Here is a 57,671-nt window from a genome sequence, read left to right as displayed (position 1 = left end):
GCGTATAGGCCAGGTGGGATTTGAGGGTCGGCGAGAACGGCGCTCGCGCGCGCCGTTGCTTCAAGGCGTCCGGGTTGGCCATGAACAGGAAGGTCCTAGAAATGCGGTTTGCGAAGAAGGCGCTGGCGCAAGACCAGCGCGGCATTGTGCGGGTGCGGATTCTGTTTAATTCATTGTGAAAATTTTGTCACGGCCTGGATGCGCCTGTGGCGCCAGGGGTGTAGTTGTGCTGACTTCAAAGCCGGCCCGAGCCGCGCGGCCCGGCGATGGCCCAGATCACCAGCCCCACGACTGGCAGCAGGGCAATCAGGAGAATCCACAACACCTTTACGCCCACTTCGCGGTCGCTCTTGTAGACGTTGATGATGGCCCAGATATCCAGGGCAAGAATGATCAGACCTACCAGGCTGTTGAACATCGATCCCATACCGCGTACTCCAGTTGATGAGTGTATTGCTGCATAGCATAGCCCCCTATCGGTTCAATAGAAGGGAATCCTTGGCCTGGCCAGCAGGTCACTGCCTATGATGCATCGTCATTTCGATCAGAGGTTCTGCATGCCACCTGCCCACAGCCACAGCGCCACCCCGCCCTCGCCGTTCAGCGTGTGGCGGCAACAGATAGCCAACAACCCCTGGGTCGGAGCAGGCCTTGCGCTGAGCCTGGTGGCCGTCGTGATCCTGCTGGGTGCAAGCCTGTGGAACGCGGTCAACGGCGATCATTCCGAAAACCTGCACCTGGCCGCGCTCGGTGGCCTGTCCGGGTTTGGCGCCACCGCACTGGGCGCCGTGCTGGCCGTGGTTTTGCGTGATGTCAGTAGCCGTAACCAGGACGTGATGCTGGGGTTCGCTGCCGGCATGATGCTGGCGGCCAGTTCGTTTTCGCTGATCCTGCCGGGTCTGGACGCGGCGCGGGAAATCACCGGCAGTGGGCCGGGTGCGGCTTTGATCGTGGTCGTCGGCATGGGGTTGGGCGTGCTGCTGATGCTGGGCCTTGACCGTTTCACACCGCACGAGCATGAACGCGTCGGCGTGGTTGGGCCAGAAACCGAACGGTTCAGCCGGGTCTGGCTGTTCGTGCTGGCCATTACCCTGCACAACTTGCCCGAGGGCATGGCCATCGGAGTGAGCTTCACCAACGGTGACATGAACATCGGCCTGCCACTGACTACCGCCATCGCCATCCAGGACATCCCGGAGGGCCTGGCCGTGGCGCTGGCGCTGCGGGCGACCGGGCTGTCCAACCTGAAGGCCGCACTGGTGGCGATTGGTTCAGGGGTGATGGAACCCTTGGGCGCGATCATCGGCCTGGGCATTTCCACCGGCTTTGCCGTGGCCTACCCCATCAGCATGGGGCTGGCGGCGGGCGCGATGATCTTCGTGGTGAGCCACGAGGTCATTCCTGAAACCCACCGTCACGGCCACCAGACCTCAGCCACGCTCGGCCTGATGGGCGGTTTTGCGGTGATGATGTTCCTGGACACCGCACTGGGCTGACAGCGCCGGTGTGCGGCCCTGTACGAAACGGTCAGGCGTGCAGGGCGATTTTCAGGGCATCCAGGGCTGGCTCGGCCTTGATGCCGAGTTCAGCGGCCAGCGCCTGGACCCGTTCCAGATCCTGCTGGCCCACCATGACCATCTGCAACTCATCATCGAGCAACTGGCTGAAATCGAGCAGTACGTAGCCACCGGCTTCCTTGTTGAGCGCTCCCATCTGCACCTGGATGCGGTTGAGCGCAACGAGCGGTTCGGTGCGTGCCAGCTGCTTGGGCTTGAGCGTGAACGGCACGCTCTTGTCGAAAGAGTCGCTGATCTGCTGGAACAGCTCCTGATAAGTGTCGGCCTGGAATACCACGGTATCGGGCAGGCTGCCGAGCACTATCCATTCGCCCAGTGGGATGGGAAAGCTGTCGTCGTAGTTGATGTCGGGGTTGGCGGCCAGGAAGGCGTCGGGGTCGGCGTAGGCCTGGGCAGCCTCGTCGGCAATGCGCTCGATGTCTTCTTCGCGCAGGCAGCCTGCACCGATGAGGCGGATGAATTCGAGCAGCTGAGTTTTCATGAGGGGGGCCTGTGGCGATGGCAAAGTCGCCAAGGATAGCCGCAAACGCCCCCTGCCCGTTAGCCTGCCAGCGCTTGCAGGCGTGCGGTGGCGTCCACTGCGCCCATGGTCTGGGCTGCCATCAGTGCGTTGGCACCACGGGCATCTTGCAAGGCGGGGTTGGCACCCTGGGCCAGCAGGTACTCGAGGATCTCGACACGGTTGAACATGGCGGCCAACATCAGTGCCGTGCGTCCATCCTGGGCAGCGGCATCGACCGGTACACCGTTTTCCAGCAATAGGCGGATCATGGCCATGTCCCCTTTGAAGGCGGCACCGGCGATGGGCAACTGCCCATTGTCGTTGGCGATCAGCGGATCGGCCCCGTGGCTGAGCAGCACCTGAACGGCGTCATGGTGGCCGTGGTAACTGGCCAGCATCAGCAGGGTGTCGCCCTTGTGATTACGCAGGTTCACCGGCAGACCGCTTTGCAGCAGGCGCTCCAGCATCGGGGCATCGCCTTGACGGGCCTTGTCGAATACTTGTGCGGCGAAGGCCGCCGCTTCATCGGAAGACATTTGAGCAGGCTGAGCGGGCGCAGTCTGGGTGGACATAAGGAACCTCCTGGTAGAAATCGTTGCCCAAGTGTTTGTCAGGCCCTTCCTGCGCGTCAAAGGTTCCGTTTCTATCGAGCCCATAGTGTTGATCGGCTCGCCGTGCAAAATGCACTGTGCAAAATGCATGACCTTGCAGCTTGCATGGAAAGCATTCTCCAAAAGTAGCCCAAGCCCCTGATTTTATTGGATTTTTCCTACACGCTGTTTCTGGCACGGTCGCTGCAATCTATCTAGACATCGATTGCCACACACCTTGTCAGGAGTAGTCATGAACCTTATCCAGGAAAAATTCGTCTCGGTGTTCCCTGCTTACCAAGTAGCGACTCAACCACGTCCTGACGGCGGCATCTTGCTGACTCTGCGTGCGGCCGACGGCAAGGTTACCCGCCGTGTACTGACCTACACCCAACTGCACAGTGCCGAGCAATTGTCCTGGGCCATCAGCGCCATCCGCCGTGACCTGGCCGAGCAAGCCAGCGAGCTGCCGGTGATCTCGATGCTGCAGAGCCAACAGCGTTTTGCGTTGCCGACTTATCGCTGATTCTTTCACTGCCCGAAAGCGACCATTCCAGGTAGGAGCGGCCTCGTGCCGCGATGGGCCGCACTGCGGCCCCAAGATTTCGGCGTAAAAGCTAATACCGCCGGGGCCGCTACGCGACCCATCGCGGCACAAGGCCGCTCCTACCCGGGCATCACATGTCTTGGGCGCAAGGCTACAGCTCGTCTATCCCCAAAAACGCTCGCGCGCTCGCATCGCCGGTGAAGATCGGCTGACTCCCCGCTTGCGCTGCAAATAGCCTGAACGCCAGGCAAAACGGCGCCTCACCCAGCTCAAGCCAGCGCCGCGTCCCCGCCGGCACGCGCAACTGGTCGCCCTTCTCACACATCACCGAATACACCCCAGCGCCCAGGCGCAAGCCGACCTGCACGCGTCCGCTCACCACAGCGATCACTTCGTTGGTCTCGAGCACATGCTCATCGCGCAGATCAGGGCCTTGCGCCTCGATGCCGTCACGGTTGATCACCGCATAGGCCCGGCAGGCGTGCGTAGTCATCAGGTGATCCAGATGGGCTTGGCAAGCTTCCATCATCTCATCGTGCAAAGTGCCCGGACGCACCCGCAGCCCGTGCTCAGCCTGGGTCAGCGTCACCCCATGCTCGGCGAGCGCGGCCGTGATGTCTTCGGCGTGGGTCAGCACCTTGTTGGGCAACTGCGGGGTGGAGGAATCGAATACGCAGAGGATGCTCATCGTAAGGTCCTGTTCGGTTGCGAATAAAAGGCCATGATAACGGCTGCTGCCAGTGCTGCGGCGCTGGCCATACCAAAGGTGAGCCCAGGGCCCAGCATGTTCCAGCTGTAGCCGGCGTACAACGCGCCCAGGGCGCCGCCGGTACCCGACAGCGCGGCATACAGGGCCTGGCCCTGCCCCTGCTGCCTGGCGCCGAAACTGGCCTGTACGAAGGCGATGCTGGCGGCGTGAAAGCAGCCGAAGGTGGCCGCATGCAGGACCTGCGCGCCCACCAGTACGCTGGGCTCCGCCGCCAGGTTACCCAGCAACAGCCAGCGCACCGCGGCCAGTATGAAGCTTGCTAGCAGCACCCGGCGCACGCTGAACCGCGCGAACAGCCGGCTCATTAGCATGAACATCACCACCTCCGCCACCACCCCGAGCGCCCACAGCAGGCCAATGGCCGTTCGGCTGTAACCCAGATGCTCCAAGTGCAGCGTAAGGAAGGTGTAGTACGGCCCATGGCTCAGTTGCATGAGTGCCACACAGGCATAGAACGCCAGGACCCCAGGCGCACGCAGCTGCATGAGGAAACCGCCGGCCCCCTGCCGCTCACCGTGCTCGACGGGCTGGGCATTGGGTACCCAGAGGCTGGCGGCCACGATACCCGCCATGATCAGAACCAGGGCCACAGGGTAGATGTCCAGGCTCAGCCACTCGAACAGGCGCCCAAGCCCCACCACGGTGAGGATGAAACCGATCGACCCCCACAGCCGTACCTGGCTGTAGCGCGACGTCTGGCCGTGCAGGTGCGCCAGCGTAATGACCTCGAACTGCGGCAGCACCGCGTGCCAGAAGAACGCATGCAAGGCCATGACCATCGCCAGCCAGGCGTAGCTCTTGCCGAAGAAGATCAGGCTGAACGTTGCCAGCGTGCAAAGCGCCCCAAGCCGCACGATCAGCAGGCGCTGGCCGGTCCGGTCCCCTAGCCAGCCCCACAGGTTGGGCGCTATGCAGCGCATCAGCATGGGAATGGCCACCAGTTCGCCGATCCGCGCGGGCGAAAAGCCCAGGTGGTCGAAGTACAGCGCCAGGAACGGCGCCGTGGACCCCAGCAAGGCGAAATAGAAGAGGTAGAAACTGGACAATCGCCAGTAGGGTATTGGCTGCATGGGGTTGCCTTGGAAAGCAGGGCCTGCCGGCGGTGACTCAGCCGCTTGAGTCACCGCCGCGAGAAAACAGGCCCAGGTGGGTCAGAGCTGGCCCAGCACCGGCGTGCTCACCTTTACCTCGGCGTTCTGGGCACGGTGGCGCAACAGGTGATCCATCAGCGCGATGGCCATCATCGCCTCGGCGATCGGGGTGGCGCGAATGCCTACACAGGGGTCATGCCGGCCTTTGGTGATCACGTCCACAGGGTTGCCGTCGACGTCCACCGAGCGGCCCGGCACGGTGATGCTGGAGGTGGGCTTGAGTGCCAGGTGGGCAACGATCGGCTGGCCCGAGGAGATACCACCCAGGATGCCGCCCGCGTTGTTGCTGAGAAAACCTTGCGGGGTCATCTCGTCGCGGTGTTCGGTGCCGCGCTGCGCGACGCTGGCAAAGCCTGCGCCGATTTCCACACCTTTCACAGCATTGATGCTCATCAACGCGTGGGCCAGCTCGGCGTCCAGGCGATCGAAAATCGGCTCGCCCAGGCCCGGCATCACGCCCTCGGCCACCACGGTGATCTTGGCGCCTACCGAATCCTGATCGCGGCGCAGCTGGTCCATGTACGCCTCAAGCTCCGGCACCTTGCTCGGGTCGGGGCTGAAGAAAGCGTTCTGCTCCACCGAGTCCCAGGTCTTGAAAGGGATTTCGATCGGGCCCAGCTGGCTCATGTAGCCACGCACGGTGATGCCCTGGGTGGCCAGGTACTTCTTGGCGATGGCGCCGGCAGCCACGCGCATGGCCGTTTCGCGGGCCGAACTACGCCCGCCGCCACGGTAGTCGCGGGTGCCGTATTTGTGGTGGTAGGTGTAGTCGGCATGGGCCGGGCGGAACAGGTCCTTGATGGCCGAATAGTCCTTGGACTTCTGGTCGGTGTTGCGGATCAGCAGGCCAATGGAGCAACCGGTCGTGCGCCCTTCGAACACGCCTGAGAGGATTTCCACCTCATCGGGCTCCTGGCGCTGGGTGGTATGGCGGCTGGTGCCGGGCTTGCGCCGGTCCAGGTCACGCTGCAGGTCGGCGAGAGAGATCTCAAGGCCTGGCGGGCACCCATCGACAATGGCGACCAACGCCGGGCCATGGCTTTCGCCAGCGGTGGTGACAGTGAACAGCTTGCCGTAGGTATTGCCGGACATGGACGCTCCGCGAGATCTGCCTGAAGTGAACGAAAGCGGCAGTATACAGATGGATTGCCTGCCTGTGCGGGCTGGTTGGCAAGCGCATCGTTACGGGCGATGCAGGGCCTTGGACCTGGCCCTAGAACCTTCATTGGCCATTGTGGGTCAAAGTGCTATCTCCCCCTGTGTAGTTGCGCACGATGCCGCGTTTCATTGCCCTGTTTTGCCTGCTGTTGACCAGCCTTTGCCATGCCGCCACCCCCACCGTCCTGCACCGTCCCATCGACCTGGACACCGGTCAGGGGGTACTGCACGGCAGCCTGCTGTTACCCCAGCAGGACACGCCGCCGCCGGTGGTGCTGATCATCGCAGGCTCCGGGCCCACCGACCGCGACGGCAACAACCCGGCCGGCGGGCGCGTGGACAACCTGAAGCGCCTGGCCCTGCTGCTGGCCAATGCAAACATCGCCAGCGTGCGCTACGACAAGCGCGGCGTGGCCGCCAGCCAACCGGCCACGCCCGATGAGCGCGACCTGAGCGTGGAACGCTACGTTGCCGATGTGGTGGCTTGGGGCCACAAGCTCAAGGCCGACCCCCGCTTCGGCCCCTTGATCCTGATCGGCCACAGCGAAGGTGCGCTGATCGCCAGCTTGGCCGCCGAGCAGGCCGGGGCCAGCGCAGTGATCAGCCTGGCCGGCAGCGGCAGGCCCATGGCCGAGGTGGTGCGTGAGCAGCTGGCCGAGCGCCTGCCGCCTGCGCAGCTGGCCCGTGGCAGCGCCCTGCTCGACCGCCTGGAAGCTGGCCAGACCAGCCTGGACGTGCCCGCACCACTGCGCCAGGTGTTTCGCCCCAGCGTGCAGCCCTACCTGATCACCTTGTTCCGGCAGGACCCGGCAGCCGCGTTTGCGCGGCTGTCCATGCCGGCGCTGATCGTGCAGGGGCGCAACGACGTGCAGGTGGACGTGGCGGATGCGCAGAAGCTCAAGGACGCCAAACCCGATGCCCACCTGGTGCTGATCGAGGGCATGAACCATATGCTGCGCATCAGCCCCAAGGACATGAGCGAACAGCGCGAGAGTTACCAGAACCCCCAGTTGCCGCTGGCACGGGAGCTGGGCGAGCAGATCGTCGCGTTCATTCGCCAGTTGCCACCGGCCTGATCGACGGGCTCAGGTCTGCGCGCAGGCGGCCGATACAGCGTGCATAGCCAAGGACATGCCCTGATGACCACACCACCTGCTGCCACAGAGCCGGCTGAAGAGCCCCAACACACCCCCGCCCTGCCCTGGGCGGACCTGGCCGTCGAACATCACCAGTTGCTGCGCCTGGCGCCCCTGCCTGGCGACCGCGCGACCGGCGCCCGCCCCCTGCGTTTCGTGCAGTTCGGCTATGCCGAGCGCCACGACCCGGCCCACAGCCTGCTGCGCATGCAGATTGGGTTGCCCGACCAGAAGGTGCACAAGGGCCATAACCGGGTGGACATACGCGTAGATCACCAGACGAAGCGCGTGTACCTGGGGGACGAGCATGGCCTGCAACTGGAGCCGGTCAATCGCGGCCTGGGCCGCTTTTTGCTGGCCCAGGCTGCCCAGTGGCTGCAGCGCAAATGGCCGAATTACCGAGTAGAGGCTTTTGCGCTGCCGAGCAAGGATGCGCTGGAGGAGGACTCGCGCCTGCGCCGGGACCAGTGCCTGCGTGGGGCAGGCCTTGAGGTGCACTACGAAGACGGGCAGGTGCTCAAGGGCCGAACGGCCGAGACCCGGGTAGACCAGTTGGAGGTAGGCTGGAACAGCGAGCGCGTGCAGCGCCTGGGCCTTCTGGATGCAGCGCAGTTGCTGCAGCAGGCAGACCAGCAGTTGCAGGAAGGCGAAGCCCGCTTGCGCGAGCGCGACGAGCGTGTGGCCAAGTACCAGCGCGAAGACAGCGGCTTGCGGTTCACCATCACCTGCCTGGTGGCCTTTGCACTGTTTCAGGCCGGGCTGCTGATCTGGATCGCCACGCGTTGAAAGCCTGGGGCCGGCGTTGTGCGAGCCTCAGGTGGTGTGAAGACGGCTTGGGCGGAACGGGCGCCTGGCACCCGTGCCCCCCCACTCGGCCTCAGACGCGGCCTTTGAACAACGCCTGATGCTGACGGCACTGCTCGGCGGTGAGCATGAATACCCCATGCCCGCCGCGCTCGAACTCGAGCCAGGCGAAGTCGACTTCCGGGTACAGCGCCTCGACATGAACCTGGCTATTGCCCACCTCCACGATCAACAAGCCCTTTTCGGTCAGGTGATCGGCCGCTTCGGCCAGCATGCGCCGCACCAGGTCCAGACCATCGGCACCGCAGGCCAGGCCCAGCTCCGGTTCGTGGTGGTACTCGGCCGGCATGTCGCCGAAGTCTTCGGCGTCCACGTAGGGCGGGTTGGACAGGATGAGGTCGAAGCGCTGGCCCGGCAACCCCTCGAAACCATCGCCCTGCACGGTGTACACCCGGCCATCGAGGCCATGGCGCTCGATGTTCTGGTTGGCCACTTCGAGCGCTTCGAACGACAGGTCGGCCAGCACCACCTCGGCCTGCGGGAAGACGTCGGCGGCGACGATCCCGATGCAGCCGGAGCCGGTGCACAGGTCCAGAATGCGGGCTGGCTCAGCGCCGAGCCACGGCTCAACACGCTTTTCCAGCAGCTCGCCAATGGGTGAGCGCGGCACCAGCACGCGCTCGTCGACGATGAACGACATGCCACAGAACCAGGCCTCGCCCAACAGGTAAGCGGTGGGCACCCGTTCTTCGATGCGGCGTTTGAGCAGGTGCTGCAGCTGTACACGCTCGGCATCCTCGAGCATGCAGTCCAGGTAGCTGTCGGCCACCTCCCACGGCAGGTGGACTGCCCCCAGCACCAGCAACCGGGCTTCATCCCAGGCGTTGTCGGCACCGTGGCCGAAGAACAGGTCGTGCTCATGGAAGCGGCTGACCGCCCAACGGATGTAGTCGCGCAGCGTGCGCAGACGGGATGTGATCACGGGAAACTCCTAATTCAGACTGGCCGAAAGTCTAACAGCCCAGGCCCTGGATTTGTTCCCTGCAATCGCCTGTACGGTAGCCACAGGCCAGCAACCACGCCGCTTGCGTTGTCAACCATTCCCATTGTCGCCAAGGCAGGGGAGAATAGGCGTACAAAAGCCCTATACCAAGGAGCCCTTGATGTCCGTTCCAACCACGATGTTCCGCCTCACTGGCCGCGATTACCCGCCGGCCAAGCTGAGCCAAGCCAGCCTGATCATCATTGATGCGCAGAAGGAGTACCTGACCGGGCCCCTGGCGCTGTCGGGCATGGATGAGGCCGTGGCCAACATCGCCAGGTTGCTCGACGCCGCGCGCAAGAGCGGCCGTCCGATCATCCATGTTCGCCATCTGGGCACCGTTGGCGGGCGCTTCGACCCCCAGGGCCCTGCAGGTCAGTTCATTCCGGGGCTCGAACCGCTGGAAGGCGAGACCGTGATCGAAAAACGCATGCCCAATGCCTTCAAGAACACCAAGCTGCACGAGACGTTGCAAGCACTCGGCCATCTCGACCTGATCGTCTGCGGCTTCATGAGCCACTCCAGCGTCAGCACCACCGTGCGCCGTGCCAAGGACTATGGTTACCGGTGCACCCTGGTGGAAGATGCGTCGGCCACCCGCGACCTGGCTTTCAACAATGAGGTGATTCCAGCGGCGCAGATCCACCGGTGTGAAATGGCCGTGATGGCCGACAACTTCGCCTGCGTGGCGCCGACGGCCAGCCTGATCTGATCCGATCAGGAGGGTGGCGGCAGGCAGGAACCCGAGGTGTGTTTGTGGGTCCAAGGGCCCAGACCCCAACAGGAGAGCAGGATGAAGCTTAAAGGCAGTATCGACGCCAAGCGCCTGCGCCCGCGCCAACCGCGCAGCTGGGGCGCACGCCTGGGTGCTGCGCTTGCCGCGCTGCTGGCCACCCTTGGTGTGTTACTGGCCATGGCCGGCGTGGCCGGGCTGCTGGGCAACTACCCTGCCCTGGCCGAACTCAACGCCAACAAGCCGCTTGCCGCCACCTTGACGGTGGTGGGGCTGCTGATGCTGTGGCTTGGCGTACGCTTCTGGCGCCTGAGCCGCATTCGCATGCGCCGTGCTCGGGAGCTGAACATGTCGCCCCACTTGATGAAGAAGCATGAGTGAGGTTCCTGCAACCGCAGCCCCCCTGTAGGAGCGGCCTAGCCGCGATGGGGCGCGCAGCGGCCCCAGGATTTCAGCTTGGCCGCCTAGATCGCCGGGGCCGCTGCGCGTCCCATCGCGGCACTAGGCCGCTCCTACATTAGCTCACCGTCTCCCTTAGCTCACCGTCCCCCTTAGTAGCCCACCGTCGCCCTTCCCCACCCGACCACCATGGCTGCACACCGCCGCGCACTCGCGTAAACTATGCCGCCCACGCGGAGGCATCATGCAAGACGACGATTTTTCCCTGTTCAAGGCCGAAGTGCGCGGCGTCAAGCCGATCACGCACGACCGTGCCGAGGTCGGCAAGCCCAAGGCCGATCGCCAGAAACTGGCCGGCCTGCGCCAGTCGGCGACCGTGTCCAGCGACAAGGCATTGGTCATCGATGGCATGTCCGACCAGTTCGTCATCGACGTGGGCGCCGAAGACGAACTGATGTGGCGCCGTGACGGTGTCCAGGAAACCCAGCTGCGCAAGCTCAAGCTTGGGCAGATACCGTTCGAAGGCAGCCTGGACCTACACGGCATGACCGTGGAAAAGGCGCGCGAGACGCTTTGGGATTTCATCGCCGAGGCGACGCGCCTTGAAGTACGCTGCGTGCGGGTCACCCATGGCAAGGCGGCACGCCTGGACGGCAAGCGCCCCATGATCAAGAGCCACGTCAACACCTGGCTGCGCCAGCACCCGCAAGTGCTCGGCTTTGCCTCCTGCAGTGCCCGCCACGGTGGCACCGGCGCGGTCTATGTGATGCTCAAACGAACCATGCTCGAAGGCCGCGACGAGTAACGCCGCGCTTGCAGCGCCGCCCTTGCCGCCGTAACCTTCGTTTTTGCGATTTTTCCCACAGGTAGATCCATGTCCCTGGAACAGAACTACACCGAGATCCTCAGCCAGATTGGCGAGGACGTCTCCCGTGAGGGCCTGCTCGACACGCCCAAGCGGGCTGCAAAGGCGATGAAGTATCTTTGCCGCGGTTATGAGCAAACACTGGAAGAAGTGACCAACAACGCGTTGTTCAGTTCCGACAACAGCGAAATGGTGCTGGTCCGGGACATCGAGCTGTATTCGATGTGCGAGCACCACATGTTGCCCTTCATCGGCAAGGCCCACGTGGCCTACCTGCCCAAGGGCAAGGTGCTGGGCCTGTCGAAAGTGGCGCGTATCGTCGACATGTACGCCCGCCGCCTGCAGATTCAGGAAAACCTCAGCCGCCAGATCGCCGATGCCGTGCAGCAGGTGACCGGTGCCGCCGGCGTTGCCGTGGTCATCGAGGCCAAGCACATGTGCATGATGATGCGCGGTGTGGAGAAGCAGAATTCGAGCATGATCACGTCGGTGATGCTGGGTGAGTTCCGCGCCAACGCGGCCACCCGCAGCGAGTTCCTCAGCCTGATCAAGTAACCGGCTTCGTCACCCAGGCCGACCCCTGCCGGTCGGCCTTTTTCATTTCAGGAGTTTGTACATGATCGTCAAAGCCCTGCGGGTTGGCCTCGGCCAGCTTATCGTATTCGGCGACTGGGCCAGCCGCCCGGCCAAGCGCAAGCGCGACCCGGCGGCCCAGGCCCGCGTGGACGAGGCGGCCAAGGGCCTGGCGCTCTACCAGTTCCATGCCTGCCCGTTCTGCGTCAAGACCCGCCGCACCTTGCACCGCCTGAACGTGCCGGTGGCGTTGCGCGATGCCAAGAACGACCCTATGCACCGCCAGGCCTTGGAACAAGGCGGTGGCCGGATAAAGGTGCCCTGCCTGCGCATCGAGGAAGCGGGCAAGGTGACCTGGATGTATGAGTCCAAGACCATCATTGCCTACCTGGATGAGCGGTTTGGCAAGGGTTGATTCAGCGGTGGCGGGTGCAGCCTTGGCACCCGCCAGCGAGCGAGGTCGCTCCTACATGTTACTCGTGAATCAGCCCACCATCGGCACATGCCGCGGATGGCTGCTCACCCTCTCCAGCCAGGCACGCACGGCCGGGTAGTCCGCCAGGTCGAAACCGCCTTGCTGTGCCACATGGGTGTAGGCATACAACGCCACATCGGCGATGGAATACTGGTCACCTACCAGGTACGGCGTCACCTGCAACTGCCGCTCCATCACACGCAGCGCCTTGTACCCGCCCTTGTGCAACTTGCGGTACTCCTCCACGCGATCATCCGGCAGCCCCAGGTAGAACTGGATGAAGCGGGCCACAGCGATATACGGCTCATGGCTGTATTGCTCGAAGAACTGCCACTGCAAGACCTGGGTGCGCAGGCGCGGCTCGGCGGGCAGGAACTCGCTGCCGTCGGCCAGGTAGTTGAGGATGGCATTGGATTCCCACAAGTAACTACCGTCCTCAAGTTGCAACACCGGCACCTTGCCGTTGGGGTTCATGGCCAGGAACTCGGGCGTCTCGGTCTCGCCCTTGAGAATGTCCACGGCGTGCCACTCGTAGGGCCGCCCCAACAGGCTGAGCATCAACTTGACCTTGTAGCAGTTACCCGATTGATAATCGCCGTAAACCTGTACATCACCCCTACCCCTGCAATGCCGTCATACCAGAGCGCCTGATAGTTAACGACTGTACGGTTAAAAGCAATGATCGCTGTATCGCTGCTGTCACCTCGCCTGGCGTTAGTCTGAAAACCACGGCGTACACCCTTACAAGGATTTTTCATGACCGATGCCACTTCCGCTCGTCTTCGCCCCCTGGCAGATACCTCGCCCTCGGCGGTGGTCGCAGGCTTCATCGCCATGCTCACCGGCTACACCTCCTCGCTGGTGCTGATGTTTCAGGCCGGGCAAGCGGCTGGCCTGACCACCGCGCAGATATCCTCCTGGATCTGGGCGCTCTCGATCGGCATGGCGGTCTGCAGCATCGGCCTGTCCCTGCGCTACCGCACGCCCGTGACCGTGGCCTGGTCCACGCCCGGCGCGGCGCTGCTGATCACCAGCCTGGGCGGGGTGAGCTACGGGGAGGCGATCGGGGCCTACATCACCTGTGCTGCGCTGGTGCTGATCTGTGGGCTGACCGGCAGCTTCGAGCGCCTGGTCAAGCGGATTCCTGCCTCGCTGGCATCGGCGCTGCTGGCAGGCATCCTGTTCAAGATCGGCAGCGAAATCTTCGTCGCCGCCCAGCACCGCACCTTGCTGGTGCTGGGCATGTTCTTCAGCTACCTGTTGGTCAAGCGCCTGTCCCCGCGCTACTGCGTACTGGCCGCTCTACTGGTGGGCACGGCCCTGTCCGGTGCCTTGGGGCTGCTGGACTTCAGCGGCTTCGCCCTGGAAATGGCAACGCCGGTATGGACCACGCCGCACTTTTCGCTGGCAGCCACCATCAGCATCGGCATTCCGCTGTTCGTGGTGGCAATGACCTCGCAGAACATGCCGGGCATTGCCGTGCTGCGGGCAGACGGTTATCAGGTGCCGGCCTCTGCGTTGATTTCAACCACCGGCCTGGCTTCGTTGCTGCTGGCGCCGTTCGGCTCGCACGGGGTGAACCTGGCCGCCATCAGCGCGGCCATCTGCACCGGGCCGCATGCCCATGAAGACCCGAGCAAGCGCTACACCGCGGCCGTGTGGTGCGGCGTGTTCTACGGTGTAGCCGGCGTGTTCGGAGCGACCCTGGCAGCGCTGTTCGCGGCCTTGCCCAAGGAACTGGTGCTGTCGATTGCGGCGCTGGCCCTGTTTGGCTCGATCATGAATGGCCTGACGGTAGCCATGAGTGAAGCGCGCGAGCGTGAAGCGGCCGTCATCACCTTCATGGTCACGGCCTCGGGGCTTACGCTGTTCTCCATCGGTTCGGCCTTCTGGGGCATCGTGGCCGGTGTACTGGCCCTGCTGATCCTGAACCCACGCAAGGCGTAAGACACCCGCCCATGGCAGGCTCTACGCCGGCGGAGCCCTGCCAGGGCGGCGCCATCACAGCCTGAAGTGCCCCACCATGCCCTTGAGGTCGGTGCCGAGCTGCGCCAGCTCGACGCTGGACCGGGCGCTGTCCTGCATGGCCAACGCAGCCTGGTCGGCACTGCCACGAATTTGCGTGACGCTGCGGCTGATTTCTTCGGCGACCGAGCTTTGCTGTTCGGCGGCGGCGGCGATCTGCTGGTTCATCTGCTGAATCAACGACACCGCTGCGGCAATACTGCCCAATGCGCTTTCGGTGTGCAGGGCATCGGCCACGGCCAGGCGCACCAGCTCCGTGCTGCCGCGAATCTGCGCGACGGACTGCTGCGCATTGCCGCGCAGGCTGGCCACCAGGGTTTCGATCTGCTCGGTGGACTGGCGCGTGCGCCTGGCCAGTGCACGCACCTCGTCGGCCACCACTGCAAAGCCGCGCCCCTGCTCGCCGGCCCGGGCCGCTTCGATGGCCGCGTTGAGGGCCAGCAGGTTGGTTTGCTCGGCCACGCTCTTGATGACTTCGAGCACATCGCCAATGGTATGGATTTCAGAGCTGAGGCTCTCGATGCCCGCGCTGGCGGTTTCGGCTGCGGCGGCCAACTGCTCAATGCGCTGCATGCTCTGGCGCACCACATGTTGCCCCGAATCGACCTTCTCGTCCGCAGCCTGCGCCGCTTGCGCGGCTTCCTCGGCGTTGCGCGCCACATCGTGCACGGTAGCCGTCATCTGTTGCATCGCCGTGGCCACTTGTTCGGTCTCTTCCTTCTGGCTGCCGACTTCGCGGTTGGTCTGCTCGGTCACGGCCGACAGCGCCTGGGCGTTGCCGGCCAACTGCTCGATGCCTTGCTGCAAACCGCTGACGATGCCTGACAGGCCGGCGGCCATCTGCTGCATGGCCTGCATCAGTTGCCCCACTTCATCGCGGCGCGGGGCGACGGGCTCGAACGCCAGTTCGCCGTCGGCAATGCGTTGCGCACGGGCAATCACATGTTTGAGCGGGCCAACTACGGCGCGGGTGATCAGCCAGGCGGCCAGCACGCCCACCAGCAAGGCCAGCGCGGTGGCGATGGCGATGGCCACCGTGTTGCGCTGCAAGTCGCCTTGCAGCACGCGCTCTTCGGTGAGGTAGGCCTGATCGACGCGACTTGTGACGTGCTCGGCCGAGGCCTGCAACTGCGCTTTGAGGCCTTGTTCGCTGGCCAGTTGGTCGGTGTATTCGTTGAGTTTTTCGGAGAAGCTGCCAATGTGCCCCGCCACCTCGTTGAGTACGCTCTGGTAGCCACTGTCGGTGACAGCCGCTTGTAACTGGCCCACAAGGCTGGCGGCCTCGACCGTTTGCGCGATGCGCGCCTGGCTGACGTCGTCTTCGCCCTTGCGGCTTTTCTCAAGGCGCACCCGGGCTTCATCCATGGCCTGGAGCATCAACCGCGAGACCTGCGCCACCTGCGCGGCCTGCTCCAGGAACTCACCGCCCTGCTGGCCTTGTGATTGCTTGAGGGTATACACCCCGTCATCAGCCAGGCCGGATTGCAGCACGTCGAGGTTGTTGGCAACGCTTGAGACCGACCAGCTGGCGGTATCGAGCGCCAGTTCCTTGGCCTGCACCGCGCCGACGAACGCTTCGAATGCCTGCCCATAGGCGGCCAGCTCGGGCTCGGCTGCGGCCAGGGCCGGCAGTGCACGAGCGCGCTCGACCAACCCTTGCAAGCCGGCGCGCAAGGCTTCGGCTTGCTTGATGTCGGAGCGCAGTGCAAATGCCTGTTCGTGCTGGCGCAGACGCAACAGGTCGGTATTGAATTGTGCCAGCGCGCGCAGGCTGTCAAAGCGCTGTCCGACACTGTGCAACGCCGCGATACCGATGGCAGCCACCGCCAGGGTCAGCAGCAACACCAGGGTGAAGCCCAGCGCGAGTTTGCGCGCCATGCCCAGGTTGGCCAACACACCGTGCTTGCTCGCGCCCATGCCGATTCCCCTTGTGGGTGTCAGGTTATCCCGAACGCCAAGGGTGGCAACGTTGCCAACCCCTGAACAAGGGCCTGACGTCAGAATAGTGTCAAATAGCTATGAGTATGTCGGTAATGGGTTTGTAGGAGTCGTCCTACGTATGAAAGGCAGGGATGGGTGGCCGGATGTTGTCTGGCAACGACGGTGGTTGGTGGAGGGACATGGTGGCGGCACGCTGGGGGTGCGCGAGGGATGAAGATTTGCGGCTCGGGGCGGAGAACTTGGGGCCGCTGCGCAGCCCATCGCGGCACAAGGACCGCTCCCACAAAAGTGCAATCTACAGGCTACTGAGCCCCGTGTGGGAGCGGCCTTGCCGGGGCGCCGGACCGGCCGCGATGGGGCGCGCAGCGGCCCCAGGATGTCAGCGTGATAATGCATCTTCAGGACCAGCGCTCAACCCCTGGCAGCCTTTGGGCTTCATCCACCACAACCTCACCGATTCAAATTGCCGTGGCCCCTCCATCCACCGTCAGACAATGCCCAGTGGTAAACGCCGCACCATCGCTGCACAGGTACAACACCGCACTGGCGATTTCGGCCACGGTGCCGATGCGCCCTACCGGGTGCATGGCGGCAGCGAACTCGGCTTTGCGGGGGTCGGCTTCATAGGCACGGCGGAACATGTCCGTATCGATCACGGCCGGGCACACGGCATTGACCCTGATGCCCTTGCGGGCATATTCGATGGCGGCAGACTTGGTCAGCCCGATCACGGCATGCTTGGACGCACTGTAGATGCTCATCTTCGGCGCTGCGCCCAACCCCGCCACCGAGGCGGTATTGACGATAGCGCCGCCGCCCTGGGCCAGCAGTAGCGGCAGCTGGTATTTCATGCACAGCCACACACCTTTGACGTTCACGCCCATGATGGCGTCGAACTGCGCCTCGCTGCCGTCGGCCAGCTTGCCCTGCTCGATCTCGATGCCCGCATTGTTGAAGGCATAGTCCAGCCGGCCATAGGCGGCGACCAAGTGCTCGTGCAGCTGGCGGACTTGGTCTTCGCGGGTCACGTCGCAGGCGATGAACAACGCCTCGCCACCTGCGGCCCGAATCTGCCCGACCGTTTCCTCGCCGCCCACGGCGTCCAGGTCGGCGACCACCACCTTCAGGCCCTCGCCGGCAAAGGCCAGCGCCGTTGCCCGGCCGATGCCCGCCCCGCCCCCGGTGACCAGTGCTACCTGGCCCGAAAAACTCATGCTCATGCCGCGCTCCTGTCAGGGCCTGTGAGGCACACGAGCATAGCCAGCCGCTGGTAAGGCCGCAGCATCATCACATGGACATTTATAGGACCATGCTTGTCAGTGATGTTGAGGACCTGCTTTCATCAACAAGGTAGATTTATCCTCTTGTGCCCATTCCATTCTTCAAGGACCCGTCATGACCCAGACCAATCGCCGCTTCCTGCTCGTCAAACGCCCGGTCGGGGCGGTAACGCGTGAAGACTTCAAGTTCGAGACCCTGCCTGCCGAACAACCCGGTGAAGGGCAAGTGATGGTGCGCAACCTGTACCTTTCCCTGGACCCGGCCATGCGCGGCTGGATGAACGAGGGCAAGTCCTACATCCCGCCGGTTGCCTTGGGGCAGGTGATGCGCGCCCTGGGCGTGGGCGAAGTGGTTGCGTCCAACCACCCGGACTTCAAGCCTGGCGACCATGTGAACGGCGCATTGGGCGTGCAGGATTACTTTACCGGCGAGCCCCAGAACCTGCAGAAAATCGACCCGAGCCTTGCACCCCTGCCCCGCTACCTGTCGGCCTTGGGCATGACCGGCATGACGGCGTACTTTGCCTTGCTGGAAGTGGGCCAGCCTAAAGCCGGCGACACCGTGGTGATCTCCGGCGCCGCGGGTGCGGTGGGCAGCATTGCGGGGCAGATCGCCAAGATCAAGGGCTGCCGCGTCGTGGGTATCGCGGGCGGTGCCGAGAAATGCCAGTACCTCAAGGATGAACTGGGCTTTGACGGCGTCATCGACTACAAGGCCGAGGACGTACAGGCAGGCCTTAAGCGCGAATGCCCGAAAGGCGTGGACGTGTACTTCGACAACGTCGGGGGCGAGATTCTGGATGCGGTGCTGACGCGCATCAACTTCAAGGCGCGCATCGTGATCTGCGGTGCGATCAGCCAGTACAACAACAAGGAAGCGGTCAAAGGCCCGGCCAACTACCTGGCGCTGCTGGTGAACCGTGCGCGCATGGAGGGCTTCGTGGTGATGGACCACGCCAAGGACTACGGCAAAGCGGCCAAGGAAATGGCCGGCTGGCTGGCCAATGGGCAGGTCAAGAGCAAGGAAGACGTGGTGGACGGCCTGGAAACCTTCCCAGACACCCTGTTGAAACTGTTCAACGGGCAGAACTTCGGCAAGCTGGTGTTGAAGGTGTAATGACTGACTGGACGCACGCCTTTCAGGTCCCGATCCGATGACGGTGCCTGAAAGGCGTGCGGCTCAGGCTCAGCCGCGAATCTCGGCCACTACCGCTGCCAACGCTTGGGCCGGGTCGGCGGCCTGGCTGATGGGGCGGCCGATTACCAGGTAGTCCGAGCCAGCGTCCAGGGCCTGACGCGGCGTGAGGATGCGACGTTGGTCATCCTGGGCGCTGCCTGCCGGGCGAATGCCGGGGGTGACGAGCTGAAGGCCAGGGTGAGCGGCCTTGAGCGCCGGGGCCTCCAGCGCCGAGCACACCAGCCCGTCCATACCGGCCTTTTCGGCCAGCGCCGCCAGGCGCAGTACCTGTTCTTGCGGGTCGACATCCAGGCCGATACCGGCCAAGTCTTCGCGTTCCATGCTGGTGAGCACGGTCACGCCGATCAGCAGAGGTTGCGGGCCGCTGCGCTTGGCCAGTTCTTCACGGCAAGCAGCCATCATGCGCAAGCCGCCGGAGCAATGCACGTTCACCATCCACACGCCCATCTCGGCAGCGGCCTTGACGGCCATGGCCGTGGTGTTGGGGATGTCGTGAAATTTCAGGTCCAGGAACACTTCGAAGCCTTTGTCACACAGGGTTTCGACAATGCCCGACGCGCTGCTGGTGAACAGCTCCTTGCCCACCTTGACGCGGCACAGCGCAGGGTCCAGCTGGTCAGCCAGCTTCAGGGCGGCTTCGCGGGTAGGGAAGTCCAGGGCGACGATAAGGGGCGTCTGGCAAGCAGGCATGGCAGGGTCTCTTGGCAAGTCGGAAACGGCGCGCATTGTAAACGATGTGACGCAGGCTGGGGGGGCCGCTGGCCCAGGATTTGGTCGGACGGTGGGCCAGGATGTGGGCCGGTGGGTGCTGGGCCTGCGTGAGGCGCCGTACCATTGAACCAACGAAGCGGCGCCTGGCTCAAAACAGGTGAGCAAGCCGCTTACATTCGCAACAGGAGAAGGAAAATGCCTTGGTATGCCTGGCTGATACTCATCGTTGCCATTGGCTCGATCGTCGGCGGTTTGATGATGCTGCGCGACACGGCCAAGAAGCTGCCGTTGACTGACGAGCAGTTGCGCAAGGTTCATGAACGCAACGCCGAGGCCGATGCCCGGGATGCTCAAGACCGCTGAATGCGGTTGATGGCCTTTCAATGAGCGGGCCTGTCGAAGGCCCGCCCCTCTGTACTTATTGCACTTTCAGTTTGTCGCGGTTGCGTTCTAGCAGCGCATTGCCGATGCCTTTTATCTCGAGCAATTCATCAACCGACGCGAATGGCCCGTGGGCTTCGCGGTAGGCGACGATTGCCTCGGCCTTTGCCTTGCCGATGCCGTTGAGTTCTTTCTGGAGCGTCAGGGCATCTGCGCTGTTGAGGTCGACCAGCGGGGTTGCTGACTGGCTTGCCTGGGCGACCATCGCCATGGGTTCGACCATGGTCGTGGCATTGGTCGGTGCTGCGTTTGCGGTGAACGAAAGGCTGGCGATGAGTGGGAGCAGCAGCGCGGTGAGCAGGTTTTTACGCATGATGAAGACTCCTAGGGTTGGTCGTTTCTGGCAGCCTGTTCCTTGGGCTGCGGGGTTAACCCTAGCGCTGGAGGTGGGGGGTGGGACAGGGTTGGGGGTGGGGTAATGGTTACTGGATTGGTCGGGGGTGGGCTTAGGGTGGGGGGTGGCTGGAGAGGTGGGATCGGTTGAGTTGGTGAGGTGTAGCAGGGTTTATTGGGGGAGAGGTGATAGATGGGGAATGGGGCTGACGTGCTGGGGGCTTGAGTCTGACAGGAGGGTCGGGGTAGTCGCTTGGGGGTTAGGGTGTGTGATGTGGTGCTGAATGCGGGGGTGCTGGGTGCCCTACGGGGTAAGAGCCGCGGAGATGGTGGGCGCGCTTTAGATCTTGGGGCCGCTTTGCGGCCCATCGCGGCGCGAGGCCGCTCCCACAGGTCCGGGTAGGCCTGTGCTTCACGCCGTGTCATCGCCTGCCTAGCACCGCATCTGAAGGCTAACGCCTCCCGGGGTAGGAGCGGCCTCGTGCCGCGATGGGCCGCAAAGCGGCCCCGGGGCACCGAGCCCAATCGACGGCTCAAGCACTTACCGCTCCACCGGCCCCTGGCGACGCTGCAAATAAACCCAGTCCACGATATCGCCCTGCGGCGAATACCCGTTCACCATCTCGCGCAGCAACTGCCGCACGCGGGTGAAGTCGTCCTCGGCCACCGCCGCCAGCAACAGCGTCAGCCCTTCGCGCAACCGTTCCCACGCCAGGTAGTCCTCGTTGGCCGCCATGATCATCGGGTGCGCGGTGGGGGATACGTCGTCGCCGATCAGCAGCTCCTCGTACAACTTCTCACCCGGCCGCAAACCCGTGAACTCGATGGCGATGTCGCCCTGAGGATTGGACGAGCTGCGCACGCTCAAGCCCGACAGGTGAATCATCTTCTCCGCCAGCTCGACGATGCGCACCGGCTCGCCCATGTCCAGTACGAACACATCCCCGCCCTGCCCCATGGCCCCGGCCTGCACCACCAGTTGCGCCGCCTCAGGGATGGTCATGAAGTAACGGGTGATCTTGGGGTGGGTAACCGTCAGCGGGCCACCTGTCTTGATCTGCTGGTGGAACAGCGGAATCACCGAACCGGACGAACCCAGCACGTTGCCGAAACGCACCATGGTGAAGCGGGTCTTGTTCACCCGCGCGATCTTGTTGCAATCGCCATACAGCACCGGCGCCGCTTCCCGGCTGAGCGCCTGCAGAATCAACTCGGACAGTCGCTTGGTGCTGCCCATCACATTGGTCGGGCGCACGGCCTTGTCGGTGGAGATCAGCACGAAATTGGCCACCCCGGTCTGCAATGCCGCCTGGGCCGTGCACAAGGTGCCGTAGACGTTGTTGAGAATGCCTTCGGCGATGTTGTGCTCGACCATCGGCACATGCTTGTAGGCGGCTGCATGGTAGACGGTGTCCACGCGCCAGGTGCTCATCACATCGACCAGGTGTTGCTGGTTGCGCACCGAGCCCAGGATCGGCAGCAACTGCACCGACAGCGATTCGCGGGCCACGCGCTGCTCCAGCTCGCTGAGGATGCTGTACAGGTTGAATTCGGCATGGTCCAGCAGCAGCAAGGTCTTGGGCCCAAGGCCGATGATCTGCCGGCACAGCTCGGCGCCAATGGAGCCGCCGGCACCGGTCACCAGCACCACCTGCTTGTGAATGCAGCGCTCCAGCAAGCCTTCCTGCGCGGGCACCGGGTCGCGCCCGAGCAGATCGGCAATGTCCACGTCCTGAATATCGTCCACCTTTACCCGGCCAGTGGCCAGGTCGGCAAAGGCCGGCACGCTTCGCACGTGCAGGGGGTACGGTTCGAGCAGGGCGAGAATCTCCCGGCGCCGCGCGCGGGTGGCCGACGGCAGTGCCAGCAACACCTCCTGGGCGCCGGTTTCCTTGAGCATCTGTTGCAGGTGCTTGGGCTTGTAGACCTGCAGCCCGGAGATGACCCGGTTGGCCAGGTCGCCGTCATCGTCGAGGAAGGCCACCGGGCGCATCACCCGGCCCATGCGCAACGCCGCCAGCAGCTGGTTGCCGGCAGTACCTGCGCCATAGATGGCTACCTTGATCTGCCCGTCGTCGCGGTTGGCGAAAGGGATCTGATGGGCGCCAGTGAACCAGTCGCCCAGAAAATACTGGCGCATGATCAGGCGCAAGCCGCCGATGATCACCATGCTCAACCACCAGTAGTTGAAGATGATCGAGCGCGGTACCACCACCTCGTGGTTGCTGTACCAGTACACCACCACCGCCAGGATCAGCGAAGACAGGGTCACCGCCTTGATGATCGCCACCAGCGCATCGTTGCCGAAGTAGCGCATCACCGCCCGGTACATGCCGAAGCGGATGAACAAGGGGATGGCCACGCACGGCGCGGCCATGAACAGCCAGGTGTGCTCGACGATGGGGTTGTACATCTCCTCCACGCCCAGCCGCACGATGAACGACAGCCACAGCGCGAACCAGATGAGGGCAATGTCGGCACACACCTGGATCAGGCGTTTCTGCCGACGTGACAGGGTGACCAGAAACTGCCGCAGCCTGTCGTTCTTCGCATTGCTCATCGGGTTTTCCTCATGGCTACGCCATCTTGTGAAAATGACCAGAGCGACTGCCGAACATACAGCCCTGTACAACCCTGATTGCGCCCGCCTTGCTGGAGCATGCTATTCCTTCTCCCCTGCCCGGTAGGCAACTGCCAACAGTATCAGAGGGGCATAGGCCACCAAGGTTCCGGTTGCCCCATCAAGTTTGAGCACCACGACGACCAACGCGACGGGCAGCAGCCAGCCCAGGTTGATAGCCGCCACCGCCAGGCTCACCGGCCGGTGACGACCGTGGCGCCGCGAGGCGTACTGGTAGGCATGGCTGCGATGTGCTTCGTAGACCCTTTCACCGCGTAGCAAACGGCGCGCCAAGGTGAAGGTAGCGTCTACCACGAATACACCCAAAAGTATTAACCACCCCCAGAAGAGTAGCGGATCTATCCAACCTGCCACGATTGTCAGCAAACCCAGCACGATGCCAAGAAAACCACTGCCCGCATCGCCCATGAAGATGCGGGCAGGCGGGAAGTTCCAGATCAGGAAACCGGTGACGGTGGCGGCCAGCAGCAGCGGCAACCACGCAGCACCCGGCGCACCCGCCAGCCAGAACAGCACGGTGCCGCCCAGGCACACGCAAATGGCTTCGATGCTGGCAATGCCATCGATGCCGTCCATGAAGTTGTACAGGTTCAACAGCCAGACCAGGTACAGCAGGCCCAGCGGCGCGGCTAGCCACAGAGCATGCAACGGCCAGCCGAACACGCTGATCGGCGGCAGGCCACCCAGCCAGGCCAGCCCCCAGCCGGCTGCGGCGAAATGGCCCAGCAGGCGCCAGCGCGCGGCAATGTGCCCGTGGTCGTCCATGAACCCGATTACGGCCACCAGGCCCCCTGCCCCGAGGATGCCCACCAGCACCGACGGCGCCACGTACCCGGCCCAGCCCAGTACCAGCACACCGACCATGAAGGCCACGACGAAGGCCACCCCCCCGCCCCGGGGCGTGGGCAAGGTATGCGAACTGCGGGCATTAGGAATGTCCAGCAGGCTGCGCGACAGCGCGTAGCGGCGCAGTGCGGCCGTCATCAGCCAGGTGGCGATGCCTGCCACGATGAGGATGGCGGTCATGGGCGGTGGTTCTCCTTGAAGGCGTGCGCGGTGGCGGCCAGGCCTTGCTCCAGCGTGTAGGGCGGTCGCCAGCCCAGCAGCTGGTGGTTCTTGGTGATGTCCACTTGCAGCGAGCCCAGCAGGCGCTGGGCCAGGTCACGGCGCCCCAGCAGCGCGGCGCCCGTTTGCAACAGCGCGGCGGGCACCGGCACCAGGCGGGCTGGGCGGCCCAGCGCCCGGCCGAGGGCCCGCAGCAGCTCGCTCAAGGATACAGCCTCGCCGTCACTGGCCAGGAACGTCTGGCCTGCTGCCGCAGGGTGTTCCACGCAGGTGATGATCAGATCGACCAGGTTGCCCAGCGAGACCAGGCTGCGGCGATTGTGTACCGCCCCCAGCGGCAGGGGCACGCCACGCTCCAGCCAGCGCATCATGCTCAGGAAGTTGGCCTTGACGCCTGGGCCGTAGACCAACACCGGCCGGATCACGACGACCTCCATGCCCGTTTCGGCGGCTACCGCCTGCAACCCCTGCTCGGCCTCGTGCTTGGAAACGCCATAGGCGTCCTGAGGCACGGGGGCATCATCGGCATGCAGGGGCCGGCCCGGCTGGCTGGTTTCGCCATTGACCTTGATCGAGCTGATGAAAATGAAGCGGCGCACGCCCGCAGCCGCCGCCTGGCGGGCCAGGTTGAGCGTGCCCTGCACGTTCACACGGCGAAACTCGGCCAGGCTATCGGTGGCGGTTTCCTTCATCACATGCACACGCGCCGCCGCGTGCACCACGACGTCTACATCGATAAGGGCCGCCTGCCAGTCGGTATCGGCGCTCAGGCCCGCAACGGTGACCGCGTCTATGCCTGCCAGAGGCGATTGGCTGCTGGGGCGCAAGGCGGCGCGGGGCGTAAGGCCTTCGACCGTCGCCAGGCGCTGGCACAGGGCGCTGCCGACAAAGCCCGAGGCCCCAGTGATCAATAACGTGCGTCGTTCCATGAAATCCGTTCTCGGTTCACACCGGCAAGGCCGGCATGCGGCGATCTTCGCGCCCGTTGTGCCTGACTGACCGGGCTACAACAGGCTGCGATACAGCTCGGCGTAGGCATTGGCCATGGCCGATGCGGTAAAGACGTTCTCGAAGCGTTGCTGGGCGGCGGCACCCATGGCCTGGGCCTGGGCCGGGTCGTCCCACAGCTGCTGCATGGCCTGGGCCAGCGCCGGTGCATCGCGCGGCGGTACCACCAGCCCGGTCTGGTCGGCCAGGTTGATGAAGGTGGTGCCGGAGCCCATTTCGCAGGAGATCAGCGGCTTGCCGTACATGGCCGCTTCCAGCAGCGAGATGCCGAAGGACTCCGAACGCAGGTGCGACGGGAAGGTAAAGGCATAGCACAGTTCCAGCAGCGCCACCTTGTCTTCGTCCGGCAAGCCACCCAGGAACTGCACCTGGCTCAGGCCCGCGTCGCTGGCCTGCTGGCGCAGCTGCTGCTCCAGGAAGCCGCCGCCCATGATGACCACGGGCAAGCCGCTGATACGCGCGGCCTCCAGCAGGTAGTCCAGCCCCTTGTAATAACGCAGCGCCCCGACGAACAGGAAGAACCGTTCGCCCAACCGTTGCCGCCAGTACGCCAGCTTTTCGGCGCTGGCTTTGGGGTACGTGGACCGGTCCAGACCATACGGGATGATCGACACCTTGTCCTTGAACTGGGTCAATACCGGGCTGTGCGCCGCATAGTTGGGCGAAGAGGCCACTATGCGGTCGACGCTGGAAAAAAAGCGGTTCATCAGCGGCTGGTACAGCTTGAGCAGCCACTTCTGCTTGACGATGTCGGAGTGGTAGCTGACCACGGTCGGCTTGTTCAGCCGGGTGGCGAAGTGCACCAGGTCCATGTACGGCCAAGGGAAGTGGAAATGCACGATATCGGCCTTGCGGGCCAGTTCGGCAAAGTCCTTGAAGGCCGACAACGAAAAGCCGGTGGAGGCGACATGCAGGTCCAGCTTGGCACGGTGCGTGAGGTGGTTGGCCACCGGCTCGTTGCGGGCAGCGCCACGTGAGCTCAGGTACAGCACCTCGGGCTCGATACCGTGGGCCTGGGTGCCTTCGGCGATCTGGAAGATCACCTGCTCGATACCGCCCATGGAATCGGGGTAGTAGGTTTTGAAAAAATGCAGAACCTTGATCATCGTTGCTTGACCGCTTGATACACCTCAAGGGTGCCTTGGGCACACCGTTCCCACGAGAAACCACCGGCATGCTGCAAGCCCTGGGCAATGGCCGTGGCGCGCCAAGCTTCGTCTTCCAGGCCCCGTTGCAGCAGTGCGGTCAAGCCTTCCACGTCATCGGGCGCGCACATGAGCGCTGCATGGCCTGCGACCTCAGGCAGCGAAGAGCTGTTGGAGCACACCACCGGCACGCCGGAGCTCATGGCTTCGAGCACGGGCAGGCCAAAGCCTTCGTAGTGGGACGGGAAGGTGAACAGCCGGGCGCCGGCGAACAGCAACGGCAAGTCTTCGCTGGGGGCGAAGCCCAGGTAGCGGGCCCAGCCCTGCTCCTGCGCCTGGGCGATGCGGGCGTGGATGGCCTCGCTGCGCCAGCCTTGGTAGCCGGTGAGGATCAGCGGCCAGCGTTGGCGCAGGGCAAGCGGTAGGCGGCCATAAGCGTCGAGCAGGTTTTCGATGTTCTTGCGCGGCTCGATGGTGCCCACGAACAGGCTGTAGCCACCAGGTTCGAGACCATGACGCGCCAGCGTTTGTGTGAGCGCCTGCGGGCTACGGGGATGGAACTGCGGCGAGCTGGCCAGGGGAACCGCATGAATGCGCTCAAGCGGCCAGTTGAAGTAATCGGCCAGCTCCTGGCGAATGTAATGGGACACCGTGATCAGCGCATCGGCCCGCTCAAGGGTCAGCAGGAGCTCTTTTTGCAAGTACCGGGCGATCTGCGGGGTATGGCAATGGGCCCAGGTGAAAGGCGACAAGTCGTGGAACGTGGCGACGCTGCGGCCTGCGAAGGGCGGCAGGTAAAAATTGGTGCTGTGGTAGATGAAGTCATCATGCCCACGCAATGCGCGCTTACGCAGAAACGGCATCAGCCGCCGGTAGGCTTCGACGGCCAAGGCGTTTTTCTGGACGAAACGCTTGAGCCCATGCACGGCATCGGACTGGTCTGCTGGCTTGAGAAGCGCTGGCACGAAGCTGCGCCCGGCAAACAGCCGCAGGTCGTCGATGTCATCGCACTGCTGCAGCCGCGAGGCCAGCTCGTAGGTGTAACGCCCGATACCGGTCAGCGGGAAGCGAACCGACTCGACGGAAAGAATGACCTTCATTGACCGGCGAGCATCCAACCCAGCGTTTCGTCCAGAGCGGGTGTTTCCCAACCCGGCACCAGCGCCCGCAGGCGGGCGTTGTCGCCGCACAAGGTCTTGACCTCGTTGGCGCGCACGAACGCAGGGTTTACCTGCACGTCAAGCGTGTGCCCGGTGATGGCCGAGCACTTGGCGATGACTTCGCGCAGCGAATGGGTGATGCCGGAACTCACGTTCACGGTCTGGCTCACTGCCCGCGCCTCGATCAGGCCACGGTAGGCACGCACCACGGCGCGCACGTCGCTGAAGTCACGCCACACATCCAGGTTGCCCAGTTCGATGGCTGGGGCCTTGCGCTGGAAGTGCGAAACGATCTTGGGCAGCAGGAAGTTCTCGGCCTGCCCAACACCTGTGTAGTTGAACGGACGCGTGATGACGATCGGCAGCCGGTCGCACCACAGCTTTGCCATGTACTCCATCGCCAGCTTGCTGACGGCGTAGTCGTTGGCAGGTGCAGGCGGGGTGTGCTCGTCCAGCATCCCTTCGGAAACATTGCCGTAGACATTGGCACTGCTGGCAATGAGTACGCACTCTGGCGTTTTGCCGCAGGCCGCAATGGCTTCGAGCAGGTTGCGCGTGCCGATCAGGTTGACCTGATAGAAGGCATCGGCAGCGCCGTGCCCGACAAACGCAATGGCAGCCAGATGCACGATCACATCCGGCTGCAGTTCGGCCAGCAACGCACGCAGGCCCGGCCCATCGGCCAGATCGACCTGGTGGTAATCGGGCGCCGCCGAAGGCTGGCTCCCGGTACCGATCACTTCATAACCCTTGGCCTGCAATTCGGCCGCCATGTAGCGACCTGTGAAGCCATTGATCCCGGTGACGAGTGCGCGTTTGCTGGCCATTTGCATCAGAACGAGAACCCTTTTTCGTTACGACGCAGGTCGGCTTCGACCATCATGCGGCACAGCTCTTCAAGGCTGGTTTTAGGCTCCCAGCCCAGTACCTGCTTGGCTTTGGCCGGGTTGCCGATGAGCAGCTCGACTTCGGCTGGGCGGTAGAATTTCGGGTTGATGACGACCAGTACCTTGCCGGTTGCAGCGCAGGTGCCCTGCTCGGCTTCGTCCTTGCCGCTCCAGTTGATTTCGATACCAGCGGCCTTGAAGGCCATGGTGACGAAGTCACGCACGGTTTCGGTGCGGTTGGTGGCCAGTACGAAGGTGTCTGGCTCGTCAGCCTGCAGCATGCGCCACATGCCTTCGACGTATTCCTTGGCAAAGCCCCAGTCGCGCTTGGCGTCGAGGTTGCCCAGTTCCAGCTTGTCCAGCAGGCCCAGTTTGATCTTGGCGACCGAGTCGGTGATCTTGCGGGTCACGAACTCACGGCCGCGCAGGGGCGACTCGTGGTTGAACAGGATGCCGCTGGTGGCGAAGAGGTTGTACGACTCGCGGTAGTTGATGGTCATCCAGTGGGCGTACAGCTTGGCCACACCGTAGGGGCTACGCGGGTAGAACGGGGTGGTTTCGACCTGCGGGATTTCCTGCACCTTGCCGAACATTTCGGAGGTGGAGGCCTGGTAGAAGCGTACCTTCGGGTTGACGATACGGATGGCTTCGAGCAGGTTGACAGCGCCCAGGCCGGTGATTTCGGCGGTGGTCAGGGGTTGCTCGAAGGACACACCCACGAAGCTTTGTGCGGCGAGGTTGTACACCTCGGTGGCTTCGGTGGTTTGCAGCAGGCGGATGCTGGCCGACAGGTCGGTGAGGTCGTACTCGACCAGGTGCAGGTTAGGGTTGGTGTGAATGCCCAACTCCTCGATACGCCAGAAGTTAACCGAGCTGGTACGACGGTAGGTGCCGTAGACCGTATAGCCCTTTTCCAGCAGCAGTTCCGCCAGGTAGGCGCCGTCTTGACCAGTGATCCCAGTAACGATTGCTTTCATGCGACTTAACCAACTCCGATAGTGCCGTGCGGGCATGTGTGATTATTGGGGCTTGACGCGGCAGCTCCGAGCCGCGCGTACTCGCTTGCATGCGGCAGTATACATAGGTCGGGGGGAGTACTCGACTCACAAAGTACTGGCGCGGCGCCAGCTGCTGGTCAGGCCTTATTGAAGGGGTTAGGAACCGGCGCGGGAGAATAAGTTCCAGGGGGGAGAATGGCCAGTGCTTGGGGTGTAGGAATGGTCTGAATTTGGGTGGGTTCTAAAGGCTGGTCGTGTGGGAGCGGCCTTGCGCCGCGATGGGCCGCAAAGCGGACCCAGGATTGCAGCTTCGCAGCGGATATCCCGGGGGCCGCTGCGCGGCCCATCGCGGCACGAGGCCGCTCCCACAGGGGGGGCCGCGTAGGCTCTGAGGAACGCCAGGAGGCGTGTGCCGAGCGATCTCTTTAACAGCCTAGGCTACCGCCCAAGCCCACCCCACCCGTCCAATCAGCGGCGCGCATCCAGCCGCGCCACGTCACCGCCCGGCAGGGTCGGCTCTGGCACAGGGCTCAACCACACATTGACGTTGTCCACGCTGTCCTGGTTGAGCTGACCCGCCCAACGATTGAGCAGGAACAGATTGGTGATGAAGTCATACTGCGTCTTGAGCAAATCACGACGCGCCTTGAACTCGTTCTGCACGCTGGTGAGCACATCCACCGCGTTGACCACCCCGTAACTGAACGCCTTCTGCGCCGCTACGCTGGACTGCTGGGCCGAGGACAGGGCGTTGCGGTTGGCGCGGATCTTGTCCACCGCCGCCTGGGCCGTGAGGAAGGCCGTGGTGGTTTCCTTCACCACCTGACGGCGAATGCCTTCGAGCTGTTCTTCGGCCGCCAGCTGCTCGTCATACAAGCCACGCACACGGGCCGAGGTGGAGCCACCGCTGTAGATCGGGATCTTCACCCCAAGGCTTGCCACATAGCTGTCGCTGCGCGGCGCCTGGGTGTTGTCGTAACCCTGGTCACTCTGCTGGGCGCTCAGGCTCAGGGACAGCTGCGGGTAGTGCTCGCCCTTGCCTTCACGCACGGCCGCCATGGCTGCCTCGGCACCGCTGCGCGAGGCCTTGAGCTGCGGGTTGGTTTCCACGGCCTGGGTCAACCATTCCTGCAAAGGACGGGTGGGCGCCTGCAGCGCGACATCGTTACGCACCCGGCTCAGCGGCTCGGTGATGGGCCGACCGACGATCTCGGCCAGCGCCTCACGGCTGACCTGCACCTGGTTGCGGGCTTCCACCTCCTGGGCGGCCAGGAAGTCGACGCGCGCCTGCATGTCCAGCTTGTCGGTGATCTTGGCCATCTGCCGGTCGAACATGCTGGTGACACGGTCCAGGTTTTTCTGGGTGGCACGACGCTCGGCTTGCACCAGCGCCAGTTCGTCGTCGGCGGCCAGGGCCACGAAGTAGCGCTTGGCCAGGTCGACCGTGGCTTCGGCCAGGGTATCTTCGGCCTGCTGGCCCTTCTGGTCCTTGACGCTCTTGGACTTCTGGTACCGCTCCCAGGCCGGCTTGTTGTACAGGTACTGGGTCAGGCTCAACGAATAGCTTTCGTTGTTATAGATGTCGCGGTCGATCTCGTTCTTGCGCAGCACGCGGCTGGTGTTGGCGTTGGCCGACACCTGCGGCAGCAGGCCGCCCAAGGCTTCGCGCTGCTGGGCTTCGGCCGAGCGCGCGCGGGCATAGGCGGCCAGCACCCGAGGGTCTTCCAGCCTGGCCTCACGGTACAGGCCGGCCAAGTCCAGCGTGTAGGTCGACGCCGACACCGCTTTGGGCACGTCAGCTGGCGCGCCCTTCCCTTCCACGGCCACCGCCTGGCAGGCGACCATGCACATCAGCATTCCAGGTAGCAAACGCAGCACAATCATTCCTCGATCAGCGATTCGGCGAACATGTTGCGGGCCGGTTTGAGCAGGTACTGCAGCATGGTGCGGTCGCCGGCGTTGATCAGCACGTCAGCAGGCATACCGGGGTGCAGCTTGCGGCTGCCAAGTTTCTTCATGCCATCTTCGGTCACCTGCACACGCACCAGGTAGTAGGTGTCGCCGCTGCGCTCGTCGGTCAGGCTGTCCGCCGAAATGCGCACCAGCTTGCCCTCGATGACCGGCGTGGTAGCTTGGTTGAAGGCGGTAAAGCGAATGTCTGCGGTTTTACCCAACTCCAGACGGTCGATATCACGGGTGGCCACCTTGGCCTCCACCACCAGCTCGGACTGTGCAGGCACGATATCCAGAATCGGCGTAGCCGCGCTGATTACACCGCCGATGGTGTGTACCTTCATGTCCAGCACCATGCCGCTTTCGGGTGCGCGAATCACCACACGCGATAGGCGATCACGCAGGGCTGCTTCCTTTTCCTGAAGGTCGAAGACCTGAGCCTGAACGTCCGAAAGCTCATTTGCCACGTCCGAGTCGAATTTCTTCTTCAACTGCACGATCTGCAATTCGGTCTCACCAATCTGCAGGTTGGTCTTGGTGATGTTGGAGCGGTGGTCCGCCACTTCGGTCTTGAGCATGTCCAGCTTGCGCTCCTGCTCGAGCAGGCGCTGATTGTCCACGAAGCCTTCGGCCAGCAGCTCCTTGAGCTGCTTGATTTCACCGGTGTACGACTTCTCCAGCCCACTCTTGGTCCCGATCATGTCGTTCAAACCCGCGATTTGCTGCTTCATCTGCTGAATGCGCTCGCGGTTGACCGAGATTTCACCCTGCAGCGAGTTGCGACGCGCGTTGAACACCTGCAACTCACCCGCCATGGCCTCCTGAGCACGGACCGAATCGGTGCCGTCCATTTTGACCGGCGGAATTTCGTTCAGGCCGTCGCGTTCCGCCCGTAGGCGTGCTTCTTTATATCGCGCCACGATCAGCTGGTTGCGGGTGGACTCGTACTCGGCGCTGAGCTGGGACTCGTCCAGCACGATCAGCGGGTCGCCCTTCTTGACCAGGTCGCCGTCGCGGGCCAGCAGTTCCTTGACGATGCCGCCCTCAAGGTGCTGCACGGTCTTGCGGTAGTTCTGCACGGTGACCACACCGGAACCATGCACAGCGTTGCTGAGGGGCGCGAAGGCCGCCCAGCTGCCGAAAATGCCGAATGTAACGAAGACGATGGTCAGGCCGATGCGGCGAATGCCGCGGTCGGACGTGGGCATGTCGTCAAAATTGTGATCGAAGGTGGTGATCGCTTTACTGCTCATCTAGAAATCCTTTCACACGCCGGTGCTGGTGGTGGTGGCAGGCGCGGCAGCGGGGGCTGCGGGCGGCGCGGCATTGGGTGCAGCGGGCGGAGTGGCCGGTGGCGTGGCATTGGGTGCAGCAGGCGGCGCGGCCGGGGGCTGGCCAGGCGCGGGCTGAGCGACCCGCTGCTGGCCTTTAGCCTGTTGCGCTGCCAGCTCGGCGATCACGCGGTCGCGCTCGCCGTACAGCGAAATGGTACCGCCCGACATGACCAGAATACGGTCCAGGCGGGTGAGGATGTTGGGGCGGTGCGAGACGATGAAGACCGTGGCACCGGTTGCCTTGAGCTTTTGCAGGGCCACGCCCAGGGCGCGCTCACCCACATCGTCGAGGTTGGAGTTAGGCTCGTCGAGCACCACCAGACGGGGGTTGCCATAAATGGCACGGGCCAGACCAATGCGCTGCCGCTGACCGCCGGACAGGTTGACGCCGTCGCTGCCGATTACCGTGTCGTAGCCATCGGGCAGCATGAGGATCATCTCGTGCACGCCAGCCATCTGGGCCGCTTCCACTACCTTTTCCGGGTCGATCTTGTCGAAACGGGCGATGTTCTCGCTGATGCTGCCTTCGAACAGCTCGATGTCTTGCGGCAGGTAGCCGACGTATGGGCCAAGGGCCTGCTTGTCCCAAGTGGCGATATCGGCGCCGTCGAGGCGGACCACGCCGTGCTGTGGGGGCCAGATGCCCATCAGGGCACGCACCAGCGTGGATTTACCGGCGGCGCTTGGGCCGACGATGCCGACGATGGAACCGGCCGGGGCCACGAAGCTGATGCTGCGGATGACCGGGGCCTTGGCGCCAGGCGGGGCGACGATCAGGTTCTCGACCTGGATGTGGCCTTCCGGCGCTGGAAGCGGCATGCGCTCAGGTTCGTTTTTCAGATCGTCCATGACTTTGCTGAGGCGGTCGTATTGGACTTTCGCGGAGACGAAGCCTTTCCAGCTGCCGATCATCTGGTCGATGGGGGACAGCGCGCGGCCCAACAGCAGTGAACCTGCCATCAGGAGGCCGGGGTTGATTTCGTGCGTCACAACGAGATAAGCACCCAGTGCCAGCATGATGGACTGCGACCAGATGCGGAATGTCTTGGAGGTAGAACTGATCACGCTGCCCTTATCACTGGCATTGGACTGCAACAGCATGATGTTGCGCTGGCGCTTGGCCCACCGGTTCATCAGGGTATCAAGCATACCCATCGACTCGATGACCTCGGCATTACGCAGGGTCCGGTTCGTTACCACGTTGGACGCTACGTTTTCCTTGTTCGCTTCGGCCAACGCACCGCCAGTAGACCGATGGTTTACGAAAGCCAGCACAGTCAACACTGCGCCACAAAACAGGGTCATCCAGCCGAACCATGGGTGGAACAGGAACATCACGATGGTATAAATGGGGAACCATGGGGCATCGAAAAATGCAAAAAGCCCTGGCCCTGTAAAGAACTGACGTAGCGAGGTGAGATCGTTAAGGGACTGCGCCGTTGCGTCAGAGCCGCCGCTATTCAGAGCACGCTTGAAGCTTGCCCTATACACGTCGCGGCTGAGCATCACATCCAGGCGATTACTGATGCGCACCATGATGCGGGAGCGCACCCACTCCAAGGTACCCATTGTCGCGACCAACACGGTCATGATCAGCGTAAGCATGAGCAAGGTGGAGGTGCTGCTAGAGGGCACCACGCGACCCGATACCTGGATCATGAAGAACGTGGGCACCAGCATCAGTGCGTTGACGAAGAAACTAAAGAAGCCTACCGAAAGGAAGCTGCTTTTGCAGGCTCTAAGGGCGGCTTGCAGAGTGTTTTCGGATTGATAACTCATGGTGTCCGTACTGAGGAGTGGCGAAAGCGGCGGGCAGTGTAACACCCACCAAAGAAGGCAGCGTGTCAGATTGCTCCTTGAGCCGCTTTGTTCAGCGACGAACAGTAGAATTTCATGAAATGTTTGATCAGAACGGAAACAGGCAGTTGCTTGAGCGGTCAGAGTGACAAACGGCTAGATACCTTGAAACCGGCGAAAACTAGACGCCAGAAAACCACCAAAACTAGCCATGTCTGCATGCCAATGTCTTAAGTCTTTGATTTCAGGCGAATTTTTTGAAACTAGCAACGTCCTACCCTGCTACTCAGTTATGTACAAAAAGCGGCGAAAGATCGTCCCGCTTATAGCTAAGTTCCCCACTGATATGAATTTTTTTTTAGATTTCTTGGTTGACATCTTCCCCCTCCGGCGGCATCTTCGCCACTCGCAAGGAGCCTTCAATGGCAGTTCAGTGTATGCACGGGTTTGAGCACGTTAGCTACCAGTGTTATTGCTTAAAAGGAGCTTAACAACGCCATGTCTATGCCTTCGCAAACCCTGGACGGCCTGAAAATCAGCTCCCGGGTCACCCTGCTCGAACCGGGCATGTATATCTTCAGGTACGCCTCCCAGCCTCCGGCAGACAAACCTGTCTGCATCGCGCTACAACAAGCGCCGCTAGGTAAAGGCTCCATCGACTTCTTCCCCGCCGAGGGCGTCAGCAAAAACATGCTGACTAAGCTTGGCGACACCATCGTCGCCCGGGTTAAAGGCGGTGTCACCACCGTGCTGATCACCGAGTACCACATGTTCGACGAAGTGATCGAGCCTGTGGACCTGCGCATTGATCGCATCGACACCTCCCCCGCCATCATGCGTACCTTCGCAGTCGTGGCGAGCACCGACCCTTCGCAAGCCATCGCCGCCAGCACCAAGCCGCTGCCGATTACCTTAACCGCCCACCTGAGCCAAAGCGGCGAAGTCGTGTCCGGTGAAGGCTGGGTTGGCGAGCCGGGCGCCGATGAATTTATCGATTCTTTCGCCATCGACTGGGCCGAAAAGCCTGTCGGTGTCGACCTTCTTTATACCTGCATGGTGGCCGGCTCCGGCCCATGCCGCAATGTCTCGACAGGCACCACAGTCGGTGCCCGTGGCCAGGGGCTACCGCTGATCTGTGTTGGTTTCAGCCTGGTAGGCCCACTGCGCAAGCATTACGAATTAACCGGCCTTGTTGTTTTCAAAAATACGGAACCACAACGCCTGGTCGCGAATCAGATGATGCACGGCCCCACCGGCAACGAGCCGCTGGTGGCCTTGCACCTCGCCCTAACACCCGTAACGAAGATGAACGCTGCCCGCCTTAAGTCTCCGTGGGAAAACTCTGCGTCCGAGCAGAATACTATTGCAGCGGGCCACATGGCCTGAAGTAACAGGAATACATCATGCAATACGATAGCCCTCAGTCGAGCAGCGCTCTGCAAGACACCCTGAACGCCGATAGCGCCAACCTGTCCGAAAACACCATCGCTGCCATCAGCAGCCTGCTGAACCTGGACACCGTTGAAAACGTCAACATCGCCGGCATCGAAGGCAACGTTGTTCAGCTGCCAACTTCTGGCCAAGCTGACATCGTTCTCGGCGAAGTCGAAGGCGCCCAAGGCGACCAAGTGGTTGTCGACCTGGCTGCTGCCGAAGCCGCTGGCGTTAGCGCCTACGTGCTGCAGAGCGATGCCAACCTGGTTGTTGACCTGCAAGGTCAAGCAGCTGCTGGCGACGTTCAAACCTTCGCTGCTGCTCTGGCTCCAGCCGTTGATACCTCGGCCATCGAGCTGGTAGTTGCAACTGGCAACGGTGACGACGTCATCACTGTCAAAGGCGACCAGAACACCCTGATCGACGCTGGCGACGGCAACGACACCATCGTGACCGGCAACGGCAACAACACCGTTATCGCTGGCCTGGGCAACAACAACGTGACCACCGGTTCGGGCGATGACACCATCATCCTGAGCGGCAGCGACCACGCTGACATCGTCAACGCTGGCGCTGGCTTCGACATCGTTCAGCTGGACGGTTCGCGCGACGACTACACCTTCACCGTCGGCAACAACTTCAACGTCAACCTGACCGGCAACCAAACTGCCGCCATCACTGACGCTGAGTTCCTGACCTTCGTTAACGGTGACACCACCGAAACTGTAGCCCTGGCTCACAGCGACGAAGAAGCAGCTGCCCTGCGCCTGTACCAAGGCATCCTGGGTCGTGACGCTGATGCATCCGGCGCCAAAGACTTCACCGCCCTGGTAAGCGAAGGCACTTCGCTGACCGACATTGCCAACCAGTTCCTGAACTCGGCTGAGTTCGCTGGCGCAGCTTCGGCCCAAGACATCAACGAGCTGTACCAGGCTATCCTGGGCCGCGCCGCTGATGAAGAAGGCTCGACCGCATGGCAAGCCGTGCTGGCCAACGGTGGCAACCTGAACGACGTAGCTGCTGGTATCGCTCTGTCGAACGAAGCCATCCAGCTGGATCAGTCGAACGGTGACTTCGTCCGCGAACTGTACGAAAACGTACTGGGCCGCGAAGTTGAGCAAGAAGGCCTGGACGCTTGGGTATCCCAGCTGTTCAACGGCACCAGCCGCGCCGAAGTGGCCGCTGGCATCGTTGGCTCGGCTGAAGCTGCTCAGAAGTCCAACAGCGACTTCATCGACTCCCTGTACCAGTCCGCACTGGGCCGCGAAGCCGATGCAACTGGCAAAGCTGCTTGGGAAGCTGTCCTGGACAACGGCGGCACTCACGCCGACGTGGCCCTGGGCATCGTTGGTTCCAACGAAGCCATCGCAAACATCGACAACGTCGTTGTACTGCACGGCCAAGTGTAACTAGCCCTGTCGTAGCGAAACGTACACCCGGCCGCAAGGCCGGGGGTATGCCAAAGGGGGCGGCTCTCGAGTCGCCCTTCTTTTTATTTTTTGCAGCCAAGCCAAGCTTATGTCCAGACAACTCGACCATGGGCGAGAAACGCTCATGGACATCTTCCACCGCCACCGTCAGGCCAACGAGCACGACGCGGCGGCAACTGCACTCGAACGTGCGTTGCAGATTCCCGAGTACCGGGCCGAAGCACTCGTATGGAAAGGCATCGCGGCCTTGCCGCAGACGCCCAAGCTGGCTTTTTTATTTTTTGCCGAGGCCGCAAAGGCCCTGCCCGAGCGGGCAGATATCCACGCCCTGGTGGGGCGTAGCCTGCTGGCGCAAGACCAACCCTCATTGGCCACGCGCTACCTGACCAACGCCTGGAAACTTCAGCCCAATGACCTTGGCCTGCGCCTGACCCTCTGGGAGGCCCGCAGCCTTTCGGAAACACCTGCGGACGTGCGACGGATGATTCTGGCCCACCTGCCCGATATCCATACAGGCAAAGAGCTGGCGGTTGTGCTGAAGCTGCTTGCCGCACAAAGCGATGCTCCCAGTACTGTCGGGGTTGTGCGTTATCTGCCTGATCAGAAGGAAATCCAGGGCTGGGCAGTCGATTTGCAGAACCTGCAAGTGCCCGCCTCTATTCAAATCGAAGCCAACGGCGGGCGCATTAACGCGACCGCAAGCGTCAGCCATCCGCTGCTCAGCGCAGCAGGCCTGCCAGCAAGCCATGGCGGGTTACGGGTGAGCGTGCCCAACCCAACGCCTGCGGTTACGCTGCAGTTCGCCAATGGCACCCCCCTACTCGGCAGCCCGGTTTACGCCATGCCGGTCTTCGTCCCCCCTGCTAGTGCGGGTGGTGGCGAAAACAACCCGGTGGATGTGCTGATCCCGGTCTATAACGGCCTCGAAGAAACACTGGAGTGCATCAACAGCGCGCTGGACGCCCGCAAATTGAACCGCACTGCGCATCGCCTGGTGGTCATCGAAGACAAGACGCCCGTCCCAGCGCTGGCCAAGGCACTTAAAGTGCTGGCTGCCAAAGGCAAGATCACGCTGATACAAAACGCCGTGAACCTTGGGTTCATCCGCACGATGAACCGCGCCATGGCCCTGAGCCCGAACAAGGACGTGGTGTGGCTAAATGCCGATACCCGCGTGCACGGTGCCTGGCTGGATCGCTTGCGTGAAGTGGCCTATAGCGACGAACGCATTGCATCGGTGACGCCGTTCACCAACAACGGCGAGTTGATGAGCTTCCCACGCAGCCAGATTTGCCACGACATGCCCAGCGCCAAGGCGCAGGCCGAACTGGATGAATTGGCCCGCCAAGTCGCCAGCCCGCCGGTGGAAATCGAGACGGGCTGCGGCTTTTGCCTGTACATCAAGCGGGCGGCACTCGATGAGGTGGGCTACCTCGATGAGGTGCACCTGGCCCGCGGCTATGGTGAAGAAACCGATTGGTGCCTGCGCGCCCGCAGCCACGGTTGGCGCCATATGGGCGCGCCCAATGTGTTTGTGGCGCACCAGGGCGGCATTTCGTTCGGGGCCGAGAAGGTACTGCGTGTGGCAATGAACAACGCCACATTGCGCAAACGCTACCCCGAAGCATCGGCGCGCTATAAAGCATTTTGCCTGCGCGACCCCATCAAACCTGCACGCCAGGCCCTGCAGCAGGCTCGCCTTGAGCACTTGACGCGTAAGCCGGTAAATCAGCGGAATGCCTGCTGGCAACCGGGTACTGACCATACGCTCCGCATTCAAGATGGCTCTGAGGCAGAAGCGGGCTTCAGTTTGAGTTATCGCCAGAGCAGCCACAGCACCTGGGTGTTGTTGACCGCTCCATTAAACCCTCTACCGCTGAATCTTGAATTCGAGCTGCCGAACGATTTCACCCATTTGGTCGAGTGCCTGCGCAATCTACCATTGGAGGCAATCGTGTATGAGCACTTGGCGCGGTGCCCGGTGGGCTTATGTGATCTGTTGGCAGTGCTGAACATTCCGTACAGCATCCAGTGCCGTGATGACCGGTTGCTCGATCAACAAGGCGACTACGACTGGCAACGGTTTGCCCGCGAGGCTGCAAGTGTCATGGTGCCGTGGCCGGGGCTGAAGCCCATTTATAGCGATGCGTTGCCTGGCGCCAAGCTAATGGTGGAGGCAACACCGGTTGATAACGAGGCTCCAACGCATGCGCCGCATTCGCTGATGATCGGTGACAGCCTGCGCGATCAGGGAACTGCCCATGCCTGGCTGGATGCCGCTCGTCACATCAGCCAGGCCGGGCTACCCATCCGTTTGCTTGCGCACGCCGATAGCCCTTGGCTGAATCAGTTGCAGGCCACCGGGAGAGTCCAGCTTTTACCAGAAGTGGAAGGGTTCAGTCTGGCGGAGCGTGCCCAAGCCGCTGGCTGTGATGGCGTACTGAGCTTAACCAAGGATTCTGGCCGTGCCTGGATGGCGCATGGCTTGGCGACCCAACTGGGCGTACCACTGTTTGCCGGCCCTACCCCGCTGAGAAGCGACAGAGGGACAATCGACCTTATCAATTTGCCTTTGACCTTGAGCCTGGCCCAATGACCGAACATGTTATGGAACAACCGCAGACGGAAGTGTCCGCCATTCAACCTCACTTCAGCGGGGCCATACTCGGTCTTCAAGGCGATGTACTGCATGGTTGGGCGATGGACAATACGCAGCAAGAACAGCGTCCGATCGTCGAGATATTCATTGACGGCGCAAGCGTGGCACTGGTGCGGGCTGACCAATATGAGCCGAGTGCGCCGGCAGGCGACCAGTACCACGGTTTTGCAGTGCAGCTACGCCAACGCTGGCTTGATGAGGCACGGTTGATTACCGCTCAAATTGCTAACCAAACTTTCGTGTTGGAAGGACAACTCTCGCTGCCGGTCCCGCCTAGTGAGGACAGCGCAGGTATCGCGTCCCAGGTTTGGCACACGGGCGGTCTGCGTGTGGCTGGCTGGTGCTGGGATCCGAAATCTCCCAATAGATATGTTGAAGTGACGGTGCGAGAAGGCGATCAAGTGGTTAGTAAGGCCGCTTGTAATGAGCACAATCAAGCCTTGGCCTATCGGATGTCCAGCAAACACGGCTTCTCAATTGATCTGCCCTGGGAATTGGCCGATGGAAGGCTGCACGTACTAGAAATCGTAAATGATCTTGGCCAAGTGCTTGTAGGTAGCCCCATTCGCCTATGCTGTCGCCCAGAGGGTTTAGAAGGACTGCTCCGGCAACTGGATACGGCACATGATAATGCAACCCTGACTCTGCTTACTCAAGTTGCAAAGGAACAAACGTTGCGCCTTCCCAAAAGCGCTGGGTGGCAGCACTATCCGCAGTGGTTTGAGGCGTTTCAGCGCTTGGATAGCGAAACGACGCCGGAGCTTCGAGGCACGCTAGGGCTATTGGTGTTAACTGATGGCAATAATACACTCGAGCAAATAAGCGTTGATAGCCTTGGGCACTACCGCTCCGACGTTCACAAAGTGGCCACTAGTGCGCCTGACGATCTTTTGCCAGCCTTAGTGCAGTTGCTTGAAGACGGGTGTGATCGCATCTTGCCGATAATGGCAGGTGATCGTCTGGCGCCGTTTGCGTTGGCGCAGTTGAGCGCTTTGCTTGACGATGGCAGCGCATGGGCGTATTCGGATTGCGATCGTGATGGCCCTCAAGGTGAACGCAGCCTGCCGTGGCTGAAACCGGTGTGGGACATGGACCTGTTCATCGGCGCTGACATATTTTCTCCCGGAGCAATATACAGTGCCCGCATCATCAGACAAGCAATGATATTGCTCAAGGCCGACGGAGAGCGGAGCATAGTAAACTGGCACGATCTCACGGCCGGAGTTGCTTTAGCCACAGAAAACTCTAATGCGCAGGTCACACATCTGCCTCGAGTGCTTTACCACCGTGCTTTCCATGCAACGGCAAGCCCCGAACAGCCTGAGCCGTGCCCTAAACGGGCAAAAGCTATTGGATGGCTGTGTCAACAGATTGCGCCTGGCGCCACGATCAGCCAAGTGGCAGGCTACCCAGCGCTTTGCAGGGCGCACTGGCCGTTGCCAACGAAACTGCCACGCGTGAGTCTTATCGTGCCAACTAGGGATCAGTACAAGCTACTGCACGCCTGTATTGAGGGATTGTTGAAAGGCACTGACTACCCCAATCTTGAAATCATCGTGGTCGATAACCAGTCAAGTGATCCGCTTACTCTAGCCTATCTCGCTGAACTAAGCACCCGCGGTGTCAAGGTGCTACCTCATCCTTACCCTTTCAATTATTCGACTATCAATAACCGCGCAGCGGGTATTGCCACCGGCGAACTGATTGGCTTGGTGAACAATGATATTGAAGTGATCGAGCGCGACTGGTTGAAAGAACTGGTCGCGCAGGTGATGAGGCCCGGAGTAGGAGCAGCGGGTGCAAAACTTTTGTGGCCGAATAGCATGGTTCAGCACGGAGGCGTCATTGTTGGAGTCAACGGCCTCGCTGCTCACTGCGGTAATACATATGAAGATCGAGACCCTGGCTACTTGGGCAGGAACCAATTAGCCCTACAACAAAGTGCGGTAACTGCAGCTTGCTTGGTAGTCCACAAGCACATTTTCGAACAAATCAATGGTTTGGACGAAATAGCTTTCCCTGTGGCATTTAACGATGTTGACATGTGCCTGAAAGTAAGGGCCGTAGGATATCGAATATTGTGGACCCCCTTTGCCAAACTTATCCATGCTGAGTCAGCCAGCAGAGGCAAAGATTCGAATAACGAAAAGCAGTCGAGAGCCAAGCGCGAGCAGATTGGTTTTATGAACAAATGGTCCTTGACTGGCGAAGTAGATGATTGTTACCACCCTGGATTAAGCCATGACTACCTGAGCGGTCCTTATGGCGGCCTTGCTATCCCCCCCCAACCCATGCACTCAAGGTTCCACAGAGGGATAGAAAAGAAGGACCAAATAGTATCGTAACTTTCACGCGCGCTGAAACACTTAATTCTCAGCACGTCCACCTTTAATGCTCGGATGCAGTTATGCCGATTGAATCAACCAAAAAGCTCCAAATTGTCGGCCACTTCGACTATGTCGATGGAGGCTTCGCGTACGGATGGGCTGTGGATCCTGGAAATCCGCTTGAGCGAGTAGCTGTAGAAATACTCTGCAACGGCAACGTCGTAGGTCGTGGTACAGCAGATGGATACAGACAGGACCTAGAAGAAGCCGGGGTTGGGGATGGCTACCATCTATTCCAAATAAAACTGTCATACGAGCTATTCAATGGCGAAACCCATACACTTCAAGCACGAAATACTACCAATAACGTGCTGATTACTGGTTCCAACCTTATCTTGCCCCCTCAACCTGCCCAAGTCCTATATCCGGTGATATCACGGACTGAGGGTGAGGACTTCGTTTCGGAGCTGTACCGAGCAGCAACTAGCAAATCGAATAAGTTAGCAAAAACAAAGATAATGCAAGCTTATCGCATTGCAAGTCTTCTTCAAGAAACGGGCGAATACGATGATGCCCGATACGCGTGGGAAGCTTTGAGCAAAGTGCTCGGCGAAAACGCATTCTGCATCTGCAAATTAGCTGAAAGTTATCTTCTGCAGGGAAACACAACTGTTGCTCTCGATCTATATCAGCGAGCCGCAGGGCTGAATTTCGCTTTCAGTTGGTCGCACTTGGGCATGAGCATTTGCCAAAGACTTCTCAGTGATTACACTGCCGCAGAAGAATCTTTAGCCTTTGCAGAGGCACTCCCTAAAGTTGGAAATATAGCGGTGGGTCTGCATGCAGCACGCTTGGAACTGTTACCACACAGGGTAGAGCGACTGATCGCCAGACAGGACCATATTAAAGCCATAGACTTACTACTCCAAGTGCTAGCTTCTGATCCAACCAATGCGTACGCAAGCTTGCAGGTGAATGATTTAATTGCCGCTGAAATCCAACACACCGGCAGCAAGAGCACTGAGTCAGCATTGGTAGCCCATAGACGGTCAACCCGAAGACTGGAAAAAGCCATTGAAGCGGCCCACGTCAACACAAACATTAAACGTGAAATCAGCAATGAAGCGGACAAGCACAATGCCTAATACACTCGACCTTGATTCCCTTGAAGAGCGGCGAGCGCGCCTAGGCGCGATAGGCGCGCTAGATTTCCTAATTGATTATCAAAGAAGAAAACAAAGCGGCACATCGTATCCAATTAATTACATCCCGTTTAAGTGCAAGACTGTACCTGTAGATAAAGATTTAAGTAGATTCAAAAACATACCTAGAAATTTTCCAGTTGCTCGGCCGCTTCCTCCAATTGAAGGCCTTGCTAATGATTACACGCACCTCATCACAAATGTTGACAACGATCCAGCCGGAAGCGAAGTCAAGATCTCAGTGATAATATTGACCTACAACAGAATCGAGCCCTTAAGAAGGACTTTGGCAGGGCTAGCTCGGCAAACTTATCCGAAACACCTCATAGAAGTAATCGTGACGGATGATGGCAGCTCGTACGACACAATGGCCGTCATCCGCGAATTTGACGACGTTCTTAACATCAGATATTCATGGCATAAAGACGTTGGTTTTACAGCGGCTGCTGCGAGAAACAATGGTATCCAAATCGCTAGGAACGACCTAATAATACTTCTAGATGTAGACATGTTCCCGTCCAAACATCTAGTTAAAAATTACGCGAAATGGTGGAAGACGCTTGACGACAGCATACTAATTGGGCCGAGGAAGTACATTGACATGAGCAATGTTCATGTGAATGAAATCCTTAGTGATGCCAACCTGGAGGAACGATTTAAAGAGATCGTAACTAACAACAATGTAGCGGGTAAAATCCAAGGATCTCATTCCGTCGATTGGCGACTGGAGATATTCGAACGCACTCAAAATCTTCGTACAGAGTCGCTACCTTTTAGGACGTTTGCTAGTGGGAACGTTGCATTCTCTAAAAAGAATTTTAGCCTAGTTGGCGGCTTTGATGAGCGCTTCATATCTTGGGGCTTCGAAGATACAGAGCTCGGCTATAGGTTCTTCAATGATGGAAAGTACTTCATACCCGTAATGGATGCTTTGGCCTACCATCAGGAGCCAGAGGGAGGCGAAAATGAAACTGACCGCAGCGCCGGCAAAGAAATAAGTGGTGAGCTGTTCAGTACAATATGCCCCTATTATAGGCATTTGAGCAAATTTAAAAAAGATTTCCATTATGTGCCGCGAGTCTCCATTTACATCCCAGCCTATAACTGCGCCGATACTATTTGCGACGCTATACATAGCGCACTGAATCAAACGTATACAGACCTGGAGGTATGCATCTGCGATGACGGATCCACAGATGACACTCCCAAAATATTGGAGCGATATTTTTCTAACAACCCTCGTGTTCGATGGATTCGACAGGAAAACGGAGGTATCGGCAAGGCCTCAAACGCAGCTTTGAGTTTGTGCAGGGGTATTTATGTAGGTCAGCTGGATAGTGATGACTACCTTGCCGAAGACGTAGTGGAAAAGTGTGTAGCGCTTCTCGATAAGAAACCTAATCTAGGATTGGTTTATACCACATACGAGAATGAGTATCCGGATGGCCGCATCGAGCAGGGCTACAACTATCCAGTATTCACACGTGAAAAAATGTTAACAGCGATGATCGCACATCATTTCAGGATGTTCAAAAAGCGCTATTGGCGGCGAACATCTGGCTTCAACGAGCGCATTCGAAATGCTGTTGATTACGACATGTACCTAAAATTATGTGAAGTATCTGAAGCAGAGCATTTGAACGTTGTTGGATATCGTCGCCGACTGCACGGCCAGAATACGTCCGTCGTGAACTACGGCGAACAGATGAAGAATACGGCAGTTGTTGTCAACTCATCAATGCGCAGGCTGGGTATCAACCTCCAGGCAAGTTTAGAGAAAGAAAACGCCTCGCAGCTAGTTTATATCCCTTTGCAGAGTGAAAGTCTGGAGGCACAACAGTGAATAAACACATAATTATTGCAATTCGCTATTCAATACTACAACGTAACAGTGCCGCATGGAGAGCCGCTGAGCAAGGCTTTGAAAAACATGTCGAAAAAATCTTGAGCGACGAAAGGTTGGATATCAGAGAAGAAACTTTTGATAAGATCACTCTCAGCTCAATTTGCTGCCAGAAAGTTTCGGACCCCGAAGTCACTTTTTCGGTTCTCATAATGCTTTCAGATTTGTTACCCAAAGAGCGACTGAGGAATTTACAGGATAAGATCCGCAGTGCCAATGCCACCGCAATAGACTTCAATCTTGTAACCATAGATTCTGGCTCGGGTATAGATCACGACTTCAGAAATATAAATGAAGCAATGAAGTTTGAAATCAACAAGAAGACGCAGAACACGAGCCAGGGGCTACTTGCTACAGTTAGACTAGATGACGATGATGGCCTGAGTGCAAATTTTGTTCAAAAGCTAAGTGAACATATGCATCCAGGTCTCACCGGATACGCAGTATCATTCGCGTACGGGCTTGAAGGCTATTGGAACTCCGAGTCGTGTCAGATTAGTGATATCCGTCACAATTATTTCCCTAAGTTCTCTGCAGGAATGGCTTATCTCAATTCCTATAAATCCTCGGATGGTCTGGCTGATAATAAAACTATTCACGTCTACAATCTTGGCAACCATATGAAGATCGATGAATACTATCCTACGATCGTCGAAGCTAAAGAGCCCATGTTTTTTAGGACTCTGAGTACAACAAACGACTCGGTAGGCTCTCCCTATCATAAAAATTTACCTGCTGTCATGGGCAGAAATACGCTCGAGCAATTCTCATACATCTCTAGACTATACTCATCTATTGAGCTGATGGACAGTGAAGACTTACAAAAACTAGAAGTATGTAAAAGTAGTAGCCCTTGGATGGCACTGATTACTCATTTGAATAACCGAATTCAACTTCGTGAGAAACAAATTCGCGAATTGACTGAAAAACTGGATAGCGCCAAATCATGAAGATTGCAATAGCGGGTACTGGTTATGTTGGCATGTCCAACGCTGTGCTTTTAGCTCAACACAATGAAGTAGTGGCGCTCGATATTCGCTCGGAGAGAGTAGATGCCATTAACGACAGGATTTCACATCTTGAGGACGCCTGCCTCAAAGATTACCTGCAAAATAAGGTCCTTAATCTTCGCGCCACGCTTTCTAAAAAAGACGCTTACATTGGCAGTGATTTTGTGGTGGTTGCGACACCCACTGATTATGACCCAGTGACCAACTATTTTAATACGTCGTCTGTGGAATCAGTCGTCAGGGATGTTCTAGAAATTAATCCTTTGGCAACGATCATCATTAAATCCACCGTACCCGTAGGTTTTACAAAGACTCTTAGAGACACATTGGGCCACGCGAATATCATCTTTTCGCCAGAATTCTTGCGTGAAGGGAAAGCTCTCCACGATAACCTTTATCCCTCTCGGATTGTGATTGGATCCGACAGCGAACAAGCAAAAGTATTTGCGAACTTGCTAGTAAACGGCGCGTTAAAAAGCGACATCAGCATTCTATACACTGACTCTACAGAAGCAGAAGCAATCAAACTTTTTGCTAATACTTTTCTAGCAATGCGAGTTGCTTACATTAATGAACTCGACACATATGCAGAGATACATAACCTTGATTCACGACAGATAATTGAAGGTGTTGGATTAGACCCTAGGATAGGCAATCATTATCACAATCCGTCTTTTGGATACGGTGGATATTGCCTTCCGAAAGACTCTAAACAATTGCTGGCAAACTACAAAGATGTGCCAAACAATCTGATTGCAGCCATTGTTGATGCTAACCGTACCCGCAAGGACTTCATCGCCGAAACAATTATTAGTAAATCCCCCAACACCGTGGGAATTTACCGACTTACTATGAAAAAGGGCTCGGACAACTTCCGAACAGCCTCGATTCAAGGAGTGATGAAAAGAATAAAGGCTAAAGGCATAAACGTTATTGTGTATGAACCTAACTTAAATGAGAACTCTTACTTCAACTCACCAGTTACCAACAACCTCGAAAATTTCAAGTCTGCCTGTGATCTCATAGTTGCCAATAGGTGGGAGGATGAAATTCGCGATGTAGCGTCTAAAGTATACACTCGAGACTTGTTCGGGAATGACTAATAGCTCGCTTTTGCACACCCGCACCTAATCGCAGTTACGGATAGATATGAAAATGACTATCACCACTAAAATACAGCAAATAATATCTGAACTTCAGGCGGCTGAAGAACTCTTACAAAAACAAGCTCTACCAGGCCAAACTTCAAATGCTCGACAAGTCTCGACTCTGGCCTCAGTAAATCCCACCTATTCCCATCAGAAACCTGATAATAGCGCCTCTAGTCTAGGCACACTCCCAGGACGTCCAGTTCTTCAGGAGGAAGTAGCGATTGACTTAACGCCCGAACTAGAACGACTTCGCAATGAAAATCAAAGACTTTCCCGCGAACTTTACGACATTCGCAAAGAAAGTCTGATCAGTAAAAACGCTGAGCGGCAAGCATTAAGTGAAAATGAGCTGTTAGTAGTTGAGCTTACGAAAGTTCAGTCAGAACTCGAGCAGTATTTTGAAGATAAAATAGCTCTAGAAGCAGCCCTTGCGAACACAAACGAGTTGATCGAAAAGGCATCACAGACCATAGAATCACTGCAATGTCAAAGCATTTTTGGCGCTAAATAATCTAGATTCTGCTTAACTGGAATCGGGACTAATCATGGGGCGATGAGTTCATGGGAATACTGATTTCAAGCTAAAGTTTTGCATATTTTTTCAAGCATTGATGATACTGGTGGATGTGATTGGGATTTAGGCAAACTGTATCAGTTTTAGTATCAGCGTATTTTTGCCACGGACGAATTAAGTCGTATGAAACAGAATTACGGTATAGCAAATTTTCGGGTAGATACCAATGTCTAAATCAGTCTTAGAATCGCACTCACCATCCTTGTTGGACACTGAATGGTATCTTGCGACTTATCCAGATGTGGCTCTTTCGGGGATGGATCCGCATGAGCATTACGCGAGACATGGTCTGCGAGAGGGTCGCATCCCTCGTCCGCTCAAAGCGTACGATCTAGAATCGGCAATGTGGGGTGGATTCTCACGAAAAGCGATACCAGACTTAATAAGTTTGCAAGAATACTCTATCGATGATTATGAAAGATCCTACGCATGCTGGGCTTTGGCGAGGTGGTACGCTAGTGTGCTCGATTGGTCGAACGCCTTGACGTATCTCAAAAAGATCACTCTCCCGCTACCGCCATTCATAAATAGTACAGGCTACACCCTTCTTACGACAGAAATTCAATTACATAGTGGCCATCCGTCAGCCGCTCGACGAAGTGTTCAGCACGAATTGAACGCTCAAGGCATCCTTCCCGACCTGTGCTTAGCCGCGGCGAACGTATGCCTTCCTCATCATGATATTGCTGATCAGACCAGTTCTGATCTTAAGTTGCATTGGATAAATCGAGTATTTTCCTCAAAAAATCTCTATCCATTAGTCAAAATTGATCAGGATACTGAACTAACCATTGACAATATTAAATGCGATGGCAACGTGGGTGCCACACATGCAGGACAAGCAAAAATCAGCGTAATTATGCCAGCATATAATGCTGAAAAATTCATCCAAACTGCGTTACTCAGCTTGCTTGCTCAGACCTGGTCCAATTTAGAGATATTGGTTGTAGATGACTGCAGTACAGATGGCACAGTTACCAGGGTGTTGGATCTCGCAAAAAAAGATAAACGCATCAAAGTACTACATCATCACACCAACCAAGGTTCATACGCAGCGAGAAATTTAGCACTGCAGCATGCTACTGGCATCTTTGTCGTAAACCACGACAGTGACGATTGGTCTCACCCCCAGCGTCTTGAACTGATGATCAGCCCGCTTATAGCCGATAGCAACATTGTCGCAACAATGGCCAACTGGGCACGCTGCCACTCAAGCTTACACTTCCAAACTTGGCGTGTTGAAAACCACTTGATAGAACCAAGTGTATCAACAATGATGTTTCGCGTAGAGGCAATTCGTCGCCTTGGTGGTTGGGACGAAGTACGCGTAGCTGCTGACTACGAGCTGAACAGGCGGTTAATTCATTATTATGGACCAACAGCTGTAGTCGATGTGCTTCCCGGTATACCGTTAGTATTCGCCCGGCAGTGCTCTAACTCTCTGACAATGGCCACAAGCACACATGTCCGCACATCATTTTATGGGCTCAGAAAGCTCTACACATCTCTGGCGGAGCATTGGCACTCGAGTTCAGAGGATCCAAGCTCCTTATATCTCAAGCCCGGCGAAGACAGTCGCCCCTTTCCAGCGCCTCTTTCTATGCTAAAAAAACAAAACTCGGAATTGCCTAACTTCGATTGGCTTTTAATAGCGGATCTAAGCTCGGAGTCCATCCATAAGGATATTCAGAACTCCTTACTCGACACGCTTATAATGCGCGGCGCACGCTTAGCCCTGTTTCACTGGCCAAGTTATCCAAACTCGAAAGACGTAAGCGCCGACGTCCTTAACTTAGCGATTGCCAACAAACTAACGCTAGTTTTAGCCGAGCAGACTATATTTGCACCACACATTATTTTTATAGATAGCAAGCTATTAGAACACCCTCTGGATGATCTACCAGTGTTAAAGGGATTCAAAGGTTGTCATCTAATCGATTCTGAAGCAGAGGCTAGATCTTTTTTAGAATCCGCTGAGAGTAAAAAACTTTTAACGTTGACGGCTAAACCACCACTCCGTTCGCCATTACAATCGCTAGACAGTAATGCAGAAGAATCGGAACCATTGCAGTGCGGCCCTGATAGCATTATAGATGATCAAGCGGATTCGCTATTTAATCCAAACTGGTATTTAGAAAGATATCCCGACGTATTGCAAGCAGGCGTTGATCCCCGAGAGCACTACATCAATAACGGGTATACTGAAGGGCGCGAACCCGGCCCGGATTTCAATACTGCTTGGTATCTACAACAGTGCCCAACTGCACGTAGCAGCGGAATCTCACCGCTTGTGCATTATGAAAAAATAGGCCGCGCCGCTGGGTATGATCCTCGCCACCCAACGCTTAAGGGTAGTCTCACTCTGCGCGAAGGAAGTCCCACAATTTTGATATGCGCTCACGCTGCGAATCAAGAATTGTATGGTGCTGAGCGCAGTTTATTAGATGTGCTTGACGCATGTAATGACCTGCATATAAACGTCATCGTAAGCGTGCCTTCATTATTGAATATGAGCTACGTAGACGCACTACGCTCACGTGCTATAGCAGTAACTTGCGTATCCACGCAGTCTTGGAGTGCCACCACCCCGCCCTGCTTACTAGCGGTGGACAGGTTTCGACGCATCATTCAAGAACACAATGTTGATTTGGTGCAGGTCAACACTATTATGATGCGTGAACCCTTATTGGCTGCCAAAGAATATAAGATACCTTCGGTAATACATGCCCATGAATCTCCATTGCATGATGCTGAGCTGTGTGCATCGATCGGCTTAAGTGCCGAAAAAATCAAAACTCATATCTTGGAAGCTTCAGATTACGTAATTGCAAACTCTGATTTTACTGCTAAGCATTTATACAAACCTGACGCGACGTATGTGGCAGGAAACATAATAGACGCCAAAGCATTTAATATTCCTAATGATGTAAATAAGGGCGAGATCACTGCCGCCCTTGTCAGTAGCAACCTACCAAAGAAAGGCATTCAAGACTTTCTACAGCTAGCATTGGAACTTTTGCCTGATACGCCAAATCTCCGATTATTGCTGATAGGCCCGCATACACCTGCTATCGCCGCGCTCCGCACTCTAGAGTCGCGCGGGCAACTGCCGCAAAATATCTCCCTTGTTCCTTATACGGCTACCCCGCAGGATGCAGTTTCAAAAGCAAACATTATTCTTAACCTGTCACATTGCCAAGAAACTTTTGGACGTACCTTACTCGAGGGCATGGCTGCAGGCCGCCCAGTTCTAGCTTACCGTTGGGGCGCTTTACCAGAACTTGTTGAGGACGGTGTACAAGGTCATGTTTTAGAATATGGCGACATCAAAGCTGTTGCAAACCGAATCAGACAATTATGTCGAAACCCGAAAAAAATTCGCACTCTCGGTAATGCTGGACGTAAACGAGCCAAACAATATAATTTGAAGCGTTTGTCAAAGCAACTAGGAACAGCTTATGAAGCGATCCTTGGCACTGTGCAATTTAACGCGGAACTTAATGCATCCCAAGCTGAGAATACACCATGAACGCGCATTAGAATTAAATGCATTGAAGGCTAATGCCTTGCGTCAATTTGGCATGCGCATATCTTCAAATTACACTCACAAAATTCCAAGTTGTTTTGGTCTATTGTGGCTCGCATAATCGGCTAACGGCTCTAGATCCCAAACTCTCTAGAGCCGGTTCTCCGGTTGGGTTCACTCAATCGGAGCAGGTCAATAAACAGCGAGCATTCGCGTCTGTTCGATTCATTATAAGAGCCACCTTAATTTAAACATATTGTAAGATTGGATGGATCTTTTTCTATTTGAATCTTTAGTCCCTACTGGGCATTTCTCGCAATAGCAATAAATTTTACTCCTCTTTCCGAAACTACAATCACATGCACCGAATCGTATTGTTTACCACCATCAGACATTAATTCGTTATAATCATTAAGCTGAAAGATTGAATGCATTTGCTCAATCCAGTTATCACCAGAAATCTGAATCAGGGATTTAACGAACTCCCCACCAACATCCTAAAGCTTCTGTTTAGAAGATTTTCATACTTAGCTCGCGTCGCCCAAGCTATTTTCGCGAGGACATTCCGCGCTTTGTATGCGACAGGCGAATGTGCTATGTTTGACACTCCCATCTTCTGACACTTATTTGCGATATAAACATGAAGTTTTTTACATACATGAAATTTGCAAGCGCTAGATTTTTATTCCTACTCATAACGATGCTAGCTTTCAGCAGTTCTAGCTCAGCTTTTGAAATTCATGCTTTCCTCCCCTATCCATCCATTCGCCAATCTCCTCAGAGCTTAGCTGCTATTGCTGACTCACAGCAGTTTGGAATTAATAGAATTGCTGTAATCTACGAAAATGAGCTACTTGATCCTCCAGAAAAATTCAGCCTGAACAAAAATAGAATCAATGAAAGAAAAATCAAAAGCACTGCCGCCAAATATTCGAAGACAGGGACAACCATAATTTCTTTAGACTTGGAATCGTGGAATAGATTCGACCCAACCACACCTAGCCTGTATTTGCAAGTAATCAAAATCTTCAAGCAAGCCAACCCCAATGCGCTAGTCGGTCTCTATGCAACAGTGCCGCAAAATACGTACATATGGTCGGAGGAAAAGCGTGCTTTCTATGATAACCTGAACGCTAAATATGCTGACGTTGCCAAGGCAGTAGATTATTTCAGCCCTTCTTTGTATAACTATAGCGGCGATGACTTTTCCTCCTGGAAAAGTAATGCCTCTTATAATATAGCGGCTGCAAAAAAATATGACAGTCATAAAAAAATCATTCCATTTATAACTCCCGAAGTTCAGTTGCACGGCGCAATACGTTTGTTAGATTATGATGAGATGAAAGCTCGGCTTGAAGCACTCCGCAACCTTGGAGCGGATGGATGTATTATCTGGGGAAGTAGCCGCTCTAGGACCGGCACTGGATCTCGTCCTACTCTTGATCCAAAGTCAGGCTGGTTAAGAGCAGTAATGGACTTTTCTAACGGTCTTTGACTTTACCTTGCAGACATATACTTAGAGCGATAACGCCGAACGCTTTATCCGATCTAATTAGCGCTAGCATCATTTACCTTTGGGACGGGCGCCATTGGCGCCAACCTGAAGTATAAGGCCGCACTAACATATCATTATAATTTTCTGATTACCTTTTTATATAGCTTGTTCTTTAGCCCCTATGCGTGCGGCTTAGGTACTCATGGGCCATACTGGCAGCCTAGTTCAAGTATAAGCGCCATTTACACTCATGCCATATCTCCCGACATGCACTCTTAGGTACAGTAAAATGCTTCTAGATCACCCATAATCTAATCAGTAGCTGATTATCCGCTTCCTGCTTCGCGGTATGCGCTCCACACCTAAATACATCAACCCCCACTATCAGTGATACGACAGCATTTACCAGCATAATTTGAATAGCATCATTTTACAGCGGTCTCGATCTTTAACACCTCATCACCATTGCTCGCTAAATATGACCTTATAACAGGTATACGTCTCAAATCGACTACAATTCCCTGATAGCTATTAAATCGAAACTGAGCGATACCTAGCCATCACTGCTGGCGGTGCTGTATCCTGAGCGGCATTAATGACACAGATGTAGATGATTCGCTCGCTGAGCGACTCGAAAGACCTTAGCTGTCAGTGTTAGTAGACGCCAACTTAAATTCAGGCCTAACTCATGATTCTAGTAACAGGCGGAGCCGGCTTCATCGGGTCAAATTACGTTCTGCAGTGGTGCGCGCACCATGAGGAACCCGTCCTCAACCTCGACGCCCTCACCTACGCAGGCAACCTAGCCAATTTGCAGTCCCTTGAAGGCAACACACAGCATCACTTCGTCCAAGGCGACATCTGCGACGCGTCGCTCTTGGCCAAGCTGTTCGCCGAGCACCGCCCCCGCGCCGTGATCCATTTTGCAGCCGAATCTCATGTAGACCGCTCTATCACTGGCCCCGAAGCATTCGTCCAGACCAACGTCATGGGCACCTTTAGACTGCTGGAAGCCGCACGTGCGCACTGGAGCAGTCTGACCGGGCAGGAGAAAGAAGGTTTCCGCTTCCTCCACGTCTCAACAGATGAGGTGTACGGCACACTCGCGCCAAACGATCCGGCGTTCACTGAAACCACACCCTACGCCCCCAACAGCCCCTACTCCGCTAGCAAAGCCGCCAGTGACCACCTGGTGCGTTCCTACTTCCATACCTACGGTATGCCAGTCCTCACCACCAACTGCTCCAACAACTACGGGCCGTTCCACTTCCCCGAAAAACTGATCCCGCTCATGATCGTCAACGCGCTCGCGGGTAAACCGTTGCCGGTCTACGGTGACGGCCAGCAGATTCGGGACTGGTTGTACGTCGAGGACCACTGCTCCGGTATCCGCCGTGTGCTGGAAGCCGGCACCACAGGCGAAACCTACAACATCGGCGGCTGGAACGAGAAAGCCAACATCGATATCGTGCGTACGGTCTGCGGCCTGCTCGATGAGCTGGCGCCAGCGTCCGCGCGCAATGTGATCAACCAAAAGACCGGTGCGCCTGTCGGACACTACGCCGAGCTGATCACCTACGTGACAGACCGCCCGGGCCACGACCGCCGTTACGCCATCGATGCACGCAAGATCGAACGCGAGCTAGGCTGGAAACCTGCGGAAACGTTCGATACCGGCATCCGCAAAACTGTCGCCTGGTACCTTGCCAATCAGGAATGGGTGCAGGGCGTGATGGACGGTTCGTACCGTGATTGGGTGGCTAAGCAATACGGGGCAAATGAAGCGTGAAAATCCTGCTGTTGGGGAAAAACGGGCAAGTAGGCTGGGAGCTGCAGCGGTCTCTTTCGCCGCTCGGTGAAGTTGTCGCACTGGACCGTCAGGGTGACGGCGAGCTCTGTGGCGATTTGAGCCAGTTGGATGCTTTGGCGAGCACAGTTCGTTTGCTCGCGCCTGATGTAATCGTCAACGCGGCCGCTTATACAGCCGTGGATAAAGCAGAGGGTGATCCTCAGGCAGCAGCGCTTATCAATGCTCAGGCCCCTGCCCTACTGGCGCGTGAAGCCGCTCGCTTGGGCGCTTGGCTGATTCATTACTCTACTGACTACGTGTATGACGGCAGCGGTGATCAGCCTCGGCAAGAAACCGCAGCCACCGGCCCGCTGTCGGTCTATGGCCGTACCAAGCTTGAGGGTGAGCAGGCCATAGAAGCCAGCGGTGCCAAGGCCGTGATCCTGCGCACCAGCTGGGTGTACGCTGCCCGCGGTAATAACTTTGCAAAGACTATGCTGCGCCTTGCCCAGGAGCGGGACGCCTTGAGCGTGGTAGCTGACCAGTTCGGCGCCCCAACCGGTGCTGACCTGATCGCGGACGTTACAGCCCATGTCGTGCGCCAGGTGGTCAACCAGCCCGCGAACGCTCACCTTGCCGGGATCTACCACTTGGCTGCATCGGGTGAAACGTGCTGGCACGCGTACGCGCAATTAGTGCTGCAGGACGCGCTTTGCAGGGGCATATCGCTTAAAGTGAACGCTGATCAAGTATCAGCGATCAATACCGACGCTTACCCTGTACCCGCGCCGCGCCCGCGAAATTCGCGGCTGGCACTGGGCAAGCTCGAAAGCGCGTTTAAGTTGAAAATGCCGCCCTGGCAGCAAGGCGTTAAACGTATGCTAGACGAAATCCATAAGTAAGGATTCCCATGGCTCGTAAAGGAATTATTCTGGCCGGCGGCTCAGGCACACGCCTGCACCCCGCGACGCTCTCGGTATCGAAGCAGCTGCTGCCGGTGTATGACAAACCCATGATCTATTACCCGCTGAGCACCCTGCTGCTCGCCGGTATCCGCGACATTCTGATCATTTCAACGCCGCAGGACACCCCACGCTTCGAGCAGTTGCTAGGCGACGGCAGCCAATGGGGCCTGAACCTGTCCTACGCCGTGCAGCCAAGCCCTGATGGCTTGGCTCAGGCATTCACCATCGGCGAGGCCTTCATTGGCAACGACACTTCTGCGCTGGTGCTGGGCGACAACATCTTCTACGGCCACGACTTCCAGTCGCTGCTGTTGAACGCGGGCCAACGCGAAACGGGCGCCTCTGTGTTCGCTTATCACGTCAACGACCCTGAGCGTTACGGTGTAGCCGAATTCAATGAGGCCGGGCGCGTATTGTCGCTGGAAGAAAAGCCAAAACAGCCGAAGTCCAACTATGCGGTGACGGGCCTTTACTTCTACGACAACCAAGTGGTTGACCTGGCGCGCAGCCTGAAGCCATCGGCCCGAGGCGAGCTGGAGATCACCGACCTCAACAACCTGTACCTGCAACAAGCGCAGCTGCATGTCGAGATCATGGGCCGTGGCTATGCATGGCTGGACACAGGTACTCACGACAGCCTGCTCGATGCCAGCCAGTACATTGCGACCATGGAGCGCCGCCAAGGGCTGAAGGTGGCGTGCCCGGAAGAGATCTGCTTCCGTGCAGGCTGGATTGATGCCGAACAACTCGAGCGCCTTGCCCAGCCATTGCTCAAAAATGGCTACGGCCAGTACCTGCGTAACCTGCTTAGCGAAAAGGTTTTCTGATGCACGCTACCCCTCTGGCCATCCCTGATGTCCTTCTGTTCGCCCCCAAAGTCTTCGGCGATGACCGGGGCTTCTTCTACGAAAGCTTCAACGCCAATGTGTTTGAAGAAGTCACTGGCCTGCGCCCCGATTTCGTTCAGGACAATCACTCTCGATCAGTGAAAGGCGTGCTTCGGGGCCTGCACTACCAGCTGTCCCCTCATGCCCAGGGCAAACTGGTGCGCGTGGTCCAAGGGGAAGTGTTCGACGTGGCGGTCGATATCCGTCGCTCCTCCCCCACTTTCGGCAAATGGGTCGGTGCGGTACTTTCTGCGGAAAACAAGAATCAGCTGTGGGTCCCGCCAGGGTTCGCGCACGGTTTTGTCACCCTGAGTGAAACCGCTGAATTCTTGTACAAGACCACCGATTTCTACTCGCCTGCCAGTGAGCGGTGCATCGCGTGGGATGACCCGGAAATCGCTATCGAGTGGCCGATTGATTTCAGCCCGAGCTTGTCTGGCAAGGATCAACTCGGCGTGGCGTTGGCTAACGCTGAAGTGTTCGAGTAATCCTGCAACGGGGCCAAGCCACGTAAGGCTTGGCCTTGTCAGCAATTGCAGCCTAAGCAGTTCTGATTGCCCGGCACCTGGGCTCGCCCTAGTAAGAAACGCTTGCGAGCGATTCACCCGCTTCGATGATTAGAGCGGCCCGCTTTTCCCGGTAACCGACTGAGTCTGGTGTTAAGCACGCAGGCTTAAGCTTCAGAAAGCAAAAAGATCAGAATCTGCCCCTTCCTTGTAGTCCGTTTCCCAAAGATACTCTGACCCCGCATTTACCATTGCGACCTCGTTTCTACGCTTCTACTCTCGGGGCGTCGTTGGTCATCAACGACACGGCTTTGACAGGTCGTAACGGTATTATGCACGCAGCTCGCTTTGTGGCGGCTGTACGTGGGGCACGCTTGCGTGCGCCGGAACTTGCATAGTCCGCCGGTCTGTCAACCTACGTACAGCTGCCTCCCTCTGTTTGACAGCAGTCGGGAGGGGGCCCGATTGGAAGGTACTATGCGATGCTTAAGATCGTCCCCGACCCACCGCAACACATCCACTCCCTGGAAGACACCCTGGTTCAGGCCTCGGATCACGCGCTATGCGCCGCAACC

General features: G+C 58.5%; 49 protein-coding genes and 1 pseudogene (1 of these 50 only partly in view). 27 read left to right on the top strand and 23 right to left on the bottom strand.

The genetic code is table 11. The features are described 5' to 3' along the window. Both CRP40_RS14380 and CRP40_RS14375 read right to left on the bottom strand, forming a co-directional pair. A protein-coding gene (locus CRP40_RS14380; protein WP_023535377.1) for an LTA synthase family protein crosses the window boundary here: on the bottom strand, nucleotides 1-82 show its beginning. Its footprint begins 1,976 nt before the window's first position; 82 of the gene's 2,058 nt are visible here — the first part of the coding sequence; its start codon is at nucleotides 80-82; the stop codon falls past the left edge of the window. A 153-nt stretch (nucleotides 83-235) separates the two neighbouring features. Further along, a complete protein-coding gene (locus tag CRP40_RS14375; protein WP_027914307.1) occupies nucleotides 236-427 on the bottom strand; it encodes a PLD nuclease N-terminal domain-containing protein in 192 nt (63 codons plus the stop codon). 130 nt (nucleotides 428-557) lie between these two features. Here CRP40_RS14375 and CRP40_RS14370 point away from each other — a divergent pair, with 130 nt between their 5' ends. After that, nucleotides 558-1,496 (top strand): ZIP family metal transporter, encoded by a 939-nt coding sequence (locus tag CRP40_RS14370; protein ID WP_027914306.1) that lies wholly within the window; start codon nucleotides 558-560, stop codon nucleotides 1,494-1,496. 31 nt (nucleotides 1,497-1,527) lie between these two features. On the opposite strand, the gene CRP40_RS14365 is transcribed toward CRP40_RS14370, so the two are convergent. Beyond that, nucleotides 1,528-2,058, bottom strand: coding sequence for a hypothetical protein (locus CRP40_RS14365; protein ID WP_027914305.1), 531 nt, complete (start codon nucleotides 2,056-2,058; stop codon nucleotides 1,528-1,530). A gap of 59 nt (nucleotides 2,059-2,117) precedes the next feature. Next, on the bottom strand, nucleotides 2,118-2,651 hold the full coding sequence (locus CRP40_RS14360; RefSeq protein WP_027914304.1) for an ankyrin repeat domain-containing protein: 534 nt from the start codon (nucleotides 2,649-2,651) through the stop codon (nucleotides 2,118-2,120). Nucleotides 2,652-2,922: 271 nt separating this feature from the next. Between CRP40_RS14360 and CRP40_RS14355 the strand changes: the two genes are divergently transcribed. Beyond that, the gene (locus tag CRP40_RS14355) at nucleotides 2,923-3,195 is read left to right on the top strand and encodes a DUF3509 domain-containing protein (RefSeq protein WP_023535336.1); all 273 of its coding nucleotides are present in this window, start codon (nucleotides 2,923-2,925) and stop codon (nucleotides 3,193-3,195) included. Nucleotides 3,196-3,367: 172 nt separating this feature from the next. Here CRP40_RS14355 and CRP40_RS14350 read toward each other — a convergent pair whose 3' ends face one another. The 3 genes from CRP40_RS14350 to aroC form a co-directional block, all read right to left on the bottom strand. Continuing rightward, nucleotides 3,368-3,904 carry an oxidase gene (locus CRP40_RS14350; protein WP_027914303.1) on the bottom strand — a complete coding sequence of 179 codons (537 nt, stop codon included), beginning with the start codon at nucleotides 3,902-3,904 and terminating at the stop codon, nucleotides 3,368-3,370. Continuing rightward, nucleotides 3,901-5,055 (bottom strand): MFS transporter, encoded by a 1,155-nt coding sequence (locus tag CRP40_RS14345; RefSeq protein WP_027914302.1) that lies wholly within the window; start codon nucleotides 5,053-5,055, stop codon nucleotides 3,901-3,903. Before CRP40_RS14345 ends, CRP40_RS14350 begins: the two co-directional genes overlap by 4 nt. Before the next feature lie 81 nt (nucleotides 5,056-5,136). Next, nucleotides 5,137-6,228 (bottom strand): chorismate synthase, encoded by a 1,092-nt coding sequence (aroC, locus tag CRP40_RS14340; protein WP_027914301.1) that lies wholly within the window; start codon nucleotides 6,226-6,228, stop codon nucleotides 5,137-5,139. A gap of 182 nt (nucleotides 6,229-6,410) precedes the next feature. Between aroC and CRP40_RS14335 the strand changes: the two genes are divergently transcribed. Both CRP40_RS14335 and CRP40_RS14330 read left to right on the top strand, forming a co-directional pair. Then, nucleotides 6,411-7,370, top strand: coding sequence for an alpha/beta fold hydrolase (locus tag CRP40_RS14335; protein ID WP_027914300.1), 960 nt, complete (start codon nucleotides 6,411-6,413; stop codon nucleotides 7,368-7,370). Nucleotides 7,371-7,433: 63 nt separating this feature from the next. Then, nucleotides 7,434-8,216 (top strand): hypothetical protein, encoded by a 783-nt coding sequence (locus CRP40_RS14330; RefSeq protein WP_027914299.1) that lies wholly within the window; start codon nucleotides 7,434-7,436, stop codon nucleotides 8,214-8,216. A 91-nt stretch (nucleotides 8,217-8,307) separates the two neighbouring features. Here CRP40_RS14330 and prmB read toward each other — a convergent pair whose 3' ends face one another. Then, nucleotides 8,308-9,216 (bottom strand): 50S ribosomal protein L3 N(5)-glutamine methyltransferase, encoded by a 909-nt coding sequence (prmB, locus tag CRP40_RS14325; RefSeq protein ID WP_027914298.1) that lies wholly within the window; start codon nucleotides 9,214-9,216, stop codon nucleotides 8,308-8,310. Between the two features lie 181 nt (nucleotides 9,217-9,397). Here prmB and CRP40_RS14320 point away from each other — a divergent pair, with 181 nt between their 5' ends. From CRP40_RS14320 to CRP40_RS14300, 5 genes are all read left to right on the top strand, one after another. After that, nucleotides 9,398-9,988, top strand: coding sequence for a cysteine hydrolase family protein (locus CRP40_RS14320; RefSeq protein WP_027914297.1), 591 nt, complete (start codon nucleotides 9,398-9,400; stop codon nucleotides 9,986-9,988). A gap of 81 nt (nucleotides 9,989-10,069) precedes the next feature. Further along, nucleotides 10,070-10,390, top strand: coding sequence for a hypothetical protein (locus CRP40_RS14315; protein ID WP_027914296.1), 321 nt, complete (start codon nucleotides 10,070-10,072; stop codon nucleotides 10,388-10,390). 262 nt (nucleotides 10,391-10,652) lie between these two features. Then, nucleotides 10,653-11,213, top strand: coding sequence for a Smr/MutS family protein (locus tag CRP40_RS14310; RefSeq protein WP_023535332.1), 561 nt, complete (start codon nucleotides 10,653-10,655; stop codon nucleotides 11,211-11,213). Nucleotides 11,214-11,282: 69 nt separating this feature from the next. After that, entirely contained in the window at nucleotides 11,283-11,828 is a 546-nt protein-coding gene (gene folE / locus CRP40_RS14305; protein ID WP_023535356.1) for a GTP cyclohydrolase I FolE, read from the top strand. Nucleotides 11,829-11,889: 61 nt separating this feature from the next. Continuing rightward, complete coding sequence (locus CRP40_RS14300) at nucleotides 11,890-12,261, top strand: glutaredoxin (protein ID WP_027914295.1); 372 nt, start codon at nucleotides 11,890-11,892, stop codon at nucleotides 12,259-12,261. Nucleotides 12,262-12,330: 69 nt separating this feature from the next. On the opposite strand, the pseudogene CRP40_RS14295 reads toward CRP40_RS14300, so the two are convergent. Further along, nucleotides 12,331-12,927 (bottom strand): annotated as a pseudogene (locus tag CRP40_RS14295) (glutathione S-transferase family protein); the annotation flags it as partial. A gap of 150 nt (nucleotides 12,928-13,077) precedes the next feature. Between CRP40_RS14295 and CRP40_RS14290 the strand changes: the two are divergent. Beyond that, a complete protein-coding gene (locus CRP40_RS14290; RefSeq protein WP_027914294.1) occupies nucleotides 13,078-14,268 on the top strand; it encodes a benzoate/H(+) symporter BenE family transporter in 1,191 nt (396 codons plus the stop codon). Nucleotides 14,269-14,322: 54 nt separating this feature from the next. Here CRP40_RS14290 and CRP40_RS14285 read toward each other — a convergent pair whose 3' ends face one another. Then, the gene (locus tag CRP40_RS14285) at nucleotides 14,323-16,263 is read right to left on the bottom strand and encodes a methyl-accepting chemotaxis protein (RefSeq protein ID WP_027914293.1); all 1,941 of its coding nucleotides are present in this window, start codon (nucleotides 16,261-16,263) and stop codon (nucleotides 14,323-14,325) included. 482 nt (nucleotides 16,264-16,745) lie between these two features. Continuing rightward, complete coding sequence (locus tag CRP40_RS14280; RefSeq protein WP_027914292.1) at nucleotides 16,746-17,507, bottom strand: SDR family oxidoreductase; 762 nt, start codon at nucleotides 17,505-17,507, stop codon at nucleotides 16,746-16,748. Nucleotides 17,508-17,682: 175 nt separating this feature from the next. On the opposite strand from CRP40_RS14280, the gene CRP40_RS14275 reads away from it, so the two are divergent. After that, nucleotides 17,683-18,684 (top strand): NADP-dependent oxidoreductase, encoded by a 1,002-nt coding sequence (locus CRP40_RS14275; protein ID WP_027914291.1) that lies wholly within the window; start codon nucleotides 17,683-17,685, stop codon nucleotides 18,682-18,684. A 69-nt stretch (nucleotides 18,685-18,753) separates the two neighbouring features. Here the strand turns inward: CRP40_RS14275 and pyrF are convergent, their stop codons facing one another. After that, on the bottom strand, nucleotides 18,754-19,455 hold the full coding sequence (gene pyrF, locus CRP40_RS14270; protein WP_027914290.1) for an orotidine-5'-phosphate decarboxylase: 702 nt from the start codon (nucleotides 19,453-19,455) through the stop codon (nucleotides 18,754-18,756). Between the two features lie 216 nt (nucleotides 19,456-19,671). On the opposite strand from pyrF, the gene CRP40_RS14265 reads away from it, so the two are divergent. Next, nucleotides 19,672-19,839 (top strand): DUF2897 family protein, encoded by a 168-nt coding sequence (locus CRP40_RS14265; RefSeq protein ID WP_023535343.1) that lies wholly within the window; start codon nucleotides 19,672-19,674, stop codon nucleotides 19,837-19,839. Between the two features lie 55 nt (nucleotides 19,840-19,894). On the opposite strand, the gene CRP40_RS14260 is transcribed toward CRP40_RS14265, so the two are convergent. The 11 genes from CRP40_RS14260 to CRP40_RS14210 all read right to left on the bottom strand — a co-directional run bounded on the left by CRP40_RS14260 (nucleotide 19,895) and on the right by CRP40_RS14210 (nucleotide 34,220). Beyond that, complete coding sequence (locus tag CRP40_RS14260) at nucleotides 19,895-20,230, bottom strand: helix-hairpin-helix domain-containing protein (RefSeq protein ID WP_027914289.1); 336 nt, start codon at nucleotides 20,228-20,230, stop codon at nucleotides 19,895-19,897. Between the two features lie 561 nt (nucleotides 20,231-20,791). After that, the gene (locus tag CRP40_RS14255) at nucleotides 20,792-22,810 is read right to left on the bottom strand and encodes a nucleoside-diphosphate sugar epimerase/dehydratase (RefSeq protein WP_023535319.1); all 2,019 of its coding nucleotides are present in this window, start codon (nucleotides 22,808-22,810) and stop codon (nucleotides 20,792-20,794) included. Between the two features lie 102 nt (nucleotides 22,811-22,912). After that, complete coding sequence (locus tag CRP40_RS14250; RefSeq protein WP_027914288.1) at nucleotides 22,913-23,917, bottom strand: glycosyltransferase family 4 protein; 1,005 nt, start codon at nucleotides 23,915-23,917, stop codon at nucleotides 22,913-22,915. Then, nucleotides 23,914-24,885 carry an SDR family oxidoreductase gene (locus tag CRP40_RS14245; RefSeq protein WP_027914287.1) on the bottom strand — a complete coding sequence of 324 codons (972 nt, stop codon included), beginning with the start codon at nucleotides 24,883-24,885 and terminating at the stop codon, nucleotides 23,914-23,916. The genes CRP40_RS14250 and CRP40_RS14245 overlap by 4 nt, the downstream gene beginning before the upstream one ends. Nucleotides 24,886-24,960: 75 nt before the next feature. After that, entirely contained in the window at nucleotides 24,961-26,070 is a 1,110-nt protein-coding gene (locus CRP40_RS14240; protein WP_027914286.1) for a glycosyltransferase family 4 protein, read from the bottom strand. Beyond that, a complete protein-coding gene (locus tag CRP40_RS14235) occupies nucleotides 26,067-27,209 on the bottom strand; it encodes a glycosyltransferase family 1 protein (protein ID WP_027914285.1) in 1,143 nt (380 codons plus the stop codon). Before CRP40_RS14235 ends, CRP40_RS14240 begins: the two co-directional genes overlap by 4 nt. Next, nucleotides 27,206-28,102: a GDP-mannose 4,6-dehydratase gene (locus CRP40_RS14230; protein WP_027914284.1), complete on the bottom strand. Its 897-nt coding sequence runs from the start codon at nucleotides 28,100-28,102 to the stop codon at nucleotides 27,206-27,208. Before CRP40_RS14230 ends, CRP40_RS14235 begins: the two co-directional genes overlap by 4 nt. Further along, on the bottom strand, nucleotides 28,102-29,133 hold the full coding sequence (gene gmd / locus CRP40_RS14225; protein WP_027914283.1) for a GDP-mannose 4,6-dehydratase: 1,032 nt from the start codon (nucleotides 29,131-29,133) through the stop codon (nucleotides 28,102-28,104). The genes CRP40_RS14230 and gmd overlap by 1 nt, the downstream gene beginning before the upstream one ends. 489 nt (nucleotides 29,134-29,622) lie before the next feature. After that, nucleotides 29,623-31,038 (bottom strand): TolC family outer membrane protein, encoded by a 1,416-nt coding sequence (locus tag CRP40_RS14220; RefSeq protein WP_027914282.1) that lies wholly within the window; start codon nucleotides 31,036-31,038, stop codon nucleotides 29,623-29,625. Next, nucleotides 31,035-32,360 (bottom strand): HlyD family type I secretion periplasmic adaptor subunit, encoded by a 1,326-nt coding sequence (locus tag CRP40_RS14215; protein WP_027914281.1) that lies wholly within the window; start codon nucleotides 32,358-32,360, stop codon nucleotides 31,035-31,037. Before CRP40_RS14215 ends, CRP40_RS14220 begins: the two co-directional genes overlap by 4 nt. A gap of 12 nt (nucleotides 32,361-32,372) precedes the next feature. Beyond that, nucleotides 32,373-34,220 (bottom strand): type I secretion system permease/ATPase, encoded by a 1,848-nt coding sequence (locus CRP40_RS14210; protein WP_027914280.1) that lies wholly within the window; start codon nucleotides 34,218-34,220, stop codon nucleotides 32,373-32,375. A 522-nt stretch (nucleotides 34,221-34,742) separates the two neighbouring features. Between CRP40_RS14210 and CRP40_RS14205 the strand changes: the two genes are divergently transcribed. The 15 genes from CRP40_RS14205 (at nucleotide 34,743) to rfbC (ending at nucleotide 57,078) form a co-directional block, all read left to right on the top strand. Beyond that, a complete protein-coding gene (locus CRP40_RS14205) occupies nucleotides 34,743-35,624 on the top strand; it encodes a hypothetical protein (RefSeq protein WP_033695001.1) in 882 nt (293 codons plus the stop codon). A 17-nt stretch (nucleotides 35,625-35,641) separates the two neighbouring features. Beyond that, nucleotides 35,642-37,081: a DUF4214 domain-containing protein gene (locus tag CRP40_RS14200; protein ID WP_027914278.1), complete on the top strand. Its 1,440-nt coding sequence runs from the start codon at nucleotides 35,642-35,644 to the stop codon at nucleotides 37,079-37,081. A 145-nt stretch (nucleotides 37,082-37,226) separates the two neighbouring features. After that, nucleotides 37,227-39,698, top strand: coding sequence for a glycosyltransferase family 2 protein (locus CRP40_RS14195; RefSeq protein ID WP_027914277.1), 2,472 nt, complete (start codon nucleotides 37,227-37,229; stop codon nucleotides 39,696-39,698). Then, nucleotides 39,695-42,106, top strand: coding sequence for a glycosyltransferase family 2 protein (locus tag CRP40_RS14190; RefSeq protein WP_033695000.1), 2,412 nt, complete (start codon nucleotides 39,695-39,697; stop codon nucleotides 42,104-42,106). The genes CRP40_RS14195 and CRP40_RS14190 overlap by 4 nt, the downstream gene beginning before the upstream one ends. Nucleotides 42,107-42,168: 62 nt before the next feature. After that, nucleotides 42,169-43,233 (top strand): hypothetical protein, encoded by a 1,065-nt coding sequence (locus CRP40_RS14185; RefSeq protein ID WP_027914276.1) that lies wholly within the window; start codon nucleotides 42,169-42,171, stop codon nucleotides 43,231-43,233. Beyond that, complete coding sequence (locus CRP40_RS14180) at nucleotides 43,226-45,133, top strand: glycosyltransferase (RefSeq protein WP_158545151.1); 1,908 nt, start codon at nucleotides 43,226-43,228, stop codon at nucleotides 45,131-45,133. The genes CRP40_RS14185 and CRP40_RS14180 overlap by 8 nt, the downstream gene beginning before the upstream one ends. Further along, nucleotides 45,130-46,143, top strand: a complete 1,014-nt coding sequence (locus tag CRP40_RS14175; RefSeq protein ID WP_027914275.1) for a glycosyltransferase — start codon at nucleotides 45,130-45,132, stop codon at nucleotides 46,141-46,143. Before CRP40_RS14180 ends, CRP40_RS14175 begins: the two co-directional genes overlap by 4 nt. After that, nucleotides 46,140-47,306, top strand: coding sequence for a nucleotide sugar dehydrogenase (locus tag CRP40_RS14170; protein WP_027914274.1), 1,167 nt, complete (start codon nucleotides 46,140-46,142; stop codon nucleotides 47,304-47,306). Before CRP40_RS14175 ends, CRP40_RS14170 begins: the two co-directional genes overlap by 4 nt. Nucleotides 47,307-47,358: 52 nt before the next feature. After that, nucleotides 47,359-47,865: a hypothetical protein gene (locus CRP40_RS21830; RefSeq protein ID WP_141400907.1), complete on the top strand. Its 507-nt coding sequence runs from the start codon at nucleotides 47,359-47,361 to the stop codon at nucleotides 47,863-47,865. A gap of 544 nt (nucleotides 47,866-48,409) precedes the next feature. After that, nucleotides 48,410-51,457, top strand: coding sequence for a glycosyltransferase (locus tag CRP40_RS14165; RefSeq protein WP_239930214.1), 3,048 nt, complete (start codon nucleotides 48,410-48,412; stop codon nucleotides 51,455-51,457). 655 nt (nucleotides 51,458-52,112) lie between these two features. Then, nucleotides 52,113-52,949, top strand: a complete 837-nt coding sequence (locus CRP40_RS21825) for a hypothetical protein (protein WP_141400906.1) — start codon at nucleotides 52,113-52,115, stop codon at nucleotides 52,947-52,949. Between the two features lie 688 nt (nucleotides 52,950-53,637). After that, a complete protein-coding gene (gene rfbB / locus CRP40_RS14160) occupies nucleotides 53,638-54,738 on the top strand; it encodes a dTDP-glucose 4,6-dehydratase (protein WP_027914273.1) in 1,101 nt (366 codons plus the stop codon). Further along, nucleotides 54,735-55,640 carry a dTDP-4-dehydrorhamnose reductase gene (gene rfbD, locus CRP40_RS14155; RefSeq protein ID WP_027914272.1) on the top strand — a complete coding sequence of 302 codons (906 nt, stop codon included), beginning with the start codon at nucleotides 54,735-54,737 and terminating at the stop codon, nucleotides 55,638-55,640. The genes rfbB and rfbD overlap by 4 nt, the downstream gene beginning before the upstream one ends. 8 nt (nucleotides 55,641-55,648) lie before the next feature. Beyond that, a complete protein-coding gene (gene rfbA / locus CRP40_RS14150) occupies nucleotides 55,649-56,530 on the top strand; it encodes a glucose-1-phosphate thymidylyltransferase RfbA (RefSeq protein WP_027914271.1) in 882 nt (293 codons plus the stop codon). After that, the gene (gene rfbC, locus CRP40_RS14145) at nucleotides 56,530-57,078 is read left to right on the top strand and encodes a dTDP-4-dehydrorhamnose 3,5-epimerase (protein ID WP_027914270.1); all 549 of its coding nucleotides are present in this window, start codon (nucleotides 56,530-56,532) and stop codon (nucleotides 57,076-57,078) included. The genes rfbA and rfbC overlap by 1 nt, the downstream gene beginning before the upstream one ends. Nucleotides 57,079-57,671 lie beyond the last annotated feature (593 nt).

It is taken from the genome of Pseudomonas sp. URMO17WK12:I9, from assembly GCF_900230165.1.
GTDB classification, from domain to species: Bacteria; Pseudomonadota; Gammaproteobacteria; order Pseudomonadales; family Pseudomonadaceae; genus Aquipseudomonas; species Aquipseudomonas fulva.
The sequence above is the reverse complement of the archived record's forward strand: the minus strand, read 5'-3'. Positions and strand labels throughout refer to the sequence as shown.

Coding starts and splice junctions, on each gene's coding strand:
- rfbA (WP_027914271.1), top strand. CDS start 55,649: ATGGCTCGTAAAGGAATTATTCTGGCCGGCGGCTCAGGCACACGCCTG.
- CRP40_RS14310 (WP_023535332.1), top strand. CDS start 10,653: ATGCAAGACGACGATTTTTCCCTGTTCAAGGCCGAAGTGCGCGGCGTC.
- CRP40_RS14350 (WP_027914303.1), bottom strand. CDS start 3,904: ATGAGCATCCTCTGCGTATTCGATTCCTCCACCCCGCAGTTGCCCAAC.
- CRP40_RS14255 (WP_023535319.1), bottom strand. CDS start 22,810: ATGAGCAATGCGAAGAACGACAGGCTGCGGCAGTTTCTGGTCACCCTG.
- CRP40_RS14260 (WP_027914289.1), bottom strand. CDS start 20,230: ATGCGTAAAAACCTGCTCACCGCGCTGCTGCTCCCACTCATCGCCAGC.
- aroC (WP_027914301.1), bottom strand. CDS start 6,228: ATGTCCGGCAATACCTACGGCAAGCTGTTCACTGTCACCACCGCTGGC.
- pyrF (WP_027914290.1), bottom strand. CDS start 19,455: ATGCCTGCTTGCCAGACGCCCCTTATCGTCGCCCTGGACTTCCCTACC.
- CRP40_RS14335 (WP_027914300.1), top strand. CDS start 6,411: ATGCCGCGTTTCATTGCCCTGTTTTGCCTGCTGTTGACCAGCCTTTGC.
- gmd (WP_027914283.1), bottom strand. CDS start 29,133: ATGAAAGCAATCGTTACTGGGATCACTGGTCAAGACGGCGCCTACCTG.
- CRP40_RS14195 (WP_027914277.1), top strand. CDS start 37,227: ATGGACATCTTCCACCGCCACCGTCAGGCCAACGAGCACGACGCGGCG.
- CRP40_RS14180 (WP_158545151.1), top strand. CDS start 43,226: ATGCCTAATACACTCGACCTTGATTCCCTTGAAGAGCGGCGAGCGCGC.
- CRP40_RS14185 (WP_027914276.1), top strand. CDS start 42,169: ATGCCGATTGAATCAACCAAAAAGCTCCAAATTGTCGGCCACTTCGAC.
- CRP40_RS14245 (WP_027914287.1), bottom strand. CDS start 24,885: ATGGAACGACGCACGTTATTGATCACTGGGGCCTCGGGCTTTGTCGGC.
- CRP40_RS14330 (WP_027914299.1), top strand. CDS start 7,434: ATGACCACACCACCTGCTGCCACAGAGCCGGCTGAAGAGCCCCAACAC.
- CRP40_RS14320 (WP_027914297.1), top strand. CDS start 9,398: ATGTCCGTTCCAACCACGATGTTCCGCCTCACTGGCCGCGATTACCCG.
- CRP40_RS14250 (WP_027914288.1), bottom strand. CDS start 23,917: ATGACCGCCATCCTCATCGTGGCAGGCATCGCCACCTGGCTGATGACG.
- CRP40_RS14215 (WP_027914281.1), bottom strand. CDS start 32,360: ATGAGCAGTAAAGCGATCACCACCTTCGATCACAATTTTGACGACATG.
- CRP40_RS14365 (WP_027914305.1), bottom strand. CDS start 2,058: ATGAAAACTCAGCTGCTCGAATTCATCCGCCTCATCGGTGCAGGCTGC.
- CRP40_RS14370 (WP_027914306.1), top strand. CDS start 558: ATGCCACCTGCCCACAGCCACAGCGCCACCCCGCCCTCGCCGTTCAGC.
- CRP40_RS14375 (WP_027914307.1), bottom strand. CDS start 427: ATGGGATCGATGTTCAACAGCCTGGTAGGTCTGATCATTCTTGCCCTG.
- CRP40_RS14280 (WP_027914292.1), bottom strand. CDS start 17,507: ATGAGCATGAGTTTTTCGGGCCAGGTAGCACTGGTCACCGGGGGCGGG.
- CRP40_RS14285 (WP_027914293.1), bottom strand. CDS start 16,263: ATGGGCGCGAGCAAGCACGGTGTGTTGGCCAACCTGGGCATGGCGCGC.
- CRP40_RS14190 (WP_033695000.1), top strand. CDS start 39,695: ATGACCGAACATGTTATGGAACAACCGCAGACGGAAGTGTCCGCCATT.
- CRP40_RS14345 (WP_027914302.1), bottom strand. CDS start 5,055: ATGCAGCCAATACCCTACTGGCGATTGTCCAGTTTCTACCTCTTCTAT.
- rfbB (WP_027914273.1), top strand. CDS start 53,638: ATGATTCTAGTAACAGGCGGAGCCGGCTTCATCGGGTCAAATTACGTT.
- CRP40_RS21825 (WP_141400906.1), top strand. CDS start 52,113: ATGAAATTTGCAAGCGCTAGATTTTTATTCCTACTCATAACGATGCTA.
- CRP40_RS14170 (WP_027914274.1), top strand. CDS start 46,140: ATGAAGATTGCAATAGCGGGTACTGGTTATGTTGGCATGTCCAACGCT.
- CRP40_RS14210 (WP_027914280.1), bottom strand. CDS start 34,220: ATGAGTTATCAATCCGAAAACACTCTGCAAGCCGCCCTTAGAGCCTGC.
- CRP40_RS21830 (WP_141400907.1), top strand. CDS start 47,359: ATGACTATCACCACTAAAATACAGCAAATAATATCTGAACTTCAGGCG.
- CRP40_RS14220 (WP_027914282.1), bottom strand. CDS start 31,038: ATGATTGTGCTGCGTTTGCTACCTGGAATGCTGATGTGCATGGTCGCC.
- CRP40_RS14355 (WP_023535336.1), top strand. CDS start 2,923: ATGAACCTTATCCAGGAAAAATTCGTCTCGGTGTTCCCTGCTTACCAA.
- CRP40_RS14300 (WP_027914295.1), top strand. CDS start 11,890: ATGATCGTCAAAGCCCTGCGGGTTGGCCTCGGCCAGCTTATCGTATTC.
- CRP40_RS14200 (WP_027914278.1), top strand. CDS start 35,642: ATGCAATACGATAGCCCTCAGTCGAGCAGCGCTCTGCAAGACACCCTG.
- CRP40_RS14315 (WP_027914296.1), top strand. CDS start 10,070: ATGAAGCTTAAAGGCAGTATCGACGCCAAGCGCCTGCGCCCGCGCCAA.
- CRP40_RS14235 (WP_027914285.1), bottom strand. CDS start 27,209: ATGAAGGTCATTCTTTCCGTCGAGTCGGTTCGCTTCCCGCTGACCGGT.
- CRP40_RS14240 (WP_027914286.1), bottom strand. CDS start 26,070: ATGATCAAGGTTCTGCATTTTTTCAAAACCTACTACCCCGATTCCATG.
- CRP40_RS14275 (WP_027914291.1), top strand. CDS start 17,683: ATGACCCAGACCAATCGCCGCTTCCTGCTCGTCAAACGCCCGGTCGGG.
- CRP40_RS14265 (WP_023535343.1), top strand. CDS start 19,672: ATGCCTTGGTATGCCTGGCTGATACTCATCGTTGCCATTGGCTCGATC.
- rfbC (WP_027914270.1), top strand. CDS start 56,530: ATGCACGCTACCCCTCTGGCCATCCCTGATGTCCTTCTGTTCGCCCCC.
- CRP40_RS14205 (WP_033695001.1), top strand. CDS start 34,743: ATGCCTTCGCAAACCCTGGACGGCCTGAAAATCAGCTCCCGGGTCACC.
- CRP40_RS14360 (WP_027914304.1), bottom strand. CDS start 2,651: ATGTCCACCCAGACTGCGCCCGCTCAGCCTGCTCAAATGTCTTCCGAT.
- folE (WP_023535356.1), top strand. CDS start 11,283: ATGTCCCTGGAACAGAACTACACCGAGATCCTCAGCCAGATTGGCGAG.
- CRP40_RS14230 (WP_027914284.1), bottom strand. CDS start 28,102: ATGCAAATGGCCAGCAAACGCGCACTCGTCACCGGGATCAATGGCTTC.
- CRP40_RS14290 (WP_027914294.1), top strand. CDS start 13,078: ATGACCGATGCCACTTCCGCTCGTCTTCGCCCCCTGGCAGATACCTCG.